Below are 57,671 nucleotides of genomic sequence, written 5' to 3' on the forward strand. Positions count from 1 at the left end.
CTATCACCACGAAGAAAAGGTGTTGTCTCTGGGAACTTTTCGTTGTAATGATCAATGAGTGGTTGAATAAAATCGACGACACCATTTGAAGTATACACGTTTCCAGGTCGTAGCTTTGCTTTAAGGAAATCACCTGTTACTCCGTCAAAGGCAACTAATGGATGAAAACCAACGGTACCATAATGAGTATTGAAAGCCGCAGCTTCTTGGTCTCCGTAGGTATCGGAATGCGTAGAATCTAAATCAATAATAAGTACCTTTGACTCTCTAAATTGATGCACTTTGTCAATAAGCTCTTGGTTGGCTCGATTCAATTCTTCAATAGATTGGCTATCAAACCGTCTAAAGAAACGAGATAAGCTCGGCTGAGAAGCTAACGCATCTGTACCAATAATTTGAGTAAATACAGGGTCTTTCGTCAATTGATCAGCTGCATCATCGTCGGTATAACCAGCAATGATTTGATAAATCTTTTGACGAATTAAGTTTTCATTCGAATGAATATAGTAACGTCTATTGTCTTTCAGGTTTAAATGTTCAGCCAATGTTTTAGAGAAACCAATCTTTTCATCAAATTCCCTACAGAGGAACTCACCAGTATCAGACGAGAGTTCTCCTCCGTCATTAGATAATTTAATTTTACGATTGAAATCAAGTGTTAATTGCGGTAAAGTAGCCATTATAAGAATCCTTTCTGATGGTTATTGGTTCGCACTTTTAACTTATCAGAAATGGGTTCTTTTTTCATTTATTTGATGCGTTAACGAGTAACAAAAAAGCTTATTAAATGGACATTAGTAGGCAAATATTATTTTTGTATGAATAAATCAGGTTATATACAACCGGTTGTTCTAAAATTTTTATTTTAACCTCCTTGAAGTTCTTATTCCAACCTTTACGTCAATTTAGGTTTTATGTAATAAAGATTGAGACATGTATTTCGCAATTGAAAATTGAGCCATTTCGCAACAATTATTGAGCCATGTAAATTACGAATATTTTCGCAAACTTTGGTTTATGAACATTTATAGTGCGAGACTTGACATGGATCCTCTACGGGCATGACTTCCCTGCGAAAGCGTGTGATAGGAAGGGATTTCGCACCCTAACAAAGGTATCATGCCCGCCTCTCCATATAAAACCAATCAAGTTTTGTTTAAAATGATAATTCACAATCTTTTGATTGGATCCGTTTTATGTTGTCATGTGGCTCACTTTTCATGTGCTATTAACAGAGACAAACATTTACTTTTGGGACACTTTTTACTTCATCTTCACTATCCCATTCAAATACAGAAATTTTGTTTTTAAATTTTTCTATTTGCATTACCTTCAATAAGAAAGCGATATTCTAAGTCACTTTTTATTGAGGAAGCATCAGACGATCCTTATAACTTTCCTCCCACAAAAAGACAATGATCCCAATTATAGTATCAATAAGTTGAAGGGTTATTGCCTCTTTAAAATCTAGAGGTAACGCTTTCTCAGCCTTATACACTTTGTATTGTACTTCACAAAATGTAATAGCTATTAGAACGGGACAAATTAAAGATACTCAATACTTTGTACAATTTTATTTATGTCTTCCCCGTAATGCCGTATATTTAGTCTGACGAAATATGGAATTGGAATTTACCTTATTACATTTAATAGAATAATAACTACCTAAAGGTACTTATTTAGAGGAAAAACCCACCTTATGTCGAATTATATCTAATGGTTTATATTTTTCAGTAAGGAGGTCTTTTAATATGATAGAACCTAGAATTTTTCAAAGTTTAAATGTTTCATGCAATGAAACCAAATCCATCGATGGAGTGAAAGTATCACCACCGTCATCACCTACTACGAAAAAATGATTTTGAATGCCTGAATCCAATAATTGTAAAGGGGTTATTAATATGTCTAAGCAACCATCTAACAATTCTGGGGGTAAACTTAATGAATCTGTCGACGGAGTCAAGGTATCGCCTCCCAAAACTACAAAACCTCGAAAATAATACCCTTCAAGTTAATAAATTAGAAAGGAGTACCTAAATGTCAAAAGGACAATCGAGCAAGCCAATGGCTAATCCTTCAGGAAGACCTTCTTCCAAAACACCTGGTGGAAATGTTAATGGTTCTGTAGATGGAGTAAAAGTATCTCCCCCACCTAAAAAAAGTTAAAATCTTTAATCACTTTCTTCAGGAGTGGTGTCTTCTTCAAAAAATTTTAAATCTATTTCTTTAACTACCATTCCTGATTTAGTGTCGATATAAACTTTATTTATTTTATATGGGTTTTCTTTCAAATAACCTTTCCATTCTTCAGTCCCTTCTAATACTAATCCTTTATCTACCTCGAGTGGTCTTGAAGCTTTAGCCATAGAACCTACTAAAAACTCATTAGGTTTATCTATTTTGTGTACAATATATACTGCCTTTTTACCCTCTTTTTTTTGTTTACTCTCATTCTCATCATTAATCTTAATGAAAAACTCCTCCCACACAGACGTACTTGAAGATAAATGAGCAATCTTTCTTTGATCACGTACATAATTTATTCTATTCCTTAATAAATCATGTCCCCATATACTCCAAAACCAACAAATAATAAAGCTCACTATAAAACTCACTATCAAAAATAATACTAAATATCTAATATCAGAAGTAGCACTACTTAAAGCATCCACTGTCCATACTGTTGTACAGAAAGATATTTCCATTTATTTAAATAATCCCAGATATTTAAAACCAACAACGTCGTAAAACTGACTGGTAACCATAACAATGCAGCTATACCCGATAATTCTGGTGCTGTATGCTTCAGGGGGTTAAACCAAAGACTTGTAACCAAAAATATGCCATTATGCCTGGCAAAATAAAAATAAATGTACTTAAAAAGTCTGCCATTATCTCACCTCTATGTAAATATTCGACAAATATCCTCCTTCCCCTTTATACCTGATATCAGAAAAATATGAAATAACAACCACAAGGTTACTTAGGCAATTCATATGAGAAATTTATAGTTTACAAAGGTATACTTTTAGGGACTGCTAAAAAAGATGATAAATTTACGTTTATAAAGGTAAGCGAAAAATTTTATAAACGTTTATAAAATAGAAATCATCTTTAAGTCTATTTATTGTATAATAAAGGGAAATAGATTAGGAGGAAAAGTAATGTCCACAACAAAGGTATTTGGATACATACGTGTTTCTAGTAAAGACCAGAATGAAACTAGGCAACAGCAAAAAATGTTGAATAAAGGTATCGATGAGCGTGATATTTTTATGGATAAGGCTAGTGGCATAAATTTTGATCGTATTCAATACCAAGCATTACGAGAACGCATTCGGCAAGGAGACTTAATCTATATTGATGCTTTAGATCGGCTGGGGCGTAATTATGATGATGTAATAAAAGAATGGAAGTACATTACCCGTACATTAAAAGCTGACATTATTATTCTCGAAAATGAAACGTTGTTTGATAGTCGTAAGTTTAGAGATATGGGCGACATGGGGAAGTTGATGGAGGACCAATTTTTATCTCTATTAGCTTACGTAGCCGATCAAGAACGAAAGAAAATACGTCAACGTCAAGCTGAAGGAATTGCTGCTGCAAAAGCTCAAGGAAAACAATTAGGTCGCCCTGCTGTTACTTTAACCAGTTTAAATAATGACCAAGCTAAGATACTGCAAAATAACTTTATACTATGGAAAGAGAAGAAAATTACTGGAGTTCAGTTTATGAATTTATTGGGGCTAAAGAAGAATACATTTTATAAAATTATGAAGGAATATGACAAAGCAACCAAGACTTGAGTATTGCGGACAGATTGAGCCATTAGTGCGGAGATTTGAGCCACTATTTGCGGTCAACTGAGCCATTAAGTGTGGGGGCGAGAGCCACTTTTATCAAAGTAGTTAATAATATAAACAACCACTGGAACTTCACTTGCTCCAATGGCTGTTTATATTATTATTTAAATCTCTTATCTCTTATCTCTTAATTCCTTATCAATAATCTCAATAGCCCGGCTAACTAGTTCATCCTATCCTCTTCGTCGTTCCAAATGCAGGAGGGTAATAGTGTTGCCTCTAGAGCCTTCTGTATCTCATCAGGTAAATACCTATGAAGAAAATATCCAGCTGTACGATTTTCAACTTCTAGTGGAATCATTTTGATACCCTCAATCCATGACGTTCCCTCATCGAAACTTCACCATCAACTAGAATCTTATATGAATCATGAACGATTCTGTCAAGAATCGCATCTGCTATTTGTGCCTGTCCTAGTTTTGAATGCCATCCCTCAGGTGAGAATTGGGAACAGAAAATAGTAGAGGCTCTTTTGAGCCTTGCTTCAATAATCTCCAACACATGCAGTATATTTTCCTCTGAAAGCTCTGTTAGTAGCCACTCATCCAGGATTAATAAATCAATCTTTTTGTATTTCTGAATTAACTTACGGAAGCTGCCATCTGCTTCATACTTTGCTACAGCTAATTCATCTAGTAATTCTGGTAACCTTATATATTTCACTTTATAAAATTGGCGACATGCATGTACCCCAAAGGCATTGGATATCCATGTCTTTCCGTTCCCAGAGGCGCCCATTAAAATGATGTTATGGTGATTTTGAAGGTAATTCCCAGTTGCTAACTCTAATATTTGATTCTTATCCAAATTACGATCCGGATGATATTCGATATCTTCAATAGCTGCTGTTGGTTCGCTGAGTGTAGCCTGTTTAATTAGTCGTTCAAGTCGATTCGATTTACGTCTATCATATTCATAATCTACCAGGAGATTGAACCTATCATCAAAATCCATGTCCCTATAATCGTTATTCTGCTTTTGCTGCTGATATAATTCCGCCATCGCACCCATTTTCATTTCTACTAGTTTACGTAAAGTTTCTTGGTTCATTATTTTGTATCCCTCCCAAAGTATTTAGCTCCACGGACAAATCCATAGTCGTCAGATGTAGTGCGAGGTCTGTTAATATCCGTTTTTTTAGTTTGTTTTTTCTTCTTATTTCTTTCTACTACACTTTTAAAGACAGAAACCGTTGGGTTTGTTGAAATTTCAAGTAAGGTTTCTGTTGCTTTCTCTATTTCTTCATTTGGGTATTTCTTAGCTATATTCCTCAGTGTGCTAAGGCTATTTAATGCTTTTTTCTCTACATTCATTTCTAAGATATGAGAGACAAATTGAGTCATAGATGGTCCAATTGTTTCTGCCCACTTCCGGTTATTTTCTGGATTATGATCTAAATATAATCGGTGATTGTCAGGCATGTGATCTGGATTGGTCTCTAACTGGCCAATTTCACCATGTTGTCGTTTATGGGATGCAATCCGTACTTCTTTGAAGTAAACTTCAATTAAATCCGTAGTCAGTCGAACATCGACATTCTCTCGGACATAATCATATGGAACGGAATAATACATTCGATCAACTTGGATGTGGTAGTTCAGTTGAACTTTTGCTGTTTTCCATTCCGCAAGTTTATACCTTGTTTGAGGAAGCTGTTGAAGGTAGGATTTCTCTTCTTCCTCAAACACCTTTTTACGCGAACCTGGTCGCTTTTGAAATTCAGTGGTATTGATTTCTTCTAATTTTTCAAAGATTTTCTGGTTTAAATCTTGAAGATGAAAACACTGATAGTTTCTTAGTGGAGCGATAATCTGTCTGGAAATATATCCAACAGTGCCTTCGACACTCGCTTTATCTTTTGGCCTTCGAACACGGCTTGGAACAATGACAGTACGGTAGTAATCTGCCATTTCACGATAGGCTTCATTTAGAAGAGGCTCTTCCCGATGTGCTTTCGTAACCCCTGTTTTCAAATTATCAGGAACCATTGTTTCAGGAACTCCATCAAAATACTCCAATGCATGAATATGAGCGATAAGCCAATTAGCTGATTTCATATCTAAAAAAGCTTCAACATAACTGAACTGGCTATAAGGTAAGGTCGCAATAAAAACATACGCTGGAATCGTTTCGCCTGTAGAACGATCATTTATCTTTAGTGTCGTCCCAGCCCAATCTACTTCCATGACTTCACCTGGCTTTCTACGAATAGGCATAGTTAACTTATACTTTTTCGCATATTTCCCATAGTTTTCACAAAATGTACGATAGGCATAGGGAATCTTGCCGCCTTCCCGTGCCTCTGTGGAATACTCGTGATGTAACAGGGACAGGGTTACATTCTTCTTTTGTAGTTCCTTATGCACTCTTTCCCAATCAATTGGGAAGTACCCTTTCTCAACAGCCTGTTTCTCTGGGAAGAGAAACGCTTCTAGCCATGGATTGGTCATGGTGTCATTCAAGCTTTCTACACCAAGTTTTTTGGCACGTTGAACAACATCTGAAACTGTATCCCTTGAGTGCCCAGTGCTAGAACTAATCGTTCTTTGACTAACTTCTTCAAGATAAAGTTCCAGAATCTTACGGTAATTAACCATAAAAAGCCTCCTGTATAATAATGTCATGCTTGCTAGCATGCAAGGTTATTATACAGGAGGCTTTTCTTTATTCTATTTATAGTGGCGCAGCATTCCGCAAAGGGTGGCTCTTTACGCCGCAATGACTGGCTCAAAACTCCGCATAAGTGGCTCATTTTCTCTGCAATAATCAAGACTACTTAATGTATGACATTACAGCTTTTACTTATTATTCGTATGCGAAGTTTGAGTGTATATCTTTGTATGATTACAGCCACAATAATGTACCATCACTGTCATTTTTTACCAGAATTCCCCACGAAACCACTTGTTGTCAACATGTAAACTAATAGAAGAACGTCAACGATTTTAAATGAAAAAGCCTAATTCCTTCTCCATATCTTAAACTAGAGGGAATTAGGCTTTACTCTTCCGCAACCGTACCAATTGTGGAATATCTATTTTTATTGAATAGTATGGTTGTACTGTGCAGCACTTTGTTTTGTTAAGTTATTCTTCTTTAACATAGCACCCGTTTAAGTACAATCCTTCACAATGTAATTTATTAATTTCATAAAAAATGAATAATCCATTGGGGGTTTTTCCGTTTGCTTTTAATGGCGTTATATTACCTTCCTGCATATTCTTTTCCTAACTAGCTATATATGGTTTAATTCATTAGGTTTCATCCTATTGACAAGTTTTTATTGGTAACCTAATTTCAACCGTAGTACCTTCATTTTCTTTACTTTTTACTTTTATTGACCCATTATGTTCCCGAACAATTCTAAAACATATCATTAAACCTAAACCAGTACCTTTTTCTTTATTACTATAGAACGGCTCACCTAATTTCTGAACTCGCTCCTCACTTAGCCCAATACCATTATCGATTATTTCTATTAGGACATTTTTTCCTTCTATACTGCCTTGGATTTCTACAAACCCATTTTCAGGAATTGCTTCAATGCTATTTTTAATTATATTAATGAAAACTTGTTTTATTTGGTTTGTATCACACATAATCTGAGGAAGATTTTGTTTATACTCTTGGAAAATTTCTACGTTTTTCAAATTTGCTTCTGGTTTTAATAATGTCTCAACTTCTTTAAGTATAGTTTTAATATTAACCTTTTTTAAATGAATTTCTTTTGGTTTGGCAAGATTAATAAATTCTTCGAGAATTTCCTCAACTTGTTTAAATTCTTTGGAAATTACTTCGAAAAATTTTTTCTTCATGATTCCTTCCTCTAAAAGTTGAATGAATCCCTTTATTGAAGTTAAAGGGTTTCTAATTTCATGTGCAACACCTGCAGCAAGTTGACCCACAACTGATAATTTCTCTGATTTTGCGAGCTGTTCTTCCATGTCCCTTTTTTCAGTAATGTCTCTCGCCACTACTATAAAATGTTCTGGATCACCATTTTCTCCAAGGACTGGAGTACCTAGTCCTTCAAATAATAACGATTTCCCATCAACGATCACAAAACGAGCTTCCATCCTTAATGGATTCATTGTATTTAGTACTTTTTCAAATCCCATCATAACTCTTTTCTTGTCATCAGGATGTATTAAATCAAACGAACTTTCCCCTATATATGATTTTAATGGGTTACCCATTACTTTACCAAGGGAAGGTGCTGCATACTGTATCGTTCCATTTATATCCAATAACATTATTATGTCCGTCATGTTTTCAGAAATCAGTCGATATTTAGCTTCGCTTTCTTGTAAAGCTTTCTCCGCTTTTTTGCGTTTCGTTATATCTATACATGAACCTATGACTTGTACTACTTCTCCCGCTTTTTTTATAGGACGTAAAGTTGCAAGATAATTAATTCCATTTAGCTCTTCCTCATAAGTAACAAATTCCTCTCCTTCCCATGCCATCTTATAGTAGGTAGTTTTATCGAGGGCAGTTCTATAAGGTAGAAAATCATCTAATTCTTTTCCTATCACTTGAGAAGGAATCATTCCAAGACGGTATAATAATTCCCCGTCACATTGTGTATGGATAAATCGTTCATTAATTTTCTTATACTTAAAGATCATCCCTTGCTGCAAACGAATCGTATCGTGTAACTCTCTTTGAGCTGATTCCAATAATTCTTTCAATAACAATTGTTGGTTTATATCTTTAGGGATTCCATGTTCTTCAACTATTTTTTCGATATCAAACCGTTTTTCTTGTAATTGGGATGCTGTTAAGGGCTTACTTAAAAAAAATCCTTGTCCTTCATCACATAAATGTTGTTGTAGAAAAACCAGTTGTTCCTTTGTTTCTATTCCTTCTGCCACTACAATCAAATTTAAATTATGAGCCATTGAGATAATGGTTTTAACTATGGTTTCATCATTTGGATTGTTTCGAAGTTCTTTAACAAAAGACTGGCCGATTTTTAAGGTATCAATAGGAAAATTTTTTAAGTAGCTTAATGAACTGAAACCTGTACCAAAATCATCGATACTAACACGGACTCCAATCTTTTTAAGCTGTTGTAACATTAAAATTGTACGGTCAATATCAACTGTCATACTTTCAGTAATCTCAATTTCTAAAAAGTGTGGTTCTAATCCTGTTTTTTGAAGAATGGATTCAAGAGTATCAATTATATTAGTCTGATTAAATTGAATAGCTGAAAAATTAACGGAAACAACTGTTGAAAAACCTTGTTGCTGCCAAGTTTTATTTTGTTTACAGGCAGCATTCAAAGCCCATTCTCCAATGGGTAAAATTAATCCTGTCTCTTCAGCAATAGGTATAAATGTTCCTGGCGATACCATTCCCCATTCTGGATGGTCCCAACGAAGTAATGCCTCAACACCCACAATTTTCCCCGTATTTAAATTGATTTTAGGTTGATAGTGAAGTAATAACTGATTATTTTCTATCGCCTTGTGGAGCTCTCTCTCTAATTTTAAAGCGTCTACTCTTCCTTCATTCTCATCAAAGGCGTAGAACTTATATTTATTTCTACCCTCTTTTTTTGCCTGATACATTGCATTTTCTGAATGTTTTATTAATAATTCTTCACTTTGTCCATCCTTAGGAAACTGGCTAACTCCAACACAGATTGAAATTTTTATGTCAAACCCATTTATACGAAATGGACTTGAAAATGATTCAATTATTCGTTCAATCACAGATGAAATTTCATTATCATCAAGGTTTTCCAGCGTTAGAAGAAATTCATCTCCAGAGTATCGAGCTATGAAACCAAACGGATTTATTTTTTTCTCGATTTGTCTTGAAACTTGTTTTAATACCAAATCACCTACTCCATGACCATATGTATCATTAACATTTCTAAAATTATTAATATCTATAAATAAAACAGCAAATGAACCACCAATAGATTGTGATTGTAACTTGCGTTGTAAGTATTTATTAAAGTAAAAACGATTCGGTATTTCTGTTATAACATCGTAATTAGCTAGAAAATTAATGGTTTGAATCTCTTTCCTTTGTTCTGTAATATCTCTAAAAAGTACAGACAAGCCTTCCTTAGAAGGAAATGCCCTTATTTCATACCATCTATTATTAAAAAACTCTTCAAATTCTACAGGTACTTGTTCCGACAATGCCCTTTTATATCGTGATACAAATTTATTCAAGTCACTGTGTGGTAATACATCAAAAATATATTGGCCAATAGCATTTTCTCGTTTAATTTGTAAAAGTTTTTCTGTAACATTATTTATATATTCAAATTTTAATTCATTATTTAACGAATAAAATGCATCGGATACTCGCTCCAAAATATCCTTAGTATTAGTTATAGTACTCAATGGTGATCTCCTTTCGTTAGGACCTAAAAAAGGAACTAAATTATTCATTAATATATTATACAGTTAGTTTCCATTGCAACGACAAATTTAATATAATCCATCGATATTCTTAAAACACCTTGAGCTTTCATCCGTTATTAATCCCTTTTTGAATAGAGTACCTAGCATCATGGTATTTTTCGCTATACAACTAAACTGCTTCTTCGTATTATAAGGTTAGCCAGATAAGAAAATATTTCTGGTTGACCTTATTTTATATGGTCTTATTATAACAGTAGCCAGGGTAGAACGTAACTGCTCGTGGGGCTTTAGATCCCGTCAACTAAACCGTACGCCCCCTACTTGTAGAAACATGATTGAGGCTGGTTGGGACTTAGATCTCGCATAACAAGCGAAGCTGTGATACTGCATGGAGGATTAGGGGTTACTGGTGAATATTAATATGAGGAGGAGAATTAATGAATCCAGTCATTGGTCTGGATATTTCAAAAGGGGAAAGTCAGGTTCAAGCATTTCTTGATAAGGGAAATCCATATAGTAAGAGCTTTAAGGTTAGTCATACCTTGGAGGGGCTCGCTTCTCTCATTGATTTTCTTGAAGAAGTGAAAGTGAAATCGGGTATGAAACCTCCAGTTGTTTTAGAGGCAACAGGTCATTATCAAACGCCAGTCGTTCAATATCTAGAGGATCGCGGTTACTTATTAATTATCATAAACCCACTCATTTCTATAAGGCTAAAAGTTCAAGTTTATGAAAGGTTAAAACCGATGCAGTCGATGCCTATCATCTTTGCGAATTGTATTACAAAGAAGAGTTGGAATCCTATAAAAAGCGCGGAGTTCAACTCTTAAACCTTCGTAATCTCACAAGACAACATGAAAATATTACAGGAACACTTATTCAAACCAAATTACAATTTCAAGCCACTCTTGACCAAGTGTTCCCTGAATATAGAGGTGTTTTTGGTGATTTATATTCGGTTGTATCACTGTTAACTTTATTAGAGTTTCCATCTTCTGAGGACATTCTAAACGCAAGTGAAGAGACACTCACTGATAAGATAAATGAGCTCTGTAAGAGTCGTTCCATAAGGTGGGCTAATGAAAAAACGAATGAACTTAAAGCTGCGGCAAAACGTAATCCATTTGAAAAAACCGTTTATCAGAGCATATTTTAAGCCTAAGTATATTTATTAAAATTCTTCTTCAATACAAAGAGCACCTATCGAAGTTGGAGTCCGAGATAGACCCCTTGCCAAAGAAGTTGAAAAATATAATATTATCAAATCTATTCCTGGTATCGGAGAAAAAATCGCTGCAACGATTATCTCTGAAATTGGTGAGATAGATCGATTTGATAATCCTAAGAAACTTGTAGCTTTCGCTGGTGTTGATCCTAGTGTATTCGAGTCTGGTAAGTTTACAGCTACCAAAAATCGAATTACGAAACGAGGTTCAAGCAGGCGTCGACATGCGTTATATATGGCGGTCCGCTGTGCTATTCGTGATTGCCGCAAGAAGAAAACAAGCGATGAAATCATTCCCGGTAACAAAAAATTACGCGAGTTTTATGATAAAAAACGCGCGTAAGGAAAACCCTTTAAAGTCGCGGTCATTGCATGTGTCAACAAGCTCTTACACTGGATCTATGCCTTTTAAAAAGCAAGAGTGCTTTCCAAGATATAGCTTAAACGCAAGATCTAGCTAAATAACACAAAACCTTCCAAGAGTATCTAATTGGAAGGGTATTTGTTTTGCGCATATTTAGTATAACATGTCCGATTTAGAATTTTTATTGAAAATGTTGTCAAACTATTAGCTGGTTTATATGTAGTATGATTTTCCACCGTATTCAACGTAAGTAAAGATACGAAAAATGTTAAATTTGTATCTTTGTAGAAGCATTATATATAGTTAAGTAATTATAGTTTTTAACGTTAACAAACATAGGACTTTACTTGGAGAGGTGGGTATGATAGGCTTGTTTGCCTGATGAAACCTTAGCTTCAGCCTTTCAAGACAAATCGTACCCACAATAGCAATAGGTAAGACTTTGATATAATCTCCATCTTTTCCCCATCCCGATAGTAGTCGTTTAATAGTGGATGTTTCTTACTTACAAAGTTCCGATTAACCTAGCTTTACATATATCCGTAGGTGCTTACTTTAAGCCTATCAACTCTATATCCTCATTTGTTAGATATACCGAAGTTCCTATACACTACTCGTACTTTTCGGTGTTTGACACTGCGTTCGCAGTATACGTCTTTCGAACGTATTAATTTCTAGACCCGTACATTCACAAGTTCGTCAGCCCATTTGGACATTCTCACCATAGATATTTTGTAGCATCCCGACCTATCACAAACCATATTCTAAAGAAGCAACTTAGGTTCATTTCAGCCGACTTTACCTAGCTTCATACACATTTTGACTACTACCATAATGTGCATGTAGGAGGATCAGATAACTCGTTTCAGCTCAACATGACGGCTTTCATTCCGAGTTTTAATTAATCAGTTGTAATTGCTTATTAGCAATTCTCCTATTTCGTGTTTTGGCACTTATAAGGAAACGTTTCGCGCAGTTGTACAATATTTCACAAAGTCAATTATATTTAATGAGTATCCCTTTTACTCAGAATAATGTTTATCAGGAACGGATGTTTGTCAATAATGATGACTAACATTGTTCTTGAAAGGGTGCTTTAAATGAACAGATACCAGCAAATGAGTTTAATTTCTTTCCAAAAACGGTTTTCGACCGAAGAAGCTTGTCATGACCATCTCTTTTTATTGAAGTGGTCGAACGGCTATTCTTGCGAGAGATGTGGTCACGATGCTTATTTTGAAACAAAAACCCGTAAGCACAAACTTTATGAATGCAAAAAATGCCGTTACCAATCTACTGTAACTGTTGGAACTGTGATGGAAAAAACAAGAACTGACTAAACTAAGTGGTTCTTAGCCATCTATTTAATCGCTCATGATAAACGCGGTGTATCTGCAACAAGACTTTCTGAAGAACTTGAAGTAACCTATAAAACCGCATGGCTCATGCTTCATAAAATTCGACAAGCCATGAGAAAACGCGATGCAGAATACACGTTAGCTGGTATTGTAGAGCTAGACGATGCCTTCTTTGGTGCGCCATCCGAAGGCGGAAAACGCGGTCGTGGAACTGACAAAACCAAGGTATTAGTAGGATTATCCTTAAACCAAAAGGGACATCAGCTTTATATGAAAATGGAAGTTGTCCCTAATATTAAAGGGGAAACCTTGATTCAATTTGCCAAGAAAAGCATCCAAGCAGGTTCAACGATTAGTAGTGATGCCTATCATTCTTACCGAGCACTTGATGGGGCTGGTTTTAAGCACGAATATCAAGTCTATAATGCCAAGGAAAGTCCAGACCATTTAAATTGGTTACACACTGTTCTTTCGAATGCAAAAGCGTTTGTTGGTGGAACGTTCCACGGGCTTGACTCTAAGCATCTCCAATCCTATTTAGATGAATTTTGCTATAGATTTAACCGAAGAAAATTCAAAGGAGAATGGTTTAGCCGTTTAGTAACATTGTGTGCATCAACAAAGACGATTACTTATTCTGAGCTAGTGGAATAATCATTTTATATTTTAACATAAATATCCAATTTAAAACTAAATGTTATTCCATAGTCTGACTTTATTTGCTGCACAGTATCCGTCTACTGCGTCAGTAGCCTTGCATGACTTTAAAAAAATTACAGAAAAGTAATATTATAGTATTTACAGGCAAAGAAAAAACTCCTATTGTAGAAGTTATAGACCTTGTTTTGTTCCCTTAAACAAACAAGTCTTCTACAAAGGAGTTTTAACAATGAGTAATAAAAGTATAGGCCGAGAAATGCTCATTTGTCAATGCTTATCCCTTCTTCCGTTAGAGGATTTTGAATGTCCTTTACTAGATTACGGGAAGTATAAGCTTTCTACAAAATCGCTATTAAAAATTTTTGTAGCTGCACAGTTAGATCAATGGAGTTCATATGCTCACATGGAAGAAAAACTAGCTGCATATCCGAAGCTACAAAAAGAGATTGGTGTTTCTGAAATCAGTGGCTCTCAGCTTAGCCGACGGATCAATGACCTTCCAACAGAATTAGTTCAGAAACTTTTTATTAAAGTGGTTCAGAAGCTCAACCAGCTAACCCAATCGAATCAAGGATTACCAGACGGAATTGGACTTTTAAGTATCGTTGATTCTACGGAAATTAGATTGCCAGAACAATTATGTGACTGGGCATTTATTTCAAAAGGTCATAATGCCGTCAAAATGCATACAAGATTAAAAGTTGTTTCACCAGACATCGCATTTCCAGATAAAATCGTTCCCTCAACAGGAACCGTAAGTGATTTTGAAAGCTCAGATATCTTAATAGAGGAATTAGATACCACTCACGTAATGGACCGGGGCTATCCTTCAAAGCACAATTTAATGGATTGGCAAGAGAAAGGAATATCATTCGTAGTTCGGATCACTAAGGCTCTTCGTTTATATACATTAGAAGATTATAAACCATCTCACCCATCGGTCATTCAGGATGCCAAAGTATTATACGGTATATCTAAAATACCAGTAAGGTATATTGAGTTTGTGGATGAAAAAGAAAGAACCTATCGAATCCTAACCACCAGATTTGATCTTACCGCCCAACAAGTAATGGACATTTATCGATATCGTTGGGTCATTGAATTATTTTTCAAATGGATTAAGCAGCATCTTAAATTAACAAAGATTTGGAGTACGAAGCCGCAGGGTATCTGGAATCAGATGTTTTTAGCTCTTATAGCATATGGACTTTCACTCATTGTGAAGCTAGAGGCTGATTCTAAAAAGACGCCATGGGAATTCTTTCGGATACTACAAACCTACCTTTATAAAACGGTCAGTTCGTTTAAAAAGGCATTACGATTAAAAAAGAAGCGAAAATCGAGAGGGAGACAGAAAGTCCCTATTCCAATTGAGAAGAAAACACCGTCGTTTGGAAACGTTGCTTTGGTGAAAGATAAACCCAAGAAAAGTAAAAGAAAAAATGAGAGAAAACTAGGTAATTATTAAAAAGGAAAAAAAAGGGAACAAGGTCAATGTAATACCCTGTTCTCTGTTTTTCATTTTATCCATAAAACAAAATGTAAAAATAATACATATATTCAAAATAACTACATCGATGCAAGGCTACTGCTACTGCGTACCAAGAAATGATGACTTATTTATTCAACTAAACTGCGTCGTTAGCTTAAGTACCTTCCTTCACAATCTCTATTCAAACTTTAACATAATTAACCAAATCAATTTGAAACTTAAACCCAAAATCAGTAAAACCTCTTTTTACTGATTTTTTTATATATAAATTTGTATTTTAAATTGTATTTAAAAAACGATAAATCCATCTATATCAACAGAAAATGCCCATCAAATTACTATACAATTTGATGAGCATTTTAGCTTACATTTTTTTGTCTGCGATAGGAAACGGAACCCGTTACATATAACACCCTTACTTTTTATATTTAAAAAAATTGTATTTGAGTAAATTTCATAATTTCAATCCCAAGTCACACAAGGTTTTCAAGGACATGAAAAAAGGAGTACCTCCCCAAAAGTCGAATGAGTAAGTGACCAAACAAACTCTCAGACTGGAGGAAGACTCCCTTTATGACTATTATACGACAAGGAAGCCTATTTGACCTGCAAGATTTATACGATTTAGAACCTACCCACCGTTTTGAAGCGGTATTTTCAACCATTGACATCTACCCGATTCTAGCTGTTGTTTCAAAAAAAGCCCTTTATGGTGCACCTGTTCAGTTAAATTACGCTGCGATGATTTATTCTCTTGTCGCAAGAAAACTTGAGCGGATTCCGACGATTAAAGATCTAATTAAACGATTGAAACATGACTACATGTTTCGTTTAGACTGTGGTTTTCTTCTTTCTGATGCGATTCCATCGGAAGCATCTTATTCGAGAATGCTTCCGAAAATAGCTGGGAAACTTAAATGACGGAAAAGCCGCAATCCCTTTATTAAAGGGAGTTCAAGAGCGACTATCTGTGCTTCCACTTTCCTTTAGCACACTAGATGCAGGATATGACTATCCAGCGATTTACGAACAAATCTATCGAATGGGTGCCCAGTCCATCATTGCTTACAACAAGAAAAATGAATCCGAGTTAAAAGGGTTTGATCAGTATTTTGCGCCTACTTGTGTTCGAGAACATTCGTATCGCTATGATAGTTACGACTCTACTTACGAGACGTTAAAGTACACACGTCCAAAAGAGTGTAAAGACTGTCCGTTAGCGCAAGATACCTTATGTCAAAAGGTTTATAAAATGAAAATTACGACATATTTACGTCGCTACACAGCACCCGCCCGTGGTTCAAACGCGTGGAAAACGATTTACAAGCAACGAAGTGCAGTCGAACGGGTCATTGCATATCTCAAAGAATTCTTCCAATTAAATAATGTTCGTTATCGAACAGGAAAACGAGCAAAAGTACATTTTGATTTGACGCAATTGGTTTATAACGGAGCGAAGCTAGCGTGTGGTCGTATAGCCAAATCACTCTCCAAAAAGGAGTTAGATCAGGCTGTGTAACCAGATTTTAAAAACATCAAAAAAAAATTGGATCCTTGTGTAATTTTTGAGATAGGCTTTATGAAATTGATTCAATTGTGTAAGAACTAAAGAAATAATCGCCACACTAACATCAATACACTCACTATTTTCTTATAAAAAGGGGTTTGGTAGTATAATTTGCACTAGTGTTCCACATTCATTGTTTCTTCTTTTTAATACTTTAATTCCCCATTCCTCACCAAAATAATGTTTGATCCGTTTATCGACATTGTTTAACCCTATTCCTGTTGTATGTCCTTTACCCTTTGGTATAGGTAAACCAGAACTAGCAAATTGACATTCCTCTATTCCTACACCATCATCAGTAATATCAATAAAGATGTTTTGACCTTCAGAATAAGTATGAAGAGAGATTTGTATCGGTTGTCCAAGAGGTTCAAATCCATGAACAATGCAATTTTCTATAATTGGCTGCAATGTAAAGATTGGTAGATTTATAGTCTCTAATTGTTTATCAACATTTATATCTATTTGGATCATATCCCGATAACGAGTATGCTGTATACTCAAGTAATTTTGAACATGTTCAATTTCTTCTTTTAACAAAACGAGTTGGTCAATATTACGTAAACTATATCTAAGTATCTTTCCAAGTAAATATGTAACATCTTGTGTTCGGTCTGCATTTTCTAGATAAGCGATCCGTGAAATTGTATTTAGCGTATTAAACAAAAAATGGGGATTTATTTGAGACTGTAGCGCTTTAAGCTGTGTTTCCTTTAACATTTTTTCTAAATTTGCTCGTAACTGTAACTCTTTAATCAGCTTTTCGCTTTTAATTGACAACTCTTTTTTTGTAAGATATGCATCCCCTATTTTCACAATATAATTCGCCGTAACAAAAAGAAGTTGGGCGATCGCTTGTACGCGACTCTTACTTTTATATTCTAACTTTTTGAAGTGATTTATCATCGTCTCTTGATCTAATTCCAACTCCTCTAGTTCCATTTTCATATCAGAATACCCGACTATTTCTTCTTCCTCCATTAATACTTGTCCACAAAGTACAGATCCTAAATACTGATTACGTAAAATTATAGGAGCAGCAAAATCAATTAAACCCGAGTGACAACGGTGGATAACGGGACGGTTACTATCAGCAGCCATCTTCCCCACTCGTTCATCTGAAAGGATACATCGGTGCAATCCCTCCTTGCTCGTGCGAATATACGTACAAAAATTAGTAAAGTTACTAGCTTTTGTTATAGGGACACCATTAGCATCAGTAATGATAACAGCTACACCAGTTGCTTCAGCAAACTGGTCTTGTATTTCCTGTAACTTTTGGATATTTACAAAATCTCCTAAGGTCTTATTCATCGTGGCAACCTCCTTTTTTAAAATGTATAAAATAATCCTAACAAAATAATTAAAACTGGAGGTATATAATCTAATCCTCTTATTGAAATAGCCTTTGAAATTACAAGCCCTATTCGTTGCCCTACAATAATAAGTAAACCGCCCATAGAAGAAATAAATATAACTATCAAAAGTATCGGATAACCGAAGATCACGGCTCCTATTCCTGCAACGAAGGCATCGAGTGATATAAATACCGAGATCAGGATTCCTTCCTTCAAAGAAATCGTTTCTATTTTATATTTTAGTGTATGTTCCTTATTCCGTTCTTTAAAAATAGAAAACAGTCTAATAATTCCTAATGATACTATCAAAAGACCACCTGCTATAGATGACTGTCGTTCTGAAAGAAACATTTCTTTTAATAGATGCCCAGCAAAACCTGATATAAGTAATGTTATACCTGTTATAGCTATTAAAGTGCCGATGATATATGGTGGAAATTTAATTTGTCTTAACCCATATATAAGTCCAATTGAAAAACTGTCAAATGAAAGTACGATACTAAGCATAAATAATGTAAAAAGTTCTAGCATCTATTCTTCCCTTTTTTTTAACATTACATAATTCTGTTAAAATATAGTTTATTAAGCTTTTCCTTTTTCAATAGTTTTTCATTTTGTCTAAATTGCTTTGGCGGCTGTCCCTCAAACTTTCTGAATACCCTTGTAAAGTAATTAGGGTCTGTAAAGCCGCATAGTTCACTTATTTCTGTAATACTCTTATTACTCCGAATCAATAATTCTTTAGATTTCTCTAATCTTTTCATTGTTATAAACTCGGTAAAAGTCATACCAGTCACTTGTTTAAATAAACGACTAATATATTGTGGATGAAGATGAACAATTCCTGACATTTGATCTAAAGTTAACTTATCCGTTAAATGAATATCAATATAATTATTCATTGTCTCTATGACACTATTAGATTGGTCGGCCAAAAAAGTGTCATCCTTTGTATCATTGATATTATCGATCACTTTTTTTATAGCTTCTACTACCTCAATTGGGCGAACTGGTTTTAATAAAAAATCTTCTGCCCCAATTTTTATGGTTTGCAATGCATAATCAAATTCATTGTAAGCTGTTAAAAATACTACTTTTATGTTTGGATCATGTTGTTTTATGATTTTTGCAGCAGTAATACCATCCATAATTGGCATCTTGATATCCATTAAAACAATATCAATTTTATTATTTTTAACTGTATCTACTGCAGAAACTCCATTCATTGCTTCAATGCACTTCAGGACACCAATATTATCTTTATCGAACACATCTCTTAATACTTCCCTTTCAAGTGGTTCGTCATCAACAATTAATAAGTTCACGGCCGTCCCTCCATTTCCGCTTTCTAGAAAACGTTTTCAAAAAAAGGCTGATATAAACTAAAGTACATTGCTTTTCTCTAAATTTATTCTATTATAAATAGTATTTTTAGGCTTCCAACAATCAAACTTATACTTTGTATGAGTTTCAAACCCTAGTCTACTACATTGATAAGTAGTTTTATATCCATTTTTCTTTATAACTTTAAACCATTTGCATGTTGCACAACAATGATATTTATCCAAGATTATCCCTCTCTATAATGGTGATTATTCTATACAGCAATCAAAATTTGATTATTATAAAAATTTAAAATATTAACGCTGTTTATATAATAATATTACAACTTAGAAGTTTAGAAAAGCCCTTCCTTCTATTACTTTTTCGTTCGGTGGAATATTAGGAAGGGTTTCTGTTTATTATTTTCTTAATTTTTTTGACGCTTACGATATATAGCCAATGTTACATCAACCTATAGGCTATTTTTAAAAGAATCCTAGTTTATTCGGGCTGTAACTTACTAATAAGTTTTTAGTTTGTTGGTAGTGTTCTAGCATCATCTTATGATTTTCTCTGCCAATACCAGATGCTTTATATCCTCCAAATGCTGCATGAGCTGGATAAGCATGGTAACAATTTGTCCAAACTCTTCCAGCTTGAATTTCTCTACCAAAACGATAAGCTGTATTAATATCGCGAGACCAGACTCCTGCTCCAAGGCCGTAAAGAGTGTCATTGGCAATGGAAAGTGCTTCATTATTGTCAGAGAAAGTTGTTACAGATACGACTGGACCAAAAATCTCTTCCTGGAAAACCCTCATCTTGTTATTTCCTTTAAATACAGTAGGTTTAACATAGTAACCACCTTGAAGATCGCCGCTTAACTCTTGTCTTGCCCCACCTATTAAACAATTCGCTCCTTCTTGTTTGCCGATTTCTAAGTAAGAAAGGATTTTCTCAAGCTGTTCTGAAGATGCCTGTGCTCCCATCATCGTTTCAGTATCAAGAGGGTTACCTTGCTTTATTTGCTTTACTCTTTCTAATGCTCTTTCCATAAAGCGGTCGTAAATATTTTCATGAATTAATGCACGAGATGGACATGTACAAACTTCTCCCTGATTTAATGCAAACATTACGAATCCTTCAATCGCTTTGTCTAAAAATTCATCATCTTTTGCAAATACATCTTCAAAGAATATATTTGGTGATTTCCCTCCTAACTCAAGCGTAACAGGGATAATATTTTCAGAAGCATATTGCATGATTAATCGACCTGTAGTCGTTTCACCTGTAAAAGCAACTTTGTTTATTCTTGGACTAGAAGCTAAAGGCTTACCCGCTTCAACACCAAAACCATTAACAATATTGACAACACCTGGAGGTAATAAATCTTGAACTAATTCTGCCCAAATTAAAATAGAAGCTGGTGTTTGTTCAGCTGGTTTTAATACCACACAGTTTCCAGCAGCAAGAGCTGGTGCTAACTTCCAAGTTGCCATTAACAATGGGAAATTCCATGGGATAATTTGTCCGACAACTCCTAGTGGCTCGTGAAAATGGTAAGCGACTGTATCGTTATCAATTTGACTCGTAGAACCTTCTTGAGCTCTAATCACTCCTGCAAAATAACGGAAATGATCTATAGCTAATGGTATATCAGCATTTAATGTTTCACGTACAGCCTTTCCGTTATCCCACGTTTCTGCGACTGCTAACGTTTCAAGATTTTCTTCCATACGATCGGCAATCTTATTTAAAATTGCAGCTCTTTCTGTAACCGAAGTTTTCCCCCAGCTATCTTTTGCTTTATGGGCTGCATCTAATGCCATGTCAATATCTGCAGAAGTAGAACGGGGGACTCGACAGAACACATTTCCAGTAACAGGCGTAATATTATCGAAATATTCTCCGTTCACTGGTTCGATCCACTCACCCCCGATAAAATTTTTATATTGTTCCTTAAAACTTACTTTCGCTCCAGTTTGATTAGGTTGTAAATAAATCATCATTAATTCCTCCAATTTTTTTTATGGTTCTACCATTTTTATTCATTTTTCATACGAGAAGATGATATATTGAAACTAGTTTTTAATTGTCTTGTATCTTTTAAGTTTAAATAATTGATATAAGCAAAAATATATAAACTATTGTGGCTGTAATGTTCCGAACACCGACACTGCGGCCTCAGCAACTTCTATATCATCTGCTACTGATCCTCCACTTACTCCCACTGCACCTATAACTCTACCAGCTATTACAATCGGGATCCCTCCTCCAAACAAGACTACTCTACCGTTATTTGTCGTATTTATACCGTAGAGTTCACCCCCTGGCCCCCCTAACTTCGATAATTCGTCTGTTGGTATTTTTAATGCGACTGATGTCCACGCTTTATTAAGAGAAATATCTAAACTCACTAATAAAGCCTCATCCATCCGATGACTTGCCACTAAGTTTCCACCATCATCAACAACTGTAATCACCATTGGAACCCCGATTTCTTTAGCTTTTTCTTCAGCACCAGCTATCATTTGTTTTACATTCGCTAAGTTTAACTTTGACATTATTCCTCTGCCTCCCTGATATTCCATATCTTTTAATTACCTAGAAAAGAACAATAGATTAAATAAGAGGTAAACCTTTTACTAATCTAGCAGCATTTTTTCCTAGTTTTCTTTCGTTTCCTTTCGTTTCGGTGATATACGGTTTTTCTAGTTTTTCATGATAAACTTTCATTTTTTCACCTTCTATGATGATTTTTACTTGAAGAGGGATTAAACCGTTTTTGCAATCATTACTTTGTTTAACATGATAGGGAACTCCTTCCTCTTCAAGACCTGCACATAATTCTTTTATGTCTAGAAAACTAGTCATTTCTCGATAAAATATAGGGATAAATATGTTCCTGCTAACCATGGACTGCACCACTTTGAACTTTTGAGGACAGTACCAAACCAGTAGCTACAGCATTTCTCGGCCCCTCAGTCCCTCGTATATTGGCAAAACCAGCAACGATGCCGTATTTAGATAATTCATCACTAATCATTTGTGGAATTTCAAAGTCAAGAGCTGAACCACCTAACATGACAACAAAAGATATATGCCTAATGTTCTTTGTTGGAACAACCTGTTCTAGTGAACGTAAAGCATTTGTGACAAACACTTTTCTCTTGGATTCACGGCGGATCGTTCGTATTTTCTCTATCGATTCTCGAATTGGTAAAGGTGTTAAATCATTTTCTTCACGGATAACGACTTTTCCAAATGTATATGGCGGATACGGTTCTTCTGAAAAAAGTATCGTTCCATCTTCTAGTTGCATATGAAATAAACTCAACACTTTGCCTAACGGGTATTTTTTAATTTTTTCAGCAAGTTCTTGATCTTGGAGTGCTAGCTCGGAGTTTATAAGCATGGTGACCATATCTCCTGCACCAGCTAAATGAGTTGTACAAATCTTTCCCATCTCATCTATAGTAGCTGCATCTGTAGAGCCCCCACCCATATCAAGGATAACGATTGGTTTTTCCGTTCCTGGTGTAGTGAGGGCGCCTTTTATTGCCATTTCAGCTTCAACACCGCCCACTTCTACTGGAATACTTAGTTCCTCCTCTAGTAGTTCGGCCACTTTACTAATAGAAGTAGTTTCCGTCTTAACCATTGACGCAAGAGCAACACCACTTTCCATCGATAGCTCACCAGCCATCGCCCCACTAATGGAAGTCGGAATTCCAGCATCAACAGCTAATAGATCCGTGATATAAATTTCGTTTGCAGGTTGACCTGTTAAATCTGCTAAATCTTGTCTAAGACCATTTAACATGCCGCCCACATTCGTACCTGTTTCACCTCTTACGTCGATTAATGTATCGATTTTCTGATAAGCTTCCATGATCTTTTGAGCACCATCATTGATTGAAACTTGGGCGTGTTTAGAAGTTCCGCAAAGAGTTATGCTGCCAGCTTCAATTTTTCTTTCAACGATTTCGCCCTGTGGCGTCCGGATAACTACTGCAGAACGGTTTCCTACTAATGATTTTGCTACAGGCGCAATTTGTTTTGTCTCATCTGGATTTAAACTAAAAACGGTCGATAAACCATATGGGTTACTTATCATTCTTATTACATGTCCTGGTAAAGCGACCTCAACGGCTGCAAGCTTTCCGATAGGGACTTTCTCAATAATAGATACTTCATCTACAATAGGTATTTTATGATCTAATCGGTTATGAATAAGTACACCGTCATCCTTTTGTACAATTGCTCCAGCGATGGGTACTCTTCTTGAAACTACTTTGTTGATAGTAAAAGCGACCCATTCATAATCAAAATCTTTCGGAACCACGACAATATATTCTTTTGTATTTTCTTCATCTATAGATAATTGACTTAATCGATCAATTAAGATTGTTTCTCCAACACCCAGACCTGCCCCTCCTGGTGTATCTGGGTTATGACCAATCATCGAAGATTCAGTAATGATCGTTTCGCTGATTAAGTCCATCGCTAGATCACCAATTACTGGAACTGCGTCATTGATTCGGATTTGATTAATACTTGAAAGGTCAATCCCTGCTTTTGTTACTGCTTTTTTCAAACAGATGGATACCCCTTTTACATTGTCGATTGTTCCCTTTACCCCTGTTGTTGGAACGAGGTGCTGCGCCAAAAATTTTGTTTCTGACTCGCTGATTTCAGCAATCGCTACCTCTGTTGATGAATTACCAATATCAATCCCGGCAATGATTTGCTTGTTCATATTAAACCTCTTCTTGACGCAGGATTCCCCGTCTTTCGTAAACATCAGCGGCTTCTTTAATTAATTTTGCATTTTCTATTGCACCGTACTCCTGCTCTAATTCATCTGCAATTGCCTGCAGTTCTTCTTTTGTAGAACGGTTTGGTCGAAGAGCATTATACATTTCTAGTATTCTTTTATCTGAAATTTTAATCAGTTCAGCAGCACGACGAAAATTTTTTCCTAATTGAACACGGTTCAGGCTTTCAGCAATTTCTGCGTGATACAACACTGTTTCTGGACTTATCCGAATATCCTCACTGGAAATTTCTCCATTTAAGGCAGCGTCTAACGTTAATTCATCATAGGATTTACCTGTCGGAGTAAATATTAAATCCGTTCTATGTTGACCAAGTGGGTAATCTTTTTTAGTTAGCTTACTCATTATTAAACCTCCTCTTTTATTAAAAACTTGTAATCTACTTCTATTGATCTTTTATTTTTTACTACACACTGTGCTTCTTTTAAATATAAGATAGCGGCAATGGCTTGATACTTTGGTCTGGCCATTTGATCATTAACAACAGGCACAGGATCAACGCTTTCTCCTAATGCATATAAAGCGGCATTTCGACCAATCGCTCGATACGTATCAAGAGTAATTAGCGGAGATTGTGGAAATAATTCTAAATTACTTAACGGATCTAAATCTTGTTGGTGAATGACTGTCGTTCCTCTCGATTGCAACCCAATTCCTATACCTGACCCACTTAGTTTAGCGGCTTCATGCCCCATAAATGCTAGGTCTGACGTATGGTAACTGCGAATAACTCGCGGTATGCCTCCTTGTTCCTCGATACCTGATATAAGTTCCCTTAGCACCATGGCATGATCTACTTTTACAATTGTCAAATTCATTTCTTTACCAAAAGCAGGGGAAATACAGATAACCACTTCTTTTGGGTTCACACTTTTTTTGGCTAAATCTAATTCAGTTAGAGACATATCAATTGAAAACGAACCAATAGTCATGTTCTTTCCTCCCTTCTTATTTTAATAATCACTCGGATTAATGGCTTGTCGTATATTTTTGATTTCATTCCAACGCTCTTCGCTGAGTCGATAACCTGTTCCTGGTCCTGTGTAGTCATTTTCGTTATTAACAGCGCTAATGACGATATTGTCGCTATTAATAATGGCTGATGTGTGTAAGTAATCTCCTGCAACACGATGTTTCAGCATATTAAAGATCCGTTCTGCAGTTTCTGTAAATCCGCGTCTTGCAAGGATCAGAGCGATATCAAACCCTGTAATTCCTTCCTTTAAAATTTTCTCTGCTGCCTTTAAGTCTTCAACGACATTCCGTTTTGGCATGTCACTGCTGCCATTTGCGTATGTTGCTGCTTCAATCTCTTCTTCCGTAATCTCTGGAAAACCAAGTTCTTCGAAAATCGCTTGCATCGCTTTTGCAGCTTTATACCGAACTTCAATGACTTCATTTTCTTTAACTGGTTTTATTCCACCATCCACCATCATATCTCGTTGGATAATTAAGTAATCATCAACATCCGAGGAATCCATGTTTGATCCTGCAAACATATCGTCACTGTTTGGTACAGCACTAAAGCCAGAAAAAATAAAATCTGTACCAGGAAGCATTTGACAAAGCATTTTTGCACTGCGGCGAATTTCAGAGTGAGAAAACGTTTGGTCATTCCCCGAAGCAACTTCAAGGTCAAACATTGTTGTTGCTAGATTTTCTGCAAGGACAGCACGGATACCGCTTGGAACAGACGCAGGTATACCGATACAACTGATTGAACCATTTTGTAGCCCTTGCACCCCAGCGCCTTTGGCCATCATAACGCAGCGGACTTCTAAATAGAGCATCGATTTACCTTCTGCTCCAGCCATCTGAACTTCTGAACCCGTTCCAGACGTAAAACGCATTTTAGAACCGCGTGAAGCATAAGCAGATGCTAAGAATGACTTCGACCATGGTGTGTCGTCACCATCCATGAAGACTGATTCTGTTCCATAAATTGAAATCGTTTCAGCATATGTCGTAAGTCCGAGCATCGCTAGGCGTAATTCCGTTGCTTCTTCTAAGGCATCTTGGGTTAATATTCCGTTTCTAGCTGTTTGTGAGCCAACCAAAAGGGCGAGCGCATTAAATGGGGCATAACGAACAATACCGACAGTCGTTTCTTGTTCGTCAAATCCAAGAATACCTGCTTCTGCTGCATCAGCCACCATAAGTACAGGGTTATCTCGAACGTTTGTAACATGACATTGGTTAGAAGGCATCTTTCTCGCTCTCATTTTTTGAAGAGCCATCATCATTTCAACGACGTTTAGATGATTTAGCACTTCGACGACTTTTGCAGGAGTCATGCCTTTAGTAATGTTTAAAATTTCTGTACGGGAGACATTAATATCTACTAATTTTCTAGCAATATCCAAACTGTCCAATTTCATTACGTCACTTGCCGTAGCTGCATCAATCGTATAATCAGCAATAAATTGGTCCATCATGTCAAATTCTTCTCTAGCTTTCCCGTCTAATTCAAGGACTCTTCCATTTTCAACTTTAATAGAAGGTTTTGGATCATTAGGACTAGCCATCGCAACAAATCCTTGTTCTGGCCATTCATGGACAAACCCATCCTTATTTACTGGTCTTTCTTCTAGAACTTGAAATCGTTTTGAACGTTTGACAGATGTAACTGTACTCTTCATAAAAACACCCCTTTACTTCTATTTAACTTAAACCGATTGCCTTTTTTGTTCATTTAGTTCAATATCTTCAACCACTTCTTGATGTTCACTAGGTAAATGTTTTCTTATTAGCCTATCGTAAATAGCTCCTCCTACAACGGCCCCAAGGAGCGGAAAGATGATAGGAACTAAGAAATACCAATTCGCTGCTGGTAATGCCACCTCTCCCCAACCAACTAAAGAAGTGAAAAGTTTTGGCCCGAAGTCACGGGCGGGATTCATAGCAAACCCTGTTAAACTACCAAATGCACCACCTAGAATGGCTACTAAAATACCAACTGCTAGAGGGAACAAATACTTCGGAGGTGCAAATGCATTTCGCTCGTCTATAAATGCGAAAATCCCTGCTATTAACACCGCTGTGATGACCAACTCTATTATGCCAGCACTAAACCAACTTAAATAAGGAGCTGGAAAGGTAGAAAAAATGCTAGCCATTCCTTGACTTTCTACACTACCTATCAATATTCCAGTCGTTTCTTGGTAGGCTTGAAACGCTTGATAGTATAAAAAGTATACGGTTGCTGCACCTGTAAAAGCTCCTACTACCTGTGCAATAACATATGGAATTACTTTTTTCCATGGAAAACCACGATACAAAGCTAAAGATAATGTAACAGCAGGATTAATATGGGCTCCAGAAATTGTCGCAGTCATATAGAGAGCCAATGAAATCCCCATACCCCAAATGATTGAAATCTCCCACATACCAAACTCACTGCCATTAAGTACTAGACTTGCAACACAACCAGCACCGATAAAAATAAGAATAAAGCACCCAATAAACTCAGCTATAACTTCACCTTTAGTTACTTTCATTTGTTCCCTCCTTTTAAGCGTATTTTTAGATCTGAATTTTTTAAATATTCAGTTGTTATACCTAATTCTAAATTGAAAGCGCTTTCTTAACTCTGTAAAATCAAAATACTTTTTAGGATAGAATATACTTTTTTAAGTAATGAAATAGCACTGTAAAACATTGAATACTGAAAATGTAATTTTTGTTTTATTATTGGATAGTTAGCTTTGATTAGAAAAACAACTAAGTTGGGATGATCGTTCTTATCAACTATTTTTCCTTAAAAGCAAAACACCTTTACCACTATCAAGCGGTAAAGGTGCCTGGCACCCGTATTCGTTACGGATTTTAATTGACGTATTTATTTATAGAAAAATCACCCCAAAACAAGCTTATTGCCCTAAAATTTTGGGTTTGTCCATGACTTTCTTCCTCGATTGTGACAAATAATATATTAATTCACTGAATACGGCTGCTAATATCCCCATTAATAACCCATTGGAAACGAGCGGTTAAACGATTACAGGTATTTGCAGAAATGCCTCTGTTGGAATGTTCATGATTGCCATTCCTAACAAAGCTGGAAACGCAATGCGATAAATAGATTTTGAGGTAAATTGGAAGCCTTCAATATTTCTAAGTGCAGACGGAAATAACTGCAAATACGTCACAAACAAAATCGTATTCCCTACGCTGTGATGTATAGTAGAAAAGAATGTACTTAATGTTGGGATAGCGCCTATAATGAAAAATAGGACCGAACCAATGAGAAACCTATCTTTAATTCCTGTCGATTGTAAAAAAACGAGTGAAGATGCGTAAGGGGCATAATGGACAAGTCCCAACATACCAGATATTGATGTATACCCTCTGGATAGCATGAGAGGTGAACGATATTGCTTCGGTTGAGTCTCCCTTTCATAGATATCTTCCGCGCCTTTTAAAGTCGCGATCGTTTTGGTTGTATTTTATAACCCAGTAATGACAACGATCAGCACAATTCCCCATGCAAGACTTAGCTCACCCCACGAAAAGCATGTAAGGAAAGGAGTTGTTTTTACAGTACTGACAGTTTCATGCTGAAAAAGGGAAACCGTCCCAATCCAACCATCTACCATTCCTATAAGTAAGGAGAGGTTACTTATAACCCCCTTCCCTTTTACATTTAGATAAATCGTGAAAGCAGCGATCATAAAAGAAAAACAAGCCATATAAACATCAATATACTCACTATTATTTAAACCTAGCATTCCTTTAAGAAAAATATAGATTAACTGATTGGCAAGCAGTAATAAAAAGACGAACATCACAACTGGCGTGAACCATTTCTTTAATAGATTCGCAAGTCCAAACATTCCTAAAATAGAAACTAGCAGACCAGAGATAATAGCTCCCACAGCGATGCTTCCACCTATGGTTGTTAACTCCATATTTAAAGTACTGGCGGTTGCTGCTAAACTTAAAATAACCCCTATCTTATCCTCCCAAAATTCACAATGGATAGTTCGTATCATTTCGCAACAGACTTTGAATGCACTCCATTTGCAAGTACTTCCCTCATTACATAAAAAAGGGATATACCTTAATACACCAAATACATTACCAGTTAAATTGTCTTCTAATCGTTACGTTAAATTTGAACCAAGACCACTAATTTCCCCTCTAATTTCAGCTATCATTTGTATTCCCCTACCTAATTGGAATTTAATGGACTGTCCCTCTTCTTTAAGGCAACATATTAACTCATCGTGATGGTGAACTGCCCATGTCAAGTAGACAGTCTCCCCTCTCACATTTCCCCCATGTTTCATTTTAGGACAGTGTATTAAAACGGCACATTTTGTAATTTTTTTATTAATATTCACTTTTGGAAAACTATTCTTATTGGTATGTCAACACTAAATCAAACAATTTTTTTAGGGGCTAAGTTTCGATAACTTGCTGGACTTTGATACCCCAGGGCACTGTGCGAACGGATGTTATTGTACCAATTGATATAATCAAACAGTTCAAGTTCTAGGTGGTTAAGGGAATGGAACTGCTCCCCATGAATTAGTTCTGTTTTTAAAATCTTAAGTGTCGCTTCTGCCACTGCATTATCATAAGGGTTTCCTTTATCGCTCAATGAACGTTCAATCTCATTTTCACTTAATAATTCATCAATAGCTACGTTTTTAAACTCAGATCCGCGATCTGTATGAAAGAGTTTTACATTCTCTAATGGCCGATTAACCGTTGCGAAGGCGCGTTGAACCAAAGCTGCGTCTTTGCGTTTTCCAACGCTATAACCAACTAGTTCTCTATTATATAAATCAATTAAAAAACAGACGTAGCTCCAATAATGTCCTACTTTGACGTACGTTAAATCACTAACCAGTACGGACATTTCTTCATTCACTTGGAATTCCTGATCTAATATGTTTCGAACGGATTCTTCATTTGGCTGAGAGCTCATTGGTTTGTAGGAAGGTTGTGCATACTTCGATTGGATTCCGAGCTCTTTCATCAACCTTCCTATGCGACGTCTGGAAACCTTGTGACCCGCTTTTAAAAGCTCTCGTTTTATTTTACGAGTTCCATATACTTTACGGTTTTCATTAAAGATTTTTAGTATTTTTTCTTTTAATTCTTGTTCTTCTGTAGCCTTTTCCTTTTCTTTTTGAGCAGCTACTTCTGTTTCATAATAAAAGGTGCTTCGAGCTATTTGTAGGACTTTGCACATTGCTGATACCGAATAGAAGTGCCGATTTTTCTCAATGACTTCTATTTTCGCCCCATGATCAGCGCGGCTTGCTTTAAAATATCGACTTCCATTTCTAGCTGTTTATTTCTTTTTCTTAACTCAATCAATTCTTGTTCCTCTGGACTTCGATTGTCTTTCTCTTTGAAGGAACCAGACTGTTGAAACTGAGTAATCCACCTGTCTAAAGCAGACGGAGTTAATTCATATTCACGGACAATATCTTGACGACTTTTTCCACATTCATATAAAGCAACCACTTGCTTCTTGAATTCTGTGGTAAACGTTCTTCTTTTTTGGGACATAGTAGATTCGCTCCTCACTCGTTATATGTTATTCTACTAGCCCTTATTTTTATTGTCCAACTAAGTGTAGCCTATCCATATTTATAGTGTCTCATAATAGAACATTCAAAATCTAATTCTTTTTATAAATCTAGTAAGAGTAAGTATTAATAAATTGGCACAACTATTGCAATTCAATATTCAAACGAGTAAAGGAGGACAGGTTTCACCATTGTAATTTCCATTCATAATATTAGGAGGTGCTAGTTTTGGAGACAAATGCAGAAATATTGTTAAAATCAAGGCAAATTAAAGTGACTTCTGAAGAAGGTATTACTCTTGAAAATCAGTGGACAGCTATTCAACACTTAAAGGGAGATTTAGACAATTTAGGTATTGGCCCCGAAGATATAGCTCTTTGTCATGATTCAGGAAGGAGTGGTAGAGAATGAGTAAAGATCTTGCGCAAATGACGATATCTGAATTGGCACCAATGTTACGTCAGGGTGATATTTCTCCAGTTGACATTACTAAATCCTTATTTAAAAGAATTGATGATTTCGAAGGTCAAATTAATGCCTTTATCGAGCATGATTAGGACAAAATAATAAATTTATCGAAACAAGCAGAGCAAGACATACAAGCAGGAAACTATAAAGGAAATCTTCATGGCATCCCATTAACATTAAAAGATATTCTTTATTTTAAAGGTGAGAAGGTCACGATGGGTTCGAAAATACATGAAAATTTTATCCCAGATTACGATGCTACTGTCATAACTAAGCTAAAAGAAGCAGGAGTTGCTTTTAGTGGAAAGTTAAATATGCATGAATATGCTTGGGGTGCCAATACAACAAACCCTCACTTTGGTCCATGTCGAAACCCTTGGAATACTGAAAAAATTCCTGGTGGCTCAAGTGGTGGATCAGGGGCCGCTGTGGCTGCTGATATGACAATAGCCTCACTCGGCACTGATACGGGTGGATCCATTCGTATTCCAGCATCAGCATGTGGAATTGTTGGATTAAAGCCCACACATGGAAGAGTGAGTAAATATGGATGCTTCCCACTTGCATGGTCACTTGATCATATCGGACCAATGACTAAGAGTGTTGAAGATGCCGCTATTATGCTAGATTATATTGCTGGGTATGATGTCAAGGATCCGACAACAGTAGACATCCCAAAAGGAAACTACCATGATTTATTAAGTACTGATATAAAAGGGAAAATTATTGGAATAAATGAAGAGTACTTTTTCAAAAATGTCGATAGCTCTGTAGAAAAGCATGTCAGAAAAGCGATTTTAGAATTAGAGTCTTTGGGAGCAAAAATAGAAGAAGTAAAGATCCCAGCTCTTCAATATTCTGAATATGCAGAAATGATAACCATCATAAGCGAAGCCAGTACAATCCATTACGAAAATTTAATTGCTAGAGAACACGATTTTGGTGATGATGTTCGCTTCTTACTGAAACTAGGGCAACTCCCGTCAGCAGTAGATTATTTGCAGGCACTACAAATAAGAAAACAAATGACTAAAGATTTTGCTCAAATTTTTAAAAAGGTCGATGCCCTTATCTCTCCTACATTGCCATTTTTACCTCCGAATATTGGTGAAGATAAGGTTATTATTAACCACAACGAAGGAATGTTTCTAGATCACGTAATACGTTTTACTGGTCCAGGAAATATTAGTGGCCTTCCAGCTATTTCTATTCCATGTGGTCTCCATCAAGGATTACCAGTAGGAATGCAAATAATAGGCCCTGCCTTTAAAGAAGAGAACATTTTAAACATTGCTTATGCTTTTGAGCAAACGAACCCATTATTAGGCCAAAAACCAAACTTAGAAAAAGCAAAAATTTAACTACGCTGCTGAAAAATGGATTGAAAGAAAAATCCCTAAGGCTGGAATGAATTCCAGCCTTTTAAGTTTATATTTACTCCTTCAATACACAAATCGTAAAAGCGCTCATTTAATTGCTTCTTTCTCATTGACCCCATCAATTGATAAAGTCTGGAACTTGCTGAGATGACCTAAACTTTTTAACAGGGAGCAGTTCACTGTCCCCCATTGAGCTAATGCTTTACCAGGTTGGGGGACAGATAAAACCATTAATTCTTGGAAAATTAATCCGTGTAACAGATGGGAGGTGTACATATGACCAAGCGCAATAATAAAGGCGGAAGTAAAAATCAAAGTGCCCCAGCAAGACACGGAAAGTTAGATACGGAATTTGGTCGAGAGATTGGCGATAACAATAAAGGAACAGAATACAACTCGCGACGTGGTAGCAAATCGCAATTAAAACACCCGAATAACCATTAAAAAAGAACGAGGCTGGGACATAACTAGCCAAAAATAATAAAAAAGGGTTCCAATCATAAAAATAAAATGATTGGAACCCTTTTTCTGTTTATTTATTCTATTATCCGATACTTGATCGGCGTTCGCGGCGGTGTACTTCCGTAAGTTCACCGCCATGAACGCAAACCCCAATTCGTTTATAACATTCTCGTCGCCCCTTACGGACATTCGAGTGAAACGCAAATTAGCCTTCAGATTTCCAAAAACTGGTTCTACGTCAACCTTACGTCGGCCATAGATCTCACCCGTTTTCTCTTCTGAAAACAGCAGCTGTTGAATTAGCTTCTTTTGTTGTTCCCATTTTTCATTGATTAAGATTTTTCGATTGTTCCCTTCCTTTGCTTTGGTACATTGAGAGCGGAAGGGGCAATCTGAACAATCTTCACATTCATAAACACTGAATGCTCGTGTAAAACCATTACGATCTGTGCGGTTCGACTCGTAACGAAACGTCAGCTTTTTCCCATTTGGGCACGTAAATGAATCATCTTCCTTATGATAATCCCAATTGGCTGTCTGAAATTCGTCTTGTTTAAAATGCTTTTTCTTCTCTTTACGATATGTATTGTACGTGATAAGGGGCGTGCGCTTTCGATTATTAAGCACATCCTCATAATTTTCCTCACTTCCATAACCAGCGTCTGCGACAATATATTCTGGGAGTTCAAAGAAATGGTGCTCAATTTTATCAAGGAATGGGCGTAACGTACGTGTATCAGTTGGATTGGGAAAAATCTCGTAAGCGAGCGTATATTGACCTTCTGTCGCAATTTGTACATTATAACCAGCTTTCAGTTGTCCATTTTTCATATAATCATCTTTCATACGCATAAACGTGGCATCGTGGTCTGTCTTTGAATAACTATTCCGTCCTTTGAAGATTTCCATGTCTTTTTGGTACTTCTGTTTGCGCATGAAAAGATCTTGAAATTGTTTATGAGCTTTCTTTGGTTCTTTACGCTTTGAACGAAGGTCCTTCCTTTCGCTTGCCCCTTCACTTGCTTCAATTTGTTTAGTGTATTCTTCGACGGTCTCTTCTAACTTCTCTGTGATAAGAGAGAGCTCCTCGACTGAAAGTTCCTCAGTGCTTTCTCGCTCAATCTCAGGAATGATTTCTTTCTCCACCAACTCATCATACAATTGGTTTGATTTTTCGATCAGGCTGGCACTGTATTTTTCAATCGATTTTCGCCAAACGAATGAAAACTTATTGGCATTGGCTTCAATCTTAGTCCCGTCCTCCGATGGTTATTGTATAGGAACTTTAATTTTATCAGAGGTTGTCCTTTTTTTGTTTTGTAAAATGCAAAAACTTAAATACATACGAAAGAGGCCCCGAGAACAAAAAACTGTTCTCGGGGCCTCTTTTAATTCCATTTACTGAGTTTTGTCCCAGCCTCTTTTATGCATTACCGAACATATATTCTTAATTTTAGTTTTATAATGTCCAATTAAAAACCTACTAATTTAGATGTATATATAGAAACATTTATTTACACTTTTTTCTGATTATAGGTGACCTCGATACCATGATTATTGATATCTAGCTCTACCTGTTGAACAATGGGAAGATTACGACATGAGTTATGTCATCTACTTCATCATAGTTAATGTCTAAGCAATTAAATTGTTATAACTTAAATTCCGGTTTAAAACAAATAGTCCCCTAATCATTTTTACATCATATACAGAACGTAAGATCCTATTCAAATGTACCAATCCCCTACTTATATTGTGACTTTATATTAATTTAAATTAGAACTATCCCATATAAATGAAGTAAACAATTCGAGGTGAATTTATGCGTTGTGCAATTTACATTCGGGTCTCTACCGAAGAACAAGCCCGTGAGGGTTTTTCAATACGAGCCCAAAAAGAACGTCTTGAGATGTTTGCAATGTCGCAGGATTGGAACATTATTGATTACTACATTGACGAAGGACGATCCGCAAAAGATACGAACCGTGGACAGCTGCAACGGATGCTTGAAGATATTGTAGAAAAGAAAATTGATGTAGTTTTGGTTTATCGATTAGACCGACTCACTAGATCCGTAATGGACCTCTACAAGCTCCTTGAACGGTTTGAAGAACATGGGTGCATGTTTAAGTCATCAACGGAAGTATTTGATACGACTACACCAACTGGTAGATTATTTATTACACTGGTGGCCGCTGTGGCTCAATGGGAACGTGAAAATTCAGCTGAACGAGTCAAATTCGGTATGCACCAAATGATTGAGGAAGGAAAGTGGCATGGTGGAACGGTGCCTTATGGTTATCAATACAACAAAAAGGAACGAACACTAGAAATTAATGATGATGAAGCAACTATACTTAAATATATCTTTAGCCTCTACCAGCAAGGTAAAGGAGATAATGCAATTGCAAATATTATAAGCAATGAAATGAAATCGAGTAGAGGGAAAATAAGTTAACCTATTTTCGCCCCTCTCACAACACCGTACATACGGGTCTCGTATACGGCGTTTCAATTTATATTACAGTGTGTACTTTTAAGTAACGTTCTAAAGCAGAGGGTACTCCCCTTTGTTTTAGTCTTTTGTTTGAGATTGCTTTTTGAACAACTTTCGATAATCCGATATACCGATAACCTTTCCGGCAGAACGTTAATCCTTTCGCTTCTTCTTCAGGTATCCCTAATTGAGTTAGCGACTTGATTTGTTTTTTCGCTACCTTCCATTGTTTCCAGATGATTACCCTTAATCTTGAGCGTAATTTCTTATCTATTCGACTCATTGCTGTTTTCATATTTGCGATTCTAAAGTAATTCACCCATCCGAATATGACTTGTTTCAGTTTCAGTATTCGGTAGTCTAACGGAACACTCCAATTTCGCTTTGTCAATTGTCGAAGCTTCCTTTGAAATTTCTGTACTGAAATTGGATGAGGCCGCACTTGATATCTCTTGTTATTAGGATCATAATAATACCCAAATCCCAAGAATTTTAACTCTTTTGGGCGAGAAACTTTACTCTTTTCGGCATTTACTATCCATCCTAATTTCTCTTCTATAAATCTCACGATTGATTTCATCACTCTGTCAGCGGCTTTTTCGCTTTTCACAAAGATGAGTGCGTCATCAGCGTATCTTATGAATCGTAATCCTCTACTTTCTAATTCCTTATCGAGTTCATTCAACATAATATTACTCAATAATGGACTGAGGTTTCCTCCTTGCGGAGTACCAACCTGCGTTTCTTCATAGTTCCCATTTACCATTACTCCACTAACCAAGTATTTCCTAATTAGTGAGATGACGTCACCATCTTCTATTGTGTTGGCTATAATACGCATGAGTTTATCGTGATGAACTGTATCGAAAAATCTCTCTTTAGCGATATAAGATAGAACCATAAATAATTATCATCAAGACCTTAGGATCTTGTAAAATATATTAAAAGGAGAAATTATTATGGAATCTATCATTTAAGAATATCGTGAATACCAGTCTGTCATTAAGGGATATACTCCAAAAGTTGTTTTGAGCACCGGAAGGGAATTAAAGAAGCTAACTAAGCACCTGGAAGAGCGCTCCCTAAACTTCCAATCTGTTAAACTTGTTGATCTTGAAAACTACTGTATTGAACGAACAGAAGGAAAATCTCTTGGTTACCGAAACCTTATTGTAAGCCAAATTCGTTCCTTTTTTACCTATTTAAAACAACAGGAGTACTGCTTTGAAAATCCAAGTATCCATTTATCTTACACTAATTTAGATACCCACCAAGCTCTACCTGAAGTCGCATCTTTAGAAGAAATCCAAGATTGCCTTAAAGAGTTAAGAAGACAGGTTAACTCCTTCTTAGGGAGGCGCCAGTTTGACCCCATTCGAAAGCGGAATTTAGCCTTATTCGCTCTTATGTATGCCACTGGTATACGAGCGGGAGAAGCGGCTAATCTTCTGCTCAGTGATGTTCTTTGGGAGGAACAGGTTCTCTGTATTCGGGCTGGTAAAGGACGTAAAGACCGGCGTGTGCCCCTTGTTGGTGAGGTCCTAGAGTTACTTCAAACTTATCTAGCCACTCGTAAGGATCTTGATATGGCTTCTCCACTGTTTCTTACTTGGAGAAAAGAAGCGATGACTAACAATTTAATTGGCGTAACTTTTAAATCTTACTCTGAAATGTGGATCAAACCATTGCGACCTCATCAATTACGACATACTTGCGCCACCCACCTATTCCAACAAGGAGGAAACATTGTACATATTAAAGATTGGCTCGGTCATAAAAAAGTTACAACTACATTACATTATGCAAGGATACAAAACCCTGAGATCGCCGCTGCACTAGAATCTCATCCAATTAATGAAGCAACAATTCCAAAACGGTCGAAACTCAAATTAGTAAAAAATTTTCGTAAAAAACCAATGACTTCCTTACGACGAAAATATACGATGACGTCACAGGCTGCCCCCCTGGTTGGGAAGTTAGCGAACCAAATTGAGGAGTTTATAAGAACGGCAATTGGCATGAAAAAATACAGTAAAGGAACAATTAAAGAATTCCGATTTAGTCTAACTCGATTCTCCGTAGGTTGTCCTAACTGCCTTGAAAATGGCATAGAAACTTTACGTGGTCAAGACATTATTCGCTGGTTGAGCTCTCGTAGACAAGCTGGGATTTCTCAATGTACCATAGATAAAAACTTGTCTCACCTTCGGTCTTTTATTTCCTACGCCATGGAACGGGGCTGGCGGTCAGACAATCCAATGGAGGCACTAAAAATGGTACCTAAACAACCAAAAGAACAAGCTTACCTAACTGAAGATGAAATGATGAGATTACTATCTGCACCAGACCGATCTGAGCTAGAAGGATTTACTGATTATATGGCGCTTCTTGTTCTATATTCTACTGGTCTTCGTGTGGGAGAACTAAGTAATTTGAACATCGAAGACGTAGACATAAAAGAGGGCTGGGTCCATATTCGTGAAGGCAAAGGCCGTGACAGACAAATCGCCATTCCAAAAGCTGCTTTAAATGATTTCAAGCAATATCTTGGGTTGTACCGGAAGGAGAAATCTGGTCCATTCTTACTTAATTTAAAGGGAACTCGTATAAAGCCTTGGACCGTTACTAGACGTATTCGCCATTATGCAGAAGTCGCCAATATTCAAAAACCTGTAAGCCCACATACCATTCGTCATACCTTCACCGCCCACCTTATTAAACGTGGAGGCCGGATTGAAGTCATCGCAAAAGCTTTAGGGCATAAGACATTAGCTGAAACGAGTGCCTATGCTCATGCAGATTTTGAAGATCTCAGAAAAGCAGTCAGTTTATTACGTAAAAATATACCACCTTTGTCAGGAGAGAAAAAAGATGATGAATGAATCTACGATTCAAGAGTTTCTAGAATATGCACAAATGGTTCGAGGATGTCGTCCCAAAACCGCTGAAGCTTACGCCATTGATCTAAAAGTAATGAATACTTTCTGCACTATTTACTATCCACACGTGGATAATCCCTCTAAAGCTAAATTGGTTGTGGATTATATTCGTTATCTTCGCGTTGAGCGAAAAAATGCCTCAGCTGCGGTTGGTCGAAAGTTGGCAACTCTTTCAGCTTATATTGACTTTCTCATCCTGATGGAACTACTAGATTCAAAACAAGATCAACGTGAAAAATGGCCGAAACTACTAGATACACCAGAGCGTCTTCCAGTCGTACTTGAAAATAAAGAAATGCAGGATATTCTTTCTCAACCAGATACCACCACAATTCTTGGCCGTCGCGACCGAGCAATTCTTACATTAATTTATTCTGCCGGTTTACGCGTGAGTGAAATTTGTTCTTTGAAAGTGGTAGACGTCAATTTCACTGAAAAACAAATCCTTATTTCTGGTAAAGGGGGACGTCAACGTTATGTGCCACTGGATTCCATCGTAGAAGAGGCTCTTGATGAGTACTTAGGATCTAGAACTAGCGAGATTCCTGAACTCTTTGGAAGCAAAAAAGGTGGTCCCCTCACTCCTCGTGCGATCCAATACATGGTTAAAAAATATGCAGAAGGAGCTAATATTGATAAGAATGTGACTCCACAGAAATTGCGGCACACTTGTGCTACGCACCTTCTTCAAGATGGGGCTCAGTTGGTGTCCATTCAAAAATTACTTGGAAATAAAAGTTTATCTACAACTCAAATCTATTTACATATCACAATTACTGATTTAAAAGAACTTTCAAAGCAACACCCTATGAGAAAAATGCGCACCATTATGGGGCTAAAGGGAGACCCCATCAGTTCTTTTCAGACACCTTACGGTATTCGAACAGGTACTTAACAAAATAAATAGTAATCATGCGATAGAGTTAGTATTTAACAGTATTTTAGTAGTTTTTTCACCTTAAAGGTTGTATTTGGCCCTAAATTAATGTCGCTAAATCTTTCTAAGTCCATGTCTATCACCCATCTGTACCCTTCCTCTATATATGCCCTCGCTTCCTTTACAGCGTCATGGGCTCTTCTTCTTGGTCTGAAACCATAACTATGTTTAGAAAAGGTTGGATCATAAATCGGGGTTAAGACTTGGGCAATCGCTTGTTGGATGAGACGATCGGTCACGGTAGGAATGCCTAGTAACCTTATGCCACCATTCGGTTTCGGGATTGCGACCCGCCTGACTGGCATAGGCTCGTAGGTTCCGTCTTTAATTGATTTCGGATGTGGTCCCAGTTAAGTAGAAGATGTGCTCGTAGGGATTTTACAGGCATTTCATCTACACCGTGCTTACCCTTATTCTTTTCGACCCGCTTTAGAGCCGAAATCAGATTGTCCCGTGACAACAGTTGTTTCATCATTTCGATACATCCTCTCGCGTGAATGGCCGTTCTATTTGTGCCATTGTTTATTCCACCCTCTTAAAGTCCCCCACGGGATTCACCGTTTCCTCCTTTAAGTAAGTCCAATTTGGATTGTCTGTATCATCATAAACAATGAACGCCTAGCGTACATTCTTCCTAAATGTTCGGCCCTTCCTCGACTATCTTAAGCTAGTCGAGTACTATGACCTCTGCTGACTTCTGACTGTTCAGCTATTTATCGCTAAATAGGTTACCGAGTGTGCTCGGCTTATCAGTCAGACCTCCCCAGGTAAGAGTACAATCTTTCCTTCCATCTATCTGCTTCATTTACTCTGTATCACCTTTGGCAGAAAGGACTTTGTCTTGTTTAGCAGACTCACCCAATGATACCTAGCCTTATATGAAGTTCGTGTTCCTCAGACCGGAAGTTTGCCGCTCGCTTCCTTCAGATCCTGCGTCACCACAGGCACCCTTGCGTTAAGCTACTGCTACTTCTGCCTTCACAGTTCGGGACTTTCACCCTATAAATTGCACCCATGCTGGGCGCACTAAAAAAAGCACTCAAATAATGAGTGCTTTTGACGCTATCCTTTAGTGTATGTCTCTTTTATTTTTGAAACAGATCCAATAATTTTCTCAAAAATACCTATTTTTTTAGATTGATAGTTATTTAACTCCGTAGTATAAAATTGATAATTTCCTTTACCTTTTTCTTTTGCATAATACATAGCCTTGTCAGCATTTTGGACAAGCGTTTCAATATCCTCGCCATCTTCTGGATATATACTTATACCAATACTTGGTGAAACTTTCGCTTCCTTCTCATGAATCGCATAAGGCTCGGAAACTACTGATAATATTCTTTCAGAAATAACGATAATTTCTTCCTCACTCGTTTCTTCGAAAACAATAATAAATTCATCTCCACCCAGTCGCCCTGTTAAATCTTCTTCTCTAACACAGCTATTGAGTCTAATAGCTACTTCTTTTAACAAGAAGTCCCCACCTTCATGGCCTAATGTGTCATTTACCTTTTTAAAGCCATCTAAATCTATAAACATGATGCTTAGATTATGATGATGACGCTTCGATCTCGCTAAAGCTTTTCTTAAATGTTTATAGATTAACTTCCGATTGGGAAGGTCTGTTAATTCATCATAGTACGCTATTTGCCTTAAATATTCTTCTAACTGCTTTCGATCCGTTATGTCAGTAATCATACCATCTACTTTCATAATATGGTTCGACATGTCTAAATGAGGCATCGTTGAAACTTCAATCCAACGTTGACGGTTGTGTTTATCCATAATATGATATTGATTTTTCATTCTTTTTTTTGTAAATAAATGTTCGCTAAATTTCGGACCTTCTTCCTCGATAGATGTTACAACCTCTTCTAACAATCCTGCATTTTTACTGTAATCTTCTTGAGGATAAGGAAAAATAACTTCTATTCCTTTAGTAATAAACAACTCACTTTTTGAACCATTATAAGAGAAAAACGTTTGATTAAAATCTTTCAATAGTTCATTAAGATGTTCGTTCTCTTGTCGGAGTTGATGAAACTCCTTTTCAGTTTTGTGTCTTTCTTCTTCTAATTTCTCATTTTGTTTTACAAAGAGACGATATTGTCTGTTTAAAAAAAGGAAGGGGATTAGTAGAGCGATCAAAAGGAAAATTTGATAAGGTACGGATATTACATAATATATGATCAAAAACATCCCTATGCAAAAAAGGATATATGCGGTAATCTTCTTACTTCCTATAATCAAAGTATCACTCCAATTTATAATAAGGCTCGTATTGTAGAAGGGGAAACAACGCTGAAAGTTTTAATAGCTAAAAGAGCCATTTTGTAGACGATTACTATGACTTCCATTATAACAAATTTTGATGAAAATTGAATGATTTTGTCGAATTTTCACCATTACTATTTTCAGATATACTGGAAACGAAAGTTATGTAGGAAATTCTACTAATGCGTTTCCTAAAAAGAAAATATAGTAAAAGTAACATCTACAATGAGCCGTTATCCTCTATATCCAATAATAACCTGACCTAGCTAAAAAACCCCAATTCACTTTAAAGTGAATTGGGGTTAAATTATTATGATTCACAATGATCATCTGTGCACATAGCTCCTTGATGATTAGCTGTTGAAATTGGTTTTAACACTACTTCCTCGTTTTCTTCTTCCCAAACTTTTTGCAATGCGTTTAAGAATGTTTCAGTTGGCTGTGCACCTGATATTGCATATTTTTCATTGATAACAAAAAACGGTACTCCTTGAACACCAATATCTTTCGCTCTAAATTGGTCAGCCCGTACTTCTTCTTCATAAGCATTCCCTTTTAACACTTCCTCGACTTCTTGTCGGTTTAGGCCAGTAATTACTGCAAGATCAGCTAATGTCTCATGGTCACCGATATGTTTCGCTTCAATAAAATGCGCTCTTAACAAAGTCTCTGTAACCGCTTTGTCTTTTCCTTGTTTTTCAGCAAACTTTGCGATTCGATGGGCATCTAAGGTATTCGTCCGTATCATCGAATCAAAATCGAAGTCTAATCCTACCGATTTAGCTTGTGCTGCTACACCTTCAGTCATCTTTTTGGTTTCTTCTATTGACATACCATACTTCTTTGATAAATTTTCATATACTGACCCTGTTGTATCACGCTGAGCATGAGGATCTAATTCAAAGCTTTTAAATTCAATTTTCACCTGATCTTTTTGCGGAAATTTTTCTAATGCACTTTCTAGCCGTCTCTTTCCAATATAACAAAATGGACAAACGTAATCTGACCATACTTCTATTTTCATTATAACACCTCATTTATATCACTTTCTAAAAAGGATATCATACATTGATTGAAAAACTGTTAAATGTGCTCAATGTTTTCTTAAAAATTTACTAAAGTTGTGACAATTTGATCTTCAAGTTTTTTTCCGTTCTTATTTTCCATCATATTATTAATCACTATCGAAAAGATAAGAGTTTCCCCACTTTTCGTTTCAACATAACCAGAAATTGAACTAACTGTTGCTAGCGTTCCTGTTTTCGCTTTTACTCTTCCATCTGTATCTTTCATACGATTTTTAAGCGTTCCTCCGACCATTTTATTACTAACACCAGCAACAGGAAGAGAATGTAAAAATGTCGTAAACCACTTTTCCTTTTGGATGGAATATAAAAGTAGCGAAATCTCATTAGTAGGAATTAAATTAACGTGGGATATTCCAGAACCATCTCTTAGTATAATCGTTTCAGTATTAACTCCATACTGAGCGAGAGCTTCTTTGGTAACTTCCAATCCATTTTCCCAATTTCCATCGCCTTTCACTACTTTGCCGATTTCTTTCATTAATGTATCACCATGTCCATTATTGCTTAGTTTCATAAAAGGAATAAGTAACTTAAATAAAGGAACAGATTTATGGGATGTAAGAATACTGGTATCTTCAGGAGTGATACCACGTGATTTATCTCCAAGTAATTTTATTCCATTATCTTTTAACGATTGCTGAAATAAATGTAACGCATATTCGGTCGGTTCCCATACTGCAACCTTTACGATGAATTTCGTTGCGCTAATCGGAATCTGTCCATCTACGATGACCCGATTTGTACAATGTTCACGTGTCACAACAATATCTTCAATTTCCTCACTAGAAACCGTTTTTATGTTATTAATAATTTCAAAATAGTTGTTGTTTGGGTGTACTGTAATAGAGGCTTTCTGATCCATTTGCCTCGCTGGTACAATTTCTACCTTAACTGTGCCAGCATCGTAGTCTTTATCCGAAGATACAGTTAAAGCAGATATTGGTGAACCGTACCTCATTGTTTCATCACTCCATGGCAAATCGATTGAATAACGTACATTGTCATACCATGTATCATCACCAATTAAATCTCCTCGGATGATTTTCACACCTATCTTTTGCAATTGCTTTGCCATTTCGTCCATATCCGTTGGTAAAAGAGTTACATCGCCTTTCCCTCTAATATACAAATTTCCGTTTAAAATTCCCCATCTCACCTTACCATCGGTGAGTAGCTCAGTTTTAAAACGATAATCCTCACCTAAAATATTTAGTGCTGCTACAGCTGTAAGGATCTTCAGATTAGAAGCTGGTTTCAATCTAATGTTACCATTATAGTCATAAATAACTTCCCCAGTTGATCCTGAGCGGATGCTCACACTTGCCAAAGCACCATCTAAACTAGGATTTTCCAATAAAATTTGATCGATTTCTTTGATTAACCATTGCTTTCGATCACTTCCCTTGACGATATGATCTGTATGTAAATAAAAAGAAAAGAGAAATAAAAAAATAGTTATCGAAAAACAAATCCAAGCTTTCGTTTGTTTCACCGATTCACCCCCCTTTGGTTTCTCATTTTTCGTATTTTTTCTTATTTTAATAAATTCATGTAAAAAATTGAAACGAACTTGTCATTCAAATAAATACAAAGAATAAAGGGTAAATTACGCTTAAATAATTTTTTGTGAGGTGTTTAGCGTGGAACCTAACGAATTAAGGGATCATATTACCGTAGAAGACGAACATGGAAATGAAATGGATTATTCTGTTGAGGCTTTGTTTGATATGTCTGATCATACATATGCTCTTTTATCTTCAGAACAAGATACCGTTCTAATGCGAGTAGAGGATCATGAAGGGGAACAACATCTAGTAGGAATAACAGATACAGAAGAACGTGAAGCCATTTTAAGTGCATATGAAATTGCAGTTGAAGCCAACCCAGCAGAGGATGTTAATGATTTTTACTAAGAGTAAATCAATGAACAGTTACTCCAACGGTTTGTTTTTTAGAACAGTCGATGGAGTTTTTTAATATTAACCTAATTTACACCTCCCAGTTTTTTGTTCACATGAAAAAATATCATCTAACTCATACTAGATGAAGGAGGTAATCTAGCTGATGAGATATACTTTTTTTACATTACTTTTAATATTTATGCAAATTATTAACGTCCATAATAATTTAACAATAACACTAGACGACCAAGTGATTGCCACTGTAAATCGTTCAGATTTTACAACAGCTGTTTTTGAAGGGTTAGTTCTAAACGAAGAGAAATTTGATGCGTTCTTAAATAGAATTGATCAGCAAGTTTCCAGGGATCCCATAAATGCAACAATCGACCCACACGGGAAATTAGTACCTGAACAACATGGGTATGAACTAGATCGAAAAAGCTTCATCGAATCTTTTTACGCGTATTTTTATAACAATTCTTCAGCAGAAATTGAAGTACCAAGAATAATTACATATCCTAAGGTCGACAGTGAATTACTACTAAACCTGCGTACGAAACAAGTCGGTCAATACATTACTTATTTTAATAAATTTAACAAAGAACGTGCGCATAATATATCTCTCGCAGTAGACGCCATCAATAACCATGTCGTTTTTCCTGGCGAAACGTTTTCATTTAACAAAGTTGTTGGAAATCGAACCGTTGAAAAGGGATATCTACCTGCTCCAATCATTGTAAGAGGGGAATTAACAGATGGGATCGGTGGTGGGATTTGCCAAGTATCCTCTACCCTTTTTAATGCCGTCGACCAAGTAGGAGTAGAAATTGTTCAGCGCTACTCCCACAGTCGCCGTGTCCGGTATGTGCCGCCTGGACGTGATGCTACAGTCAGTTGGTATGGTCCTGACTTTAAGTTTAAAAACAACTATAATCAACCAATTCTTATCCAAGCAAGACTCTATGGAGGATCAGTTATTATTCGAGTTTTCTCTTCAGAGACCTTTATTAAGACAAAAAGTGAATCGTTAGAAAAGGCTACTAGCTTGTTCTAATAACCCTTTACTACTTACGATCATCCCATCTCAATGCATCTAAATCGAAAGAAGGTACAAGGCCTTCCTTTGCCGCTCGACTAAGAAGGGTGAAAACTGCTTCATAGCCTTCTTCACCTAAGTTTCTAGTGAATTCATTAACGTATAAATTAATATGTGCTTGTGCAACATCAATGGACATCTCTTGTGCATGACATAGAATATAATCCGCAGATACATCAGGGTTCGCCCATGCGTATTCTACCGAAGAACGAATGATTTCTGAAATTTTTATAAGATCAAGGGAACGACGAGCGATAATAGCACCTAACGGAATTGGTAAGTTAGTATCCTTTTCCCACCAATTACCTAAATCTTGCAACATATTCAAATCATAATTTCCGTATGTAAACCGCGCTTCATGAATAACAAGACCTGCATCAATTTTACCATCACGGACAGCAGGCATAATTTCGTGAAACGGCATCACAACGATTTCCCCTACTCCTCCTGGTACATTTTTAGTAGCCCATAAGCGGAAAAGTAAATATGCCGTTGAGCGCTCACTTGGTACTGCGACTCGGCGACCTGACAACACGGACGGATCATCTGATTTTTGTTTCGTTAATATTAACGGTCCACAACCTCTTCCTAACGCACCTCCACATGGTAGTAGTGCATATTCGGTTAGAGCCCACGGTAATGCTGCATACGAAATTTTAAGTATGTCTAAGCTGTTTGGTTGTGTCGCAAGGTTATTCGTAATATCAATATCTGCATACGTAACATCAAGCTTTGGAGCATTAGGTATTAAACCATGTGCCCAGGCATGGAAAACAAAAGTATCATTCGGGCAAGGAGAATAAGCGATTTTCATGTGAGAACCTCCTGTATAATTGAACTAACTTCTTGTAATTTTTGTAACGCTTCTTTTATACGCCACGAATTACGATCTCGCGGTCCAACTGGGTTTGAAATTGTACGAATTTCTAACATTGGAATATCAAATTGCTTCGCTGCAGTGGCTACCCCAAACCCTTCCATCGCTTCAGCCTTAACTCCAGGTACTCTCTTTTCTAGAGCCTGCGTCGTTTGTGCTGTACCTGTCGTTGTTGAAACCGTAATGAGCGGACCCGTTGTTACTGGTTCTCCAGCATCCAAAAAGGCTTTTACTACATCCGACACTAGGTCCTTATCAACATCGTAGCGACAGGAACCAAAACCGAGCTCGCCTATACTAGAAAAACCGTCTAACGTTTCTGCTCCTAAATCAGCTACAACAACTTCATTGGCAACGACGATCGTCCCAACCTGTGCTTGTCCAACAAAACCACCTGCAATTCCAGCATTTATTATGAGATCATATTTTTGAGTAGCTAAAACTCTAGCTGTTGTTGCCGCTGCCGCTGCTATGCCTACCCCTGAAACAACAACATCAATATTATTGTTATTATGGAGGCCACGGATTACCGCTTCTTTTTCTGCTTCTACTGAAGTGATAATAAGGATTTTTCTGTTGTCTTTATGCTTAGAGGCCTTATTATTATTTTCAATTGAGTAGTTTGGATTCAATTTATATACTCCCTTTACTTAAAACAATATATCATTATTTTACTTATTAAATACGACACTATTTTACCATAAAGTGAACCTTCATTCGGTAGGAGTTTTCGATCATTCCTCACTGAATGTTAGATGAGGCCACACGATGTGGGTCACACAATGTTGCCACAGGACGTGGCGTACTTAGTCTGTGTTCATTTGCGCTTATTACTGGCTCTTATCTCCCACTCTTCCTCTTTTATAATAGCCGACTTTATATCATTATTATTGAATAATAACAGATCTTGTTGAGAAAGTTATATACATAATACTACTATCTTATGTTTCAATAAGGAGGATTTATATGACAACCGAACAACGTCAACCGACAGAATTTGATCGATACACAGCTGCACACCTTAACCCAGAATTATTAAACCGAGTAATTGAATTAGAAAAAGATCTTCAAGCTCAAACGAATAAGGACGTTATTCTTATTGCTTATGAAGAAAGTGAACATAATCCAACTTAACATTAAATTTACCTTTTCCCTATCCATTTCTCTAATAAGAAACTTTCCCCCCAAAAATGAGACCATCTTAATTTCTTATGTGATGGTCTCTATACTATATAATTATTAATATCCAATGCATTTGGGTTAACAGGTGTGCCGTAATGGACGTTCTCGCCTTGTAAACTGTACATGATTTTTCTGTAGTAGTGGTTCCAGTTAACTTCACTACATTAACTTACCTCGTATAAAAAAATTTCATCTTTATTAATTGCAAAATAATTCCGGCAGTACAACCCGTTAAAATTCCCCATTCTGGTCCATAAAGTAACGTTACTGACAGCGTAGCCATTAATAATATCCCATCATTTTTATTCATTTTAAAGGTTAACCATAATTCTTTTATGTTTATCAATTTTGCTATTGCAACCATTATTATTGCAGCTAACGTCGGTTTCGGTAAATAGTAAAATAGTGGTGTGAAAAATAGTAGTGTTAGGAAAATGCATAATGTAGTGATCAAACTAGCCATTTTTGTTTTCGCGCCTGAATCATAATTAACGGCAGATCGTGATATTCCACCAGCAATTGGAATACTCGAGAAAAAAGAACCTACTGTATTTGCTAGTCCTAAACTTGTAAGCTCCTTGTTCACACCAATATTGTACCTTTCCTTTTTTGCAATGACTTTAGCAACTGCAATTGATTCGATATAACCAATAAATGCAATAATGATAACTGTTGGTAAAATTGCCTTTAAGATCTCCCCAGTAAACACTGGCACTGTAAATGTCGGAAAGCCTTGTGGTAATTGACCAATGATTGGGACCCCGAAATGGTCTAATTGAAAAAACGAGACACTAGCGGTGCAAATAACGACTACAAACAACGGTGTAGGTAGCTTTTTATCAACAGAATTTAAGGTCAAAATAAGCAAAATGCTGATCAATCCTATTAAAAAAGTTGCTATATGTATGTTATTTATGTTCGTAAAAAGTGCATATACGGTATGAACGATAGAAGTAGAATGACCTAATGAAAAACCAATTAAATTCTCTAATTGACTAAAAGCGATAAGGATTGCACATGCTGATGTAAACCCTTTTATCACACTATATGGAATCCATTCAATTAATTTTCCAAAATGAAAAATAGAGGAAAATACTTGTAAAAGTCCAACAAAAAGTGTAACCGTGATAACAAGACTAAAATACTCATCGGTGCCTGGCACCGCGATTGATGATACACCCGAGAAAATTAAGAGGGATACGATTGCAACAGGGCCTACCGAGAGATGCGGTGAAGTCCCAAACAAAAGATAGATCAAGACTGGAATCGTTGCTGAGTATAACCCTACAACTGGGGGAACACCTGCTAAAATAGCATATGCAATTGCTTGGGGGATAATTAAGATTGCAACGACAAGCCCAGCTACGACATCATGTTGAAACTTATTTTTCCAGTAAGACAAAAACAAAAAGGACGTCTCCTCCTCCCTATTAATCTTTTCTTTAGTTAATTGAAAAGATGTCCTGTGCCCAATATTTCAGGGTTAGTAAATGTTAATATTAGCTCGTAAATCCTTTAATCCCTTCCATTTCTACGCTGACCTTTCTTATTTAATCGAACAGGCCTAACTAATGCTTATGAAAGGAAAGTGACAATCATTATATTAAAATGGAAATTTATTAATTCAATCAAAAAAACAATGAAAAGATGGGTGATATTTCCTCTCATGTCCTCTATTTACTTTTTAACATGGATTTATTAGCTGAGGGTGTCCTTTTTATACATGAAGGCATTCAGTTAAACTTCTGGGTACGACGTAACAAAGGTATAAAGATCAGATGCATCTTGCAAGAATGTCCCCGTCCTTATACAGAACATGGAAAACCATTACAAAATCCTTAATGTTGAAGTAAGTTGAAAATCGGTTTTTACTACTAAATAATCGTAGGAACTTTTTTCATTAATCTTCGTATCGACTGGTTGGCCTCATGTAAGACGATATTTTTATCAATTGTCTTCATCCGACGATTTTCCATAACAATTTTTCCATTAATAATTGTTGTCTCAACATCCGCTCGTGAAGCCGAATAAACAATTCTTGAGATTGGATCTACATCAAAAGATGGATACGTATGAAAATTGTTTAAGTTTAAGATGACGAGGTCTGCTTTTTTACCCACTTCAATACTTCCAATTTCTTCTTCCATCCCGATCGCTTTTGCTCCTCCGATTGTTGCCATTTTAAAAACTGTTTTAGCATCCATAACTGTCGGTCCATGCATTGGCTTTTGAATAAGTGCAGCGAGTCTCATTTCATTAAACATATCTAAATTATTATTACACGGAGCACCGTCGGCTCCTAAACTTACAGAAATGTTTTCCTTTAATAAATGTGGTACTTCAGCAATACCTGAAGCAAGCTTTAAATTAGAACCTGGACAGTGACTTACTTTTACACCTTTTTCTTTGATAACCTTCTTCTCATCATCATTTAACCATATACAATGTGCTAAAATTAGACGTTCATTAGCAAGACCCAGATAGTCTAAATACATAATGTTACGCATTCCAGTTTCTCTTTCTACTATTTCAATTTCACCACGATTTTCTGAAGCATGTGTATGAACATAAACTTGATAGAAGTTTGAAAGTTGACTTACTTCTTTTAACAAATCTTCAGTACAAGAAACAACGAAACGAGGTGAAAATGCATATTTAATCCTTCCACCATCAAAATCGTTCCACTGTTCTAATAAGTCGACACTTTTTCGGATTGACTCCTTTGTATTTTCTTGTAATCGTTTCGGCACTTCATCTCCTTTATCCATCATAACTTTGCCAGATAATGCTCGAATACCGCTAGTAGCAATCGCTTGAAAAGCAAACTCCGTATGGTACACCGTTTCCATATCAACAATCGTCGTTGTACCACTTTGAATTAATTCTCCAATTCCAAGCATTGCTGAATAATAAATTGATTCTTTATCATGGGCTGCTTCTAAAGGCCATATTTTTTGTTTAAGCCAATTCATTAGTTCTAGATCATCAGCTTTCCCACGAAAAAGAGTTTGGCATAAGTGGATATGAGTTTGTACAAAACCTGGAATGACAGTTCGTCCTCTTGCATCAATAACTTTGTTAACATGACCTAACGAAAGATCTTTACCGATCGCCATAATTTGTTCGTTTTCTATATAGATATCTCCATATATGATTTCTTCATTTTGATTCATGCTTACTATTTCTGCATTTTTAATTAAAAGACTCGTCATCATGGATCCCCACTTTGCTAGAAAAATAAGACCCAACCATGCAAATCACCGTTTAATTAACTTCGGTATTTTTCTAGCTAAGTCTTTTATTGTACCAAGTTTAAATCTTCAAACTAAATGATTTTACGTGATATGAATTTATCCTATTCACTATCAGGTACTTTAATATATAAAATTTTTCAAAAATGGGCTATAAGATTGTTAGATTATTTATTTTGCTTGGGTACTCCGTGGCTGATGTTTACCTAATTTTTGTTATTGTTGATGCAGGTCCCACTTTTGTATCGAACATAAGACTTTACCATGGTAAGATCCAAAGGTAATATTTGGATTTTTTACACTAGGAAACATTCGAGAAGTAAATACTTCTTGTCCATCGTTAAGAAATATTTCAATTGATGATGTATCCACAAAAATTTGTATAATACTTAAATTACTAAGTTTACATTGGCGAATTTCAGGTTCACCAGTCTTCATGCTTTTTCTTTCAAGTGTGAAAACACATTCTTTCTTGTTATATATAATCCACACACTATCTTTTAATATAATTTCAAATGCTTCAGCTTTTATTTCATGGATATTTATTAGAAGTTCATAAGCTGTCCCTTCAAAACTAGCAAAAGTCTTTTTTTCTTCATGAACGATGGCATTATTTTTAGAAACCTTATTTCTTCTAAGTTTTTTTAGTTCTTCAACAGGGTTCTGATAGATCTGACCATTAACAAGCTTTAGTTCACGAGGTATCGTCATTGCATGGATCCAATGGTGAGAAATCGTTGGGTGCAAATCCTCATCTTGTTCAGGAACACCCATCCAACCAAATAATAGCCTTCTTCCTTTTTCGTCTACCGTTGTTTGTGGTGCGTAAAATTCAAAGCCGCGATCAAGCTCTTGAAAATTACCGTGTTCTAGCTTTCCCGTTTCATAATCTAGTGTTCCGATAAAGTAACCTGTATTATAGACGTTTTGATATAACATCCCTGTACGCTGCAGCCCTTGAGGGGAAACCAGTAATATATCATTATCACCTAGCCGAAACAAATCAGGACATTCCCACATATATCCAAAATTTTGTAACCCATTTAAGTTGGTACCAGCTACATCTCCAATCAAGGTCCAATCTTCAAGATTATTAGAAGCGAATAAAACAGCTCGTCCTTCAAGTTGTTTTGTTTGAGCTCCGATTACCATAAACCATTTTTCATTCCTTTTCCAAACTTTTGGATCACGAAAATGCGCACTATACCCTTCTGGCAAGCGGAGTACAACTCCTTTTTTGATAAAATCGACTCCGTTTTCTGATTCCGCTAAACATTGATACGTTTCTCGATTTCCGTATTCATCTTTAACGTTACCTGTATATAGAAGTTTAAGAATCCCATTATCCTCTACCGCACTACCCGAATAACAGCCATTCTTTTCATACCATTCACTCGGTGCAAGGGCAATTTTTTCTTTTCGCCAATCAACTAAATTACTTGAACTGTAATGCCCCCAAAATTTAGCTCCATGTGCGGTTTGAAAAGGATTCCACTGGTAAAATAAATGGTATCTTCCCTGCCATTGAATAAAACCATTCGGATCATTAAGTAGGCCAACAGGTGGCATCAAATGAAAATGCAGGCGATATTCATCTTCATTAACAACATCCTTATATTTTTTGAACATTTCCTCGGCTTGACGTATGAGATCATAATTTCGATCCATGCACGAACACTCCTCCTTTTTACAAACTTTGAAGAATTTCCTCAACTTGTTTCAACGTAGGTAAAGCTGTCATTGCCCCTTTAGTAGAAGCTGCTAATCCACCTGATATACTCGCAAACTTCACCATTTCTACGACCTCATTCATTGTGAGTACCCCTAAATCATTCTCAGTTTGATTAAGTAGATATAATATCCCTGATACGAAGGCATCTCCTGCACCAGTTGTATCAATAGCATCTACTTTCATAGCAGGAACCGATTGCCGTTCACCATTTATATAAACAATACTGCCATTTTCTCCTAAGGTTATGAATATCAGTGGAATTTGATAAATCGCTAATGCTTCTAACCCTTTTGATAAATCTTTTTTACCAGTAATGAATTCTAATTCTTCTTCAGAAACTTTTAGTACATCTACTTGATCGAGCATTGATAAAATACCCATTCGGGCTGCCTCTTCATTTGGCCATAAGTTAAGGCGTAAATTTGGATCATATGAAATAAGCATTCCTTTTTCTTTTGCAAGCGTTACTGCTTTTTTCGTTGCTGATCGTACAGGCTCATTAATTAAACTAATGGAACCGAAATGAAGAATTTTATTTTGATCAAATAAATCTGGTGGTATTTCATCGATCTTTAGCATTTGATCGGCACTCGGATTGATGTAAAAGTCAAAACTCCGTTCTCCATTTGCTGATAATGTGACGAATACTACACCAGTTCTTGTCTTTTCGTCTAAGTACATATGCTCAGTATTAACACCATATTCACTTAAAGTACTTTTTAAGAAATGTCCTAACACATCTTTACCGACTTTACCGAGGAACGTCGATTTAGTCCCTAGTCGCGCTAAACCAACTGCAACGTTCGCTGGCGCACCTCCAGCGCTTTTTTGGTACGAGAAATTTTCGTTATCTAAAGGGATAAAATCGATTAAAGCCTCACCTAAAGAGACAACTCCTTTTTTCATAAAAGAACCTCCGATCCAAGTTGAGAAAAGAACAGGCCAACACAGCCAGTTCTTCATTATTCAACTGTTATTTCTCTTCCTCTTTAAATCCTAAGATCCATGTAGCTACAAAGGCACCGACTAAAGCAATTGCAAATCCAATTAAATAGTTCATTAAATTAATGGTTCCAAGTGGTAATACAATTGCAATCATCGGTATACCAGTTAGTCCGTAAGCTGTTGCGGCTACATTCATAAATACAACATACGCTCCACCCAAAGCTCCACCAATCATCGCCCCAATAAATGGTCTACGATATCTTAAGTTCACTCCAAAGATGACAGGCTCTGTAATTCCTAAGAAAGCCGAAAATGCAGAAGGTAGTGCGATTTCTTTTGTTTTTGCTCGTTTAGTTTTAAAGAAAACAGCCAGTCCTGCTCCACCTTGCGCAACGTTTGCCATTGACCAAATTGGTAGCAGGTAGTTAATTCCGATACTTGCAATTAAGCCTGCTTCAATTGCATGGAAACTGTGATGTACCCCAGTTAAAACAATAAGTGAGTATGCTCCACCAAACAATAATCCAGCGACAAATCCAACATGATCGTAAACGAAGTTAAGAACTGTTGTAATTCCATCCCCTACAAATGTACCCAGTGGCCCGATAATCATTAGAGAAACGAAACCAGTCGCAATAATGGTTATAAAAGGAATGACGAGTAAATCGACTGCATTGGGAACCACTTTTCTAAGTGCTTTTTCAATTTTACTCATAAAGTACACTGCAAGCAAAACGGGGATAACCGTTCCTTGGTAACCAATCAAAGTAATTTCAGAACCTAAGAACGGCAACATTTCGGGTTCAGCATTTCCTAAACCCCAAGGATTTAATAGCGCAGGATGGGTCATAATACCACCAATAACCGCCCCTAAATACGGGTTTCCACCAAACTCCTTAGCTGCACTGACACCGATTAATATAGGAAGAATGATAAAGGCTGCACTTGAAAACATATCGAGTAGTACGATGAGAGCACTGTCAGGCGCAACCCATTCAAACGTGCGAAGCATTCCAAGTAGTCCCATTAAAAGGCCCGCTGCAACGATCGCAGGAATAATTGGTACGAAGATGTTCGATAAAGTACGAGCAAATCTAGCAAATGGATTCATCTTCTGTTTCACTGCTTCTGAATGAACTACGGCTTCTTTTTCTTTTAATCCGACTTCTTCAGAAAATGGTGCATACACTTTGTTAACTATTCCTGTTCCAAATATGATTTGAAATTGTCCAGAGCTTAAGAAAGCTCCTTTAACACCTTCTAATTCTTCAATTTTATCCTTTTGTGCTTTTGAGTCATCTTGTAAAACAATCCGTAAACGTGTTGCACAATGTGTTGCACTAATAATGTTGTCCACACCTCCCAATAGAGGAATGAGTTGTAGAGCTACATCTTTATGGTTCATTGTATTCACTCCTTAGTCTTTAATATTGATCATTTAATGGTTTTAAGACAAAAAGAAAAGACCTAAAATGCATAGAATACCCCTCTATAGAAAAAGGAATTCCTTTTTACGCATTTTAGGTCTTGCCTGCTTAACCAGTAACAATCCTACCATATATAATTATTAACGCTTTCATTGTAATCTGAAAATTAATATTCGTCAACAAGAAAAAAACTATCTCTAGACTCATTTCATCATAAAGTGAAACCAAACCTAAATATTATTTTTGCTATTACGATATTAATCGTTGGATATGTAAGGATATATACCCCATTTCAGAAGCGGGTAACTGAATATTATATTCTTTTTCAATAAAAACCGCTGCTTTCCCCGCAATATCAAAAGCTTCTTGATATTTTGTTTGAATAATTTCTAACATATCAGGATCCATCATTTGAAATGGTTCATCATTTTCAATTCTTGTCAGTGCAAACCTTAAGTGGGTTAATAACCGTTGATACGAGATCGTATTTTCATCAAGGTCGATACCAAGTTCTTGGTGGATAATTTCCATCATTTCACTTATGATCGTCGTTTGCTGTAGGGTACTTGCTATATTACCGCTGCCAAGTTTGGCTGTATGAATATGAAGAGCAATATGTCCAGCTTCATCGATCGGCAACTCAAGATCCAATTTTTCAGCGATGTAACCAATGGCCCACTTCCCAATTTCAAACTCTTTTTTATATAAATTTTTTATTTCGTTTAGTAATTTATTTTGAATTTGAAATCCTTGTCGATAGCGTTCAATAGCAAATGAAAGATGATCCGTTAGAGAAATATGAATGTGATCACTCAATGGGACTTGTAATTCCCCCTCCGCATAGCTAATTATATCCTCAGCGATTTGAATGTGAACTTCAGGTAACGTTCTTAATAATTCTTGGAACTTTTTATTTCCTTCATTCATAACGAATATTTTATCAATCTTATTCCTGTTAATTATATCGTTCTTCCTTTTCTGAAAAGCAATTCCCGAACCCATAACAATTTTCTCTTGATCATTTTCTTTTATAACTACAGCATTGTTATTTAATATTTTATATATTTTCACAAATTACACCTTTTCGACAAAATTCTTAATGGTTGATAGTGTATCATAACTATTAAAAAAAACTCAATACATAATAAATATGTCAAATCAGTCATTGAACTTCATAATCTATAAAGTGAAACTTCCATCAGGATAGGTTTTCCTTGTCTCCCACTGATGGTTTGTTGAGGACCACACGTTTGTGTTCATTTAGTTGTTGCGGGATAAAAATAACGCACAAGAAACACCCCGTTCTACTGCAAAAGTGGTACGGGGTGTTTGTACTTTCAGCGGACATTTTCCTTATCGGTTTACAAAATCCTCATAAGCACAGTAAATCTGATTTTATGTATGTTCATCACCAAGAATATCATACATAGTTCTTATCGTCATTTGCCAACCAAGGTTAACTGCTCTCACCAACTTGATACACTACACTTTTTTGTACAACCGTCAAGGGTTGGTGGGAACTATCCGGCGCTCCCTCAGCAGCATTAGCAGAACCTGTTCCAATAATAAAGAGGCCGAACAATATACAACCTAAAAAAACTGCGATAAAAAAATTACGTGCATATTCAACCATTTCTTTCACCTCAATTCATTTGACGGCAATTCTTGTTTTACGTTTCCTAATAACAAGCCTAATTTTGAGAAATTAGCAACGAATACTAACTGACATTATTTTTCCAAAAAACGCAATAGTTACAGTCGTTTCGAGGAATTTAATTGCATTCAGTTAAATAATAATAATCCCCCTCCAATTATTATTATTATTAACTCTTCTAGACATTTATACATACAATGTACTACCTGACAAGAAAGGTGGTGTTACAATGTTTGGATACGGATGCGATGCTTACCCTGTAAGTCCTGTTCTACCAGGTTGCGCTCATACTTCACCAGGATTTGGTTATGGCCCTACACATGTGTCTCCTGCAGGATTTCGACCAAGAGGTGGTGGCTTTGCACTGATCGTGGTTCTGTTCATCTTATTGATCATTATCGGTGCTTCATGGGGTCATAAAAAAGTATGTTAATCAAATTTTAACTGCATAAATAAGGCTGACTCATATATGTTCATACTTCTAATAGAAGATCTCTCTTCTAAAAGTTGCAAAACATTGGAGTCAGCCTGACTTACCCTGCACTATACATCTAATTTAAAAATGACTTTTCCTTTAAGTACT

45 protein-coding genes and 7 pseudogenes (1 of these 52 only partly in view) are annotated in these 57,671 nt (G+C 36.3%); 16 read left to right on the plus strand and 36 right to left on the minus strand.

Features of this window, described 5'->3' with window-relative positions:
- Together BK574_RS07390 and BK574_RS07395 are read right to left on the minus strand one after the other, a co-directional pair.
- A partial coding sequence (locus BK574_RS07390) for an IS1380 family transposase (protein WP_142248056.1) occupies positions 1-680 on the minus strand: 680 nt, incomplete at its 3' end.
- A 1,091-nt stretch (positions 681-1,771) separates the two neighbouring features.
- On the minus strand, positions 1,772-1,963 hold the full coding sequence (locus BK574_RS07395; RefSeq protein WP_078428140.1) for a hypothetical protein: 192 nt from the start codon (positions 1,961-1,963) through the stop codon (positions 1,772-1,774).
- A 74-nt stretch (positions 1,964-2,037) separates the two neighbouring features.
- Between BK574_RS07395 and BK574_RS28780 the strand changes: the two genes are divergently transcribed.
- The gene (locus tag BK574_RS28780) at positions 2,038-2,166 is read left to right on the plus strand and encodes a hypothetical protein (RefSeq protein WP_274379412.1); all 129 of its coding nucleotides are present in this window, start codon (positions 2,038-2,040) and stop codon (positions 2,164-2,166) included.
- A gap of 5 nt (positions 2,167-2,171) precedes the next feature.
- On the opposite strand, the gene BK574_RS07400 is transcribed toward BK574_RS28780, so the two are convergent.
- Positions 2,172-2,705 carry a LapA family protein gene (locus tag BK574_RS07400; protein WP_078428141.1) on the minus strand — a complete coding sequence of 178 codons (534 nt, stop codon included), beginning with the start codon at positions 2,703-2,705 and terminating at the stop codon, positions 2,172-2,174.
- Positions 2,706-3,164: 459 nt separating this feature from the next.
- Between BK574_RS07400 and BK574_RS07405 the strand changes: the two genes are divergently transcribed.
- Positions 3,165-3,809 carry a recombinase family protein gene (locus BK574_RS07405; RefSeq protein WP_078428142.1) on the plus strand — a complete coding sequence of 215 codons (645 nt, stop codon included), beginning with the start codon at positions 3,165-3,167 and terminating at the stop codon, positions 3,807-3,809.
- A 354-nt stretch (positions 3,810-4,163) separates the two neighbouring features.
- Here BK574_RS07405 and istB read toward each other — a convergent pair whose 3' ends face one another.
- From istB to BK574_RS07425, 3 genes are all read right to left on the minus strand, one after another.
- Positions 4,164-4,919, minus strand: a complete 756-nt coding sequence (istB, locus tag BK574_RS07415) for an IS21-like element helper ATPase IstB (protein WP_420796988.1) — start codon at positions 4,917-4,919, stop codon at positions 4,164-4,166.
- Positions 4,916-6,463, minus strand: coding sequence for an IS21 family transposase (gene istA, locus BK574_RS07420; RefSeq protein WP_078428143.1), 1,548 nt, complete (start codon positions 6,461-6,463; stop codon positions 4,916-4,918). The genes istB and istA overlap by 4 nt, the downstream gene beginning before the upstream one ends.
- A gap of 669 nt (positions 6,464-7,132) precedes the next feature.
- Positions 7,133-10,231 carry an EAL domain-containing protein gene (locus BK574_RS07425; RefSeq protein ID WP_158211580.1) on the minus strand — a complete coding sequence of 1,033 codons (3,099 nt, stop codon included), beginning with the start codon at positions 10,229-10,231 and terminating at the stop codon, positions 7,133-7,135.
- Between the two features lie 458 nt (positions 10,232-10,689).
- Here BK574_RS07425 and BK574_RS07430 point away from each other — a divergent pair.
- The 4 genes and pseudogenes from BK574_RS07430 (at position 10,690) to BK574_RS07450 (ending at position 16,870) form a co-directional block, all read left to right on the plus strand.
- A pseudogene (locus tag BK574_RS07430) lies at positions 10,690-11,921 on the plus strand (IS110 family RNA-guided transposase).
- 1,020 nt (positions 11,922-12,941) lie between these two features.
- Positions 12,942-13,853 (plus strand): annotated as a pseudogene (locus tag BK574_RS26930) (IS1595 family transposase).
- Between the two features lie 235 nt (positions 13,854-14,088).
- Positions 14,089-15,327, plus strand: coding sequence for an IS4 family transposase (locus BK574_RS07445; protein ID WP_078428147.1), 1,239 nt, complete (start codon positions 14,089-14,091; stop codon positions 15,325-15,327).
- 597 nt (positions 15,328-15,924) lie between these two features.
- Positions 15,925-16,870 (plus strand): annotated as a pseudogene (locus tag BK574_RS07450) (transposase).
- A 132-nt stretch (positions 16,871-17,002) separates the two neighbouring features.
- Here the strand turns inward: BK574_RS07450 and BK574_RS07455 are convergent.
- The 14 genes and pseudogenes from BK574_RS07455 to BK574_RS07520 form a co-directional block, all read right to left on the minus strand.
- Positions 17,003-18,232: a sensor histidine kinase gene (locus BK574_RS07455; RefSeq protein ID WP_078428148.1), complete on the minus strand. Its 1,230-nt coding sequence runs from the start codon at positions 18,230-18,232 to the stop codon at positions 17,003-17,005.
- Between the two features lie 17 nt (positions 18,233-18,249).
- Positions 18,250-18,783, minus strand: coding sequence for a manganese efflux pump (locus tag BK574_RS07460; protein ID WP_158211581.1), 534 nt, complete (start codon positions 18,781-18,783; stop codon positions 18,250-18,252).
- Positions 18,784-18,830: 47 nt separating this feature from the next.
- Positions 18,831-19,601: a response regulator transcription factor gene (locus tag BK574_RS07465; protein ID WP_078428150.1), complete on the minus strand. Its 771-nt coding sequence runs from the start codon at positions 19,599-19,601 to the stop codon at positions 18,831-18,833.
- A gap of 483 nt (positions 19,602-20,084) precedes the next feature.
- Positions 20,085-21,605, minus strand: a complete 1,521-nt coding sequence (gene adh / locus BK574_RS07475; RefSeq protein ID WP_078428152.1) for an aldehyde dehydrogenase — start codon at positions 21,603-21,605, stop codon at positions 20,085-20,087.
- Positions 21,606-21,743: 138 nt separating this feature from the next.
- On the minus strand, positions 21,744-22,163 hold the full coding sequence (locus tag BK574_RS07480; protein ID WP_078428153.1) for a GlcG/HbpS family heme-binding protein: 420 nt from the start codon (positions 22,161-22,163) through the stop codon (positions 21,744-21,746).
- 58 nt (positions 22,164-22,221) lie between these two features.
- A complete protein-coding gene (locus tag BK574_RS07485; RefSeq protein ID WP_158211582.1) occupies positions 22,222-22,473 on the minus strand; it encodes a glycerol dehydratase reactivase beta/small subunit family protein in 252 nt (83 codons plus the stop codon).
- Between the two features lie 34 nt (positions 22,474-22,507).
- Positions 22,508-24,358 (minus strand): diol dehydratase reactivase subunit alpha, encoded by a 1,851-nt coding sequence (locus tag BK574_RS07490; RefSeq protein WP_078428155.1) that lies wholly within the window; start codon positions 24,356-24,358, stop codon positions 22,508-22,510.
- A 1-nt stretch (position 24,359) separates the two neighbouring features.
- Entirely contained in the window at positions 24,360-24,782 is a 423-nt protein-coding gene (locus BK574_RS07495; protein WP_078428156.1) for a diol dehydratase small subunit, read from the minus strand.
- A gap of 2 nt (positions 24,783-24,784) precedes the next feature.
- Complete coding sequence (locus BK574_RS07500) at positions 24,785-25,369, minus strand: propanediol/glycerol family dehydratase medium subunit (RefSeq protein ID WP_078428157.1); 585 nt, start codon at positions 25,367-25,369, stop codon at positions 24,785-24,787.
- Positions 25,370-25,390: 21 nt separating this feature from the next.
- A complete protein-coding gene (locus BK574_RS07505) occupies positions 25,391-27,076 on the minus strand; it encodes a propanediol/glycerol family dehydratase large subunit (protein ID WP_078428158.1) in 1,686 nt (561 codons plus the stop codon).
- A 27-nt stretch (positions 27,077-27,103) separates the two neighbouring features.
- Positions 27,104-27,934 (minus strand): MIP/aquaporin family protein, encoded by an 831-nt coding sequence (locus tag BK574_RS07510; RefSeq protein ID WP_078428159.1) that lies wholly within the window; start codon positions 27,932-27,934, stop codon positions 27,104-27,106.
- A gap of 492 nt (positions 27,935-28,426) precedes the next feature.
- Positions 28,427-29,428 (minus strand): annotated as a pseudogene (locus BK574_RS07515) (purine/pyrimidine permease).
- Between the two features lie 111 nt (positions 29,429-29,539).
- Positions 29,540-29,686 carry a hypothetical protein gene (locus BK574_RS27410; protein ID WP_158211583.1) on the minus strand — a complete coding sequence of 49 codons (147 nt, stop codon included), beginning with the start codon at positions 29,684-29,686 and terminating at the stop codon, positions 29,540-29,542.
- Between the two features lie 131 nt (positions 29,687-29,817).
- Positions 29,818-30,959, minus strand: a protein-coding gene (locus BK574_RS07520; RefSeq protein ID WP_142247917.1) for an IS3 family transposase whose coding sequence is annotated in 2 segments (ribosomal slippage) — positions 29,818-30,713 and positions 30,713-30,959 — 1,143 coding nt in all. Because the reading frame shifts where the segments join, the coding sequence is not laid out codon by codon here.
- A 248-nt stretch (positions 30,960-31,207) separates the two neighbouring features.
- On the opposite strand from BK574_RS07520, the gene BK574_RS07525 reads away from it, so the two are divergent.
- The 3 genes and pseudogenes from BK574_RS07525 to BK574_RS26935 all read left to right on the plus strand — a co-directional run bounded on the left by BK574_RS07525 (position 31,208) and on the right by BK574_RS26935 (position 33,270).
- Complete coding sequence (locus tag BK574_RS07525) at positions 31,208-31,390, plus strand: hypothetical protein (protein ID WP_078428160.1); 183 nt, start codon at positions 31,208-31,210, stop codon at positions 31,388-31,390.
- Positions 31,387-32,808, plus strand: a pseudogene (locus tag BK574_RS07530) (amidase). Before BK574_RS07525 ends, BK574_RS07530 begins: the two are co-directional and overlap by 4 nt.
- A gap of 294 nt (positions 32,809-33,102) precedes the next feature.
- The gene (locus BK574_RS26935) at positions 33,103-33,270 is read left to right on the plus strand and encodes an imidazoleglycerol-phosphate dehydratase (protein ID WP_142247918.1); all 168 of its coding nucleotides are present in this window, start codon (positions 33,103-33,105) and stop codon (positions 33,268-33,270) included.
- Here the strand turns inward: BK574_RS26935 and BK574_RS07535 are convergent.
- Positions 33,247-34,548 (minus strand): annotated as a pseudogene (locus BK574_RS07535) (IS1182 family transposase); the annotation flags it as partial. The gene BK574_RS26935 and the pseudogene BK574_RS07535 overlap by 24 nt on opposite strands.
- Positions 34,549-35,110: 562 nt before the next feature.
- Here BK574_RS07535 and BK574_RS07540 point away from each other — a divergent pair.
- The gene (locus BK574_RS07540) at positions 35,111-35,746 is read left to right on the plus strand and encodes a recombinase family protein (protein ID WP_078428161.1); all 636 of its coding nucleotides are present in this window, start codon (positions 35,111-35,113) and stop codon (positions 35,744-35,746) included.
- A gap of 58 nt (positions 35,747-35,804) precedes the next feature.
- Here the strand turns inward: BK574_RS07540 and BK574_RS07545 are convergent, their stop codons facing one another.
- Entirely contained in the window at positions 35,805-36,686 is an 882-nt protein-coding gene (locus BK574_RS07545; protein WP_238457979.1) for a reverse transcriptase domain-containing protein, read from the minus strand.
- Positions 36,687-36,813: 127 nt separating this feature from the next.
- Here BK574_RS07545 and BK574_RS07550 point away from each other — a divergent pair, with 127 nt between their 5' ends.
- Both BK574_RS07550 and BK574_RS07555 read left to right on the plus strand, forming a co-directional pair.
- Positions 36,814-38,667 carry a tyrosine-type recombinase/integrase gene (locus BK574_RS07550; protein ID WP_078428162.1) on the plus strand — a complete coding sequence of 618 codons (1,854 nt, stop codon included), beginning with the start codon at positions 36,814-36,816 and terminating at the stop codon, positions 38,665-38,667.
- Positions 38,657-39,619, plus strand: coding sequence for a tyrosine-type recombinase/integrase (locus BK574_RS07555; protein WP_158211584.1), 963 nt, complete (start codon positions 38,657-38,659; stop codon positions 39,617-39,619). Before BK574_RS07550 ends, BK574_RS07555 begins: the two co-directional genes overlap by 11 nt.
- Before the next feature lie 92 nt (positions 39,620-39,711).
- Here BK574_RS07555 and BK574_RS07560 read toward each other — a convergent pair.
- The 4 genes and pseudogenes from BK574_RS07560 to dacB all read right to left on the minus strand — a co-directional run.
- Positions 39,712-40,136, minus strand: a pseudogene (locus BK574_RS07560) (reverse transcriptase domain-containing protein); the annotation flags it as partial.
- A gap of 587 nt (positions 40,137-40,723) precedes the next feature.
- Positions 40,724-41,860, minus strand: a complete 1,137-nt coding sequence (locus BK574_RS07565; RefSeq protein ID WP_139313934.1) for a diguanylate cyclase domain-containing protein — start codon at positions 41,858-41,860, stop codon at positions 40,724-40,726.
- Between the two features lie 385 nt (positions 41,861-42,245).
- A complete protein-coding gene (locus tag BK574_RS07570; protein WP_078428164.1) occupies positions 42,246-42,959 on the minus strand; it encodes a DsbA family oxidoreductase in 714 nt (237 codons plus the stop codon).
- Positions 42,960-43,039: 80 nt separating this feature from the next.
- On the minus strand, positions 43,040-44,515 hold the full coding sequence (gene dacB / locus BK574_RS07575) for a D-alanyl-D-alanine carboxypeptidase/D-alanyl-D-alanine endopeptidase (protein WP_078428165.1): 1,476 nt from the start codon (positions 44,513-44,515) through the stop codon (positions 43,040-43,042).
- Positions 44,516-44,663: 148 nt separating this feature from the next.
- Here dacB and BK574_RS07580 point away from each other — a divergent pair, with 148 nt between their 5' ends.
- The gene (locus tag BK574_RS07580; protein ID WP_238457645.1) at positions 44,664-44,936 is read left to right on the plus strand and encodes a DUF1292 domain-containing protein; all 273 of its coding nucleotides are present in this window, start codon (positions 44,664-44,666) and stop codon (positions 44,934-44,936) included.
- Positions 44,937-45,087: 151 nt separating this feature from the next.
- Complete coding sequence (locus BK574_RS07585) at positions 45,088-45,978, plus strand: VanW family protein (protein ID WP_078428166.1); 891 nt, start codon at positions 45,088-45,090, stop codon at positions 45,976-45,978.
- 10 nt (positions 45,979-45,988) lie between these two features.
- Here the strand turns inward: BK574_RS07585 and BK574_RS07590 are convergent, their stop codons facing one another.
- Both BK574_RS07590 and BK574_RS07595 read right to left on the minus strand, forming a co-directional pair.
- A complete protein-coding gene (locus tag BK574_RS07590) occupies positions 45,989-46,834 on the minus strand; it encodes a 1,4-dihydroxy-6-naphtoate synthase (RefSeq protein ID WP_075388938.1) in 846 nt (281 codons plus the stop codon).
- Positions 46,831-47,529: a futalosine hydrolase gene (locus BK574_RS07595; RefSeq protein WP_078428167.1), complete on the minus strand. Its 699-nt coding sequence runs from the start codon at positions 47,527-47,529 to the stop codon at positions 46,831-46,833. The genes BK574_RS07590 and BK574_RS07595 overlap by 4 nt, the downstream gene beginning before the upstream one ends.
- Positions 47,530-47,863: 334 nt before the next feature.
- Here BK574_RS07595 and BK574_RS27840 point away from each other — a divergent pair, with 334 nt between their 5' ends.
- Positions 47,864-48,031 carry a hypothetical protein gene (locus tag BK574_RS27840; RefSeq protein ID WP_169917338.1) on the plus strand — a complete coding sequence of 56 codons (168 nt, stop codon included), beginning with the start codon at positions 47,864-47,866 and terminating at the stop codon, positions 48,029-48,031.
- Between the two features lie 217 nt (positions 48,032-48,248).
- Here BK574_RS27840 and BK574_RS07600 read toward each other — a convergent pair whose 3' ends face one another.
- The 7 genes from BK574_RS07600 to BK574_RS27415 form a co-directional block, all read right to left on the minus strand.
- A complete protein-coding gene (locus tag BK574_RS07600) occupies positions 48,249-49,481 on the minus strand; it encodes a SulP family inorganic anion transporter (RefSeq protein ID WP_158211585.1) in 1,233 nt (410 codons plus the stop codon).
- A 472-nt stretch (positions 49,482-49,953) separates the two neighbouring features.
- Positions 49,954-51,291, minus strand: a complete 1,338-nt coding sequence (locus BK574_RS07605) for a 5'-deoxyadenosine deaminase (protein WP_078428169.1) — start codon at positions 51,289-51,291, stop codon at positions 49,954-49,956.
- 255 nt (positions 51,292-51,546) lie between these two features.
- On the minus strand, positions 51,547-52,998 hold the full coding sequence (locus BK574_RS07610; RefSeq protein ID WP_078428170.1) for a sucrose-6-phosphate hydrolase: 1,452 nt from the start codon (positions 52,996-52,998) through the stop codon (positions 51,547-51,549).
- Between the two features lie 19 nt (positions 52,999-53,017).
- Complete coding sequence (locus tag BK574_RS07615) at positions 53,018-53,968, minus strand: aminoimidazole riboside kinase (RefSeq protein ID WP_078428171.1); 951 nt, start codon at positions 53,966-53,968, stop codon at positions 53,018-53,020.
- 67 nt (positions 53,969-54,035) lie between these two features.
- Positions 54,036-55,412 carry a sucrose-specific PTS transporter subunit IIBC gene (locus BK574_RS07620; RefSeq protein ID WP_078428172.1) on the minus strand — a complete coding sequence of 459 codons (1,377 nt, stop codon included), beginning with the start codon at positions 55,410-55,412 and terminating at the stop codon, positions 54,036-54,038.
- A 271-nt stretch (positions 55,413-55,683) separates the two neighbouring features.
- Positions 55,684-56,505, minus strand: coding sequence for a PRD domain-containing protein (locus tag BK574_RS07625; RefSeq protein ID WP_078428173.1), 822 nt, complete (start codon positions 56,503-56,505; stop codon positions 55,684-55,686).
- A gap of 385 nt (positions 56,506-56,890) precedes the next feature.
- Complete coding sequence (locus BK574_RS27415) at positions 56,891-57,067, minus strand: hypothetical protein (protein ID WP_158211586.1); 177 nt, start codon at positions 57,065-57,067, stop codon at positions 56,891-56,893.
- 250 nt (positions 57,068-57,317) lie between these two features.
- Between BK574_RS27415 and BK574_RS29205 the strand changes: the two genes are divergently transcribed.
- The gene (locus BK574_RS29205; protein WP_075388932.1) at positions 57,318-57,521 is read left to right on the plus strand and encodes a YjcZ family sporulation protein; all 204 of its coding nucleotides are present in this window, start codon (positions 57,318-57,320) and stop codon (positions 57,519-57,521) included.
- 110 nt (positions 57,522-57,631) lie between these two features.
- Here BK574_RS29205 and BK574_RS07635 read toward each other — a convergent pair whose 3' ends face one another.
- On the minus strand, positions 57,632-57,671 hold the 3' end of the coding sequence (locus tag BK574_RS07635) for a MaoC/PaaZ C-terminal domain-containing protein (RefSeq protein ID WP_078428174.1). Its footprint extends 365 nt past the window's final position; the window shows 40 of its 405 coding nt (coding positions 366-405); its start codon lies off the right edge, out of view — the gene reads right to left on this strand; the stop codon is at positions 57,632-57,634.

The sequence above is a fragment of the Alkalihalobacterium alkalinitrilicum genome (genome assembly GCF_002019605.1).
Classification (GTDB): domain Bacteria; phylum Bacillota; class Bacilli; order Bacillales; family Bacillaceae_F; genus Alkalihalobacterium; species Alkalihalobacterium alkalinitrilicum.

Bases quoted from the DNA above. Each gene is read 5' to 3' on its own strand.
- BK574_RS28780 (WP_274379412.1), top strand. From the start codon at position 2,038: ATGTCAAAAGGACAATCGAGCAAGCCAATGGCTAATCCTTCAGGAAGA.
- BK574_RS07400 (WP_078428141.1), bottom strand. From the start codon at position 2,705: ATGGAAATATCTTTCTGTACAACAGTATGGACAGTGGATGCTTTAAGT.
- BK574_RS07405 (WP_078428142.1), top strand. From the start codon at position 3,165: ATGTCCACAACAAAGGTATTTGGATACATACGTGTTTCTAGTAAAGAC.
- istA (WP_078428143.1), bottom strand. From the start codon at position 6,463: ATGGTTAATTACCGTAAGATTCTGGAACTTTATCTTGAAGAAGTTAGT.
- BK574_RS07445 (WP_078428147.1), top strand. From the start codon at position 14,089: ATGAGTAATAAAAGTATAGGCCGAGAAATGCTCATTTGTCAATGCTTA.
- BK574_RS07455 (WP_078428148.1), bottom strand. From the start codon at position 18,232: ATGAATAAGACCTTAGGAGATTTTGTAAATATCCAAAAGTTACAGGAA.
- BK574_RS07460 (WP_158211581.1), bottom strand. From the start codon at position 18,783: ATGCTTAGTATCGTACTTTCATTTGACAGTTTTTCAATTGGACTTATA.
- adh (WP_078428152.1), bottom strand. From the start codon at position 21,605: ATGATTTATTTACAACCTAATCAAACTGGAGCGAAAGTAAGTTTTAAG.
- BK574_RS07480 (WP_078428153.1), bottom strand. From the start codon at position 22,163: ATGTCAAAGTTAAACTTAGCGAATGTAAAACAAATGATAGCTGGTGCT.
- BK574_RS07485 (WP_158211582.1), bottom strand. From the start codon at position 22,473: ATGACTAGTTTTCTAGACATAAAAGAATTATGTGCAGGTCTTGAAGAG.
- BK574_RS07490 (WP_078428155.1), bottom strand. From the start codon at position 24,358: ATGAACAAGCAAATCATTGCCGGGATTGATATTGGTAATTCATCAACA.
- BK574_RS07495 (WP_078428156.1), bottom strand. From the start codon at position 24,782: ATGAGTAAGCTAACTAAAAAAGATTACCCACTTGGTCAACATAGAACG.
- BK574_RS07500 (WP_078428157.1), bottom strand. From the start codon at position 25,369: ATGACTATTGGTTCGTTTTCAATTGATATGTCTCTAACTGAATTAGAT.
- BK574_RS07505 (WP_078428158.1), bottom strand. From the start codon at position 27,076: ATGAAGAGTACAGTTACATCTGTCAAACGTTCAAAACGATTTCAAGTT.
- BK574_RS07510 (WP_078428159.1), bottom strand. From the start codon at position 27,934: ATGAAAGTAACTAAAGGTGAAGTTATAGCTGAGTTTATTGGGTGCTTT.
- BK574_RS26935 (WP_142247918.1), top strand. From the start codon at position 33,103: ATGACCAAGCGCAATAATAAAGGCGGAAGTAAAAATCAAAGTGCCCCA.
- BK574_RS07540 (WP_078428161.1), top strand. From the start codon at position 35,111: ATGCGTTGTGCAATTTACATTCGGGTCTCTACCGAAGAACAAGCCCGT.
- BK574_RS07545 (WP_238457979.1), bottom strand. From the start codon at position 36,686: ATGGTTCTATCTTATATCGCTAAAGAGAGATTTTTCGATACAGTTCAT.
- BK574_RS07555 (WP_158211584.1), top strand. From the start codon at position 38,657: ATGATGAATGAATCTACGATTCAAGAGTTTCTAGAATATGCACAAATG.
- BK574_RS07565 (WP_139313934.1), bottom strand. From the start codon at position 41,860: ATGTTTTTGATCATATATTATGTAATATCCGTACCTTATCAAATTTTC.
- BK574_RS07570 (WP_078428164.1), bottom strand. From the start codon at position 42,959: ATGAAAATAGAAGTATGGTCAGATTACGTTTGTCCATTTTGTTATATT.
- BK574_RS07585 (WP_078428166.1), top strand. From the start codon at position 45,088: ATGAGATATACTTTTTTTACATTACTTTTAATATTTATGCAAATTATT.
- BK574_RS07590 (WP_075388938.1), bottom strand. From the start codon at position 46,834: ATGAAAATCGCTTATTCTCCTTGCCCGAATGATACTTTTGTTTTCCAT.
- BK574_RS27840 (WP_169917338.1), top strand. From the start codon at position 47,864: ATGACAACCGAACAACGTCAACCGACAGAATTTGATCGATACACAGCT.
- BK574_RS07605 (WP_078428169.1), bottom strand. From the start codon at position 51,291: ATGACGAGTCTTTTAATTAAAAATGCAGAAATAGTAAGCATGAATCAA.
- BK574_RS07610 (WP_078428170.1), bottom strand. From the start codon at position 52,998: ATGGATCGAAATTATGATCTCATACGTCAAGCCGAGGAAATGTTCAAA.
- BK574_RS07615 (WP_078428171.1), bottom strand. From the start codon at position 53,968: ATGAAAAAAGGAGTTGTCTCTTTAGGTGAGGCTTTAATCGATTTTATC.
- BK574_RS07620 (WP_078428172.1), bottom strand. From the start codon at position 55,412: ATGAACCATAAAGATGTAGCTCTACAACTCATTCCTCTATTGGGAGGT.
- BK574_RS27415 (WP_158211586.1), bottom strand. From the start codon at position 57,067: ATGGTTGAATATGCACGTAATTTTTTTATCGCAGTTTTTTTAGGTTGT.
- BK574_RS29205 (WP_075388932.1), top strand. From the start codon at position 57,318: ATGTTTGGATACGGATGCGATGCTTACCCTGTAAGTCCTGTTCTACCA.